Origin of the sequence: Caballeronia sp. SEWSISQ10-4 2 (assembly GCF_030464885.1) — a bacterium.
GTDB lineage: Bacteria > Pseudomonadota > Gammaproteobacteria > Burkholderiales > Burkholderiaceae > Caballeronia.
In genome coordinates this window covers 111400-169070 of the sequence record NZ_JALPRJ010000007.1, presented here as the reverse complement: position 1 = coordinate 169070, position 57671 = coordinate 111400, and the positions used below count along the sequence as shown (strand labels likewise).

The following is a 57671-nucleotide window of genomic DNA, read 5'->3' as shown; positions in this document are numbered from 1 at the left end:
GAGCACATGATCGCGCAGCGCCGCGCGCGGCCGATGTCGAGCAGTTGATCGAATCCTTCGCGGAAGGGTTCACCCAGCGCGTAGTCGGCGTAATTGCGGAACGCCGGATGGGTCCAGTAGGCGTTGGGCGACGGCTCGTCCGCGTTGCGCTTGCCGCGCCGCCCGCCCAGCGCTGCGATGTGCACATATCCAAAACCCTCTGCACTCAGCGAAGCCGGAAACGTGTCCAGGTTGAATTGCGGATTGGTCCGCGATTTCGGAATGCTGCGGACATCGACCAGGACGTCGATCTCGCTTTCTCTCAGCAGGCCGGTAAATTCCGGCAGCGGACGGGTCGAATGGCCGATGGTGAAAAAAGGCGCATTCATGCAGCAATCTCCATGCAGCAATCCCGCGATCCCGCACGCTCGTCAGGACCGGTCTTCCGGATATTCCCGCCGGCCGTCGCCGGACAACCACGGCTCACGGCGGATGCACCAGAGTTCGTAGGTCGGCTTGAGGAAACCGGTTTCATCGAATGCGCCGATCGGCAGGTCGATTTCGTCATTGTTGACGTACGCGATATAGGCCACCGATCCACATACCGGGCAGAAGTGGCGCCGGGCGTCGGCGGAACTCTGCCAGGCTTTCGTCGCGCCCGACATGGTGACCTGCTCCTCCAGATAGACCGCGTACGCGCCAAACGCCGAACCGTGCACCTTGCGGCACGTCATGCAATGACAAAGGCCGACGCGATTCGGCCCCGCCGACGCCGTAAAGCGCCATGCACCGCACGCGCAGCCACCTTCATGACGGGTGTCCTCCCGGGTTTCCTCGTGTGTCTCCTGATTACTGCCGTTCATCGCGACCTCCTTATAATCTGGTATCTGTTATCTATTGGATTGGACGAAGCACAGCCTTGTAGCAATCGTAGTAGCAACCTGCGCGCCGCATCGATTCTAAAAGTGTAAATAGCGTGGTTTTGCTACGATGACACCCCCACGAGACGGAGATGGCACTCATGAAGCACCTATCCCTGCTGGCTCTGCTCCCTACCGGCGCCACCGCGGTTACCACGGCGACCGGGCCACACGCAGCGCCGGGCGCCACCGATCTCGCGGCCCACGTGCTGTCGCACGAACGTTTCGACGCCGCCGCGAACGCGCCGTCGCCGCGCACGGATTACAAAAACGTGCACGTCGCGGATGTCATGACCGACGAGTACGTGTTCCCGCTCGGAGACACCGGTAAGTCGATCGTGCTGTCCGGTTATCAGATTGCGGCCGGATTTCTCGCCGAACGCGCCGCCGACGAATGGCTCGAACTCGCGCGCCAGCAACACGCGGCGGCGGGAGGCGCGGCGGACGACGGCACGCGGCATGTGCCCGATCCCGCTGAAGCCGATCAATTGATGGATCGCGCGCTCGAATCCGCCGAGCGCATTCTTGCGCCGTTCGAAACTGCGCCGGTCGCATCGCTATTCGAAACGCATTACCGCGGCGGACGCGAATTCCTGCGCTTGAGCTGGGAGGGCTTGCCGGAAGACCTCGTGCCTAAGTCGCGACGGCCAGCGGTGGCGCTGACAGCTGCCGGGGCGTTGGCGCCTGCTTCGGTGAAACAGGACTACGACCCGTACGGGCTGGAAGGCACGAGCGATTACGACGTCGACAAGCCATTGGCCTATCGGGAAAAGATCGGCCCGTTCCTGCTGACCATGACGTATCGACATGAATATCCCCAGGTCGACGATGAACGGCTCGGCACCGCGTTCGCCGTGTTTCATGAAGCGGGCACGGACATCGTCGCGGCGGCGGTCGAGTTGAAACTCGTGAAGGTGCCGCCCATCCAGAGCAGCGCGGACCTCGTGTATGTCCTCGATACCTACTCCGGCGAGATGCTTTCCCTTGCGCTGGCAGCAACCGAAGCGCTCGGGCCTGAGCGCCTGTGCAGCGTGTTCAGCACGTATCGGGTGGTGTATATCAGCATGTGGGAAGTGAGGAAACCGTGGCGCGGCGAGGGTCTGGGCGTTGCGTTGCTGCGCGAGGCGTTGCAACGGCTGCCCGCCGATTCCGACGGCCGTCCCGACGCATTGTGCGTTGCCCCCGAGCCGTATCAGACCGAGGCGCGATATCTTGAACAGTTGCCGCCCGCGTTGCGCCGCGAACTCGATGTGCCTGCTCAGAGGCTCAACCAGCATCTGTCGGAATGGCTGGATCGTGCAAACCTGCCGAACCTGAAAACGCATTTTTTCATCCCGATGGCGAAACACGAAGGCATTGGATCCGCGGGGGAAAACGCCCGGCTGATCGATCGGATCATGGAAAGTGAAGCCTGATCCTGTGCTGGTCGTCATCGATATGCAGGCGAAATTGATGCCGCATATCGATAACGGCGCGGCCGTGCTGAAGCGTTGTGTTGCGCTTGTGAAAGCGGCCGATCTGCTCGATATCCCGGTGCTCGTCACCGAGCAGAATCCGCGTGGACTTGGTCCGAGCGTCGATGGCTTGATTGGCGAGCGGCATCGCGTGATCGAGAAGGAGTCGTTCGACGCAACGCTGTGCCCGGACTTCGTGGCTGCGTTGCCGTCGAAGGAGACGGTGCTGTTCGTGGCCGGTTGCGAAGCGCACGTCTGCGTGTTGCTGACCGTGACCGGATTGCGGAGGCTAGGCTATACGGTGGAACTGATCGCCGATGCAGTCGGTTCACGCGCGCCGGAGAATAAGGCAATTGCGCTCGCGAGAGCACAGCACGAAGGCGCGCTCCCTACTACAACCGAAAGCACGATCTTCGGTTGGCTGGGAAGCTGCCGGCATCCTCGGTTCAGGGACGCGTTGGCGCTGGTCAAGTAGCGGATTCAGGTGGCCACGCGACCCGCGGTGGTGTTGATAAAAGCCAATCTGCAACCGGCCCGCGAGCCATGCACACCGATCATGGCTGGCATGAGGATATTTCGATTGTTGCGGCTTTTTGGCCTGCCTAGAGTGCTTTCACGCGTACGGTCACGTAGCGCTCCGGGAGATCGAATACCCGCTCTCCGACTTTTCTGCTCAAGGCCACCATCATGACGACTCGTCTTTCCCGCCTTGCCCGGCGCCTCTTCGTGGCCGCCGCTTTCGCCGTGCCATTAGCGGCCATGACTACTTTCGCCCACGCGGACGCCCTCGATACCGTGCAAAAAAACGGTGTAATCCGGGTTGGCGTGTTCATGGACTATCCGCCGTTCGGCTCGATCGGTCCGGACATGAAACCGCAGGGCTATGACATTGAAATGGCCGACTATCTGGCCAAGACGATGAAGGTCAAGGTCGACCTTGTGCCGATCACCGGCGAGAACCGCATGGCTTATCTCGCGACCGGCAAGGCTGACGTGCTGCTGAGCGTGGGCCAGACGCCGGAGCGCGAGAAAATTCTCGATTTTTCGCGGCCGTACGCGCCGTACTATCTCGCCGTATTCGGACCGAAGGCGTTGCCGGTGAAGAGCGAGAAGGACCTGGCGGGCAAAACGATATCGGTTGCACGCGGCACGCTGGAAGATCTGAGCGTGACGAAGGTCGCACCGCCGGACGCGACGATCAAACGTTTCGATGACCCCAACGGCGCTATTTCCGCGTTTCTGTCCGGACAGGTTCAGTTGATGGTGGTGGGTAACGACGTGGGCGCAACGATCATCGCGCGTAATCCGCCGATCGCACCCGAACAGAAATTCCAGCTTTTTAGTTCACCCGATCATGTTGCCGTGAACAAGGGCGAAACGCGTTTGCTGAAGGAAGTCGATGCGGCTGTGTTGAAAGCGAAGAACGATGGCACGTTAAACAAGCTTTCGACAAAGTGGCTCAAGGCTCCGTACCCGAGCGATTTGTAAACAAAGCTTGGGGTTAAGCTTTCAGTTTAAAAACTGCCGCCGTGAGGTGGCAGTTTGCGTTTCTGGCTTCGGTTTTATACCGCTAATTTCAACCGCGTAAGGTGAACAAGGCCAGCCGCGAGCACCCCGCCGCAAGCACCCCGAATTACCAATGAATGTAGCCCTTACCTGCAACTCCGAACGGCAAACACCCTAGGAGCGCTCCATTCATGGATGGCATTGGATTTGCTAACTCCGTTCGTCTCCGTTCGCCTCATTGCCTTGCGCCCCGCAACGCCCAAGCGAATGGTGTCAGCGCCTCCGTTAGCCGACACGCCACCCCCCAGACGCGTCCAGCGAACACAGCGCTAACCCGATCGAGCGAGGAGCCTCATATCGCCATGCGCCACATCAACGTCCCCCGCAACAGCAACGCAGACCCCGAATCATTCGAAGCAATAAAACCGTCCCGACGCAAGTTCCTGCAATCCACAGTGGCAGCGGTGACCGTTTCCGCCGCGCCGCTGGTTCATGCGCAGCAACCGGCAACGACATCGGCACCGCCGCCATCGTCATCACCCGGCACAGCCGCCCCACTCATGCCCGTGAAGCTGACCATCAACGGCCATGCTTACGAAATGCAACTCGAAGCACGCACGACCCTGCTCGATGCATTGCGCGAATACGCCAGCCTGACCGGCACGAAGAAAGGCTGTGATCGAGGTCAATGCGGCGCCTGCACGGTGATTGCAAACGGCCGCCGCATCAACTCATGCCTGACGCTCGCCGTCATGCATGAAGGCGAATCGATCGTGACCGTGGAAGGACTTGCCAACACCCAGACGCTCAGCCTCAGTCCGATACAAAAAGCTTTCATCGATCACGACGCCTTCCAGTGCGGTTTCTGTACGCCCGGCCAGCTGTGTTCGGCAACGGCGCTGATCGATGAATTCCGCGCCGGCGATGCCAGCGCCGTGACCGCCGATGTGCGCTTGCGCCCGCCCCAACTCTCCGACGATGAAATCCGTGAGCGCATGAGCGGCAATATCTGTCGCTGTGGCGCGTATCCGAACATCGTCGCGGCGGTTAAAACCGTCGCGCTCGTCAAAGCCTAGGAGCGCCGCATGGATGCCATTTCTTACGAACGCGCAACCGATGTCGGCGCGGCGATCAAGGCAGCGCAGCAGCCAGGTGTTGCGTTCATCGGCGGCGGAACGAATCTGCTCGACCTCATGAAAGGCGGTGTGGCGCGACCGATGAAGCTCGTCGACATCACGCATATCGCCGGCTTGAACACGGTCAGCGAATTACCCGACGGCGGCTTGCGGATCGGGGCGCTCGTGCGCAATAGCGACGCCGCCAATCACACATGGATTCGCGAGCGTTATCCGCTGTTATCGCAGGCGTTTCTCGCGGGCGCATCGGCGCAGTTGCGCAACATGGCAACGGTCGGCGGCAACCTGATGCAACGCACGCGCTGTTATTACTTCTACGACACCGGCTTTCCCCAGTGCAACAAACGCACGCCCGGCAGCGGCTGCGCCGCGATTGAAGGCAACAGCCGCATTCACGCGATCCTGGGTGCGAGCACGCAATGCATTGCGACGAATCCATCCGATATGAACGTCGCCCTCGCCGCACTCGATGCCATCGTGCACGTGAACGGCCCTCAAGGTGAACGCACGATTCCGTTCGCGGAGTTTCATCGGTTACCGGGGGATCATCCTGAAGTCGATACCACGCTGCAAGCCGGTGAACTGATCACGTCCGTCGATCTGCCGGCGCCGCTCTTCGCCCAGCATTCGCACTATCTGAAGGTGCGTGACCGCGCGAGCTATGCGTTCGCGCTCGTGTCGGTCGCCGCCGCATTGGAGATGGACGGCAACACCGTGAGGACGGCGCGTATCGCGCTTGGCGGCGTCGCGCATAAACCATGGCGCGCGAGCGCAACCGAACAGGCGCTCAACGGCCAGCCGCTATCGAACGATACGTTGCGCAGCGCCGCGGCGCTTGCCGTTCGCGACGCGCGGAGTTATCGCGAGAACGGTTTCAAGATCGAACTGGCGCAGCGCGCGATCGTGCGCGCGGTGTCGACAGCAGGAGGTATGGCATGAGTGTTCTCGGACAACCGCTCGACCGCACCGACGGTCTTCTTAAAGTCACGGGCCAGGCTAAATATTCCGCCGATAACCCCGAAGCCAAGCTCGCATATGCCGTGCTGGTCACGAGCACGATCGCGCATGGCAGGGTTGCATCCATCGATACCACGCGCATACAAGCCATGCCCGGTGTGCTGCTCGTGATGACGCACGAAACCGCGATGCACCTCCCGAACGGCGGTAAACCGGATGCCTCGCCGCCGGCCGTGCGCAGACTGTCGCTGTTGCAAAACGATGAAGTGCGTTACAGCAACGAGCCGGTGGCGGTGGTCGTCGCCGATACGCTGGAACGTGCAACCGATGGCGCCCGCAAACTCCAGGCATCGATTCGTTACGAAACCGCGACGTCGAACACGGACTATCAGCGCGCGAAAAGCACGGCGTACCAGCCGGAAAAAATGATGGGCCGCCCGATCAACACGCAGCGCGGCAATGTGGCCGCCGGTCTTCGACAAGGCCCCACTCGCCTCGATGCCGTCTACACCACGCCCTATGAACATCATAATCCAATGGAGCCTCACGCCACGCTTGCCCGCTGGGACGGCCCGAACCTCACCCTCTACGATGCAACGCAAGGCGTCTCCGGTGCGCGCGGCGCGGTCGCTAAAATCCTCGGCATCAACGAAGAGAACGTGCGGGTGATCTGCCCGTTCGTCGGCGGCGGTTTCGGGTGCAAAGGCTCGGCGTGGTCGCACGTCGTACTCGCCGCGATGGCTGCGAAGCAGACCGGCCGGCCGGTGCGGCTCGTGCTGGAACGCCCGCAGATGTTCGGCATGGTCGGCAACCGGCCGTTCACGGATCAGCATATCCAGATCTCGGCACGCGACGACGGCACGCTGACCGGCATGCGTCACGACGTGATCTCGACCACCTCGACGTTCGAGGACTGGAACGAAAGCTCGGCCATCGTCACGCGCATGCTGTACGCCGTGCCGAACCAGGCAACCACGCACAAGCTGGTGAAACTCGATGTCGGCACACCGACGTTCATGCGCGCACCCGGCGAAACGAGCGGCTCGTTCGCGCTCGAATCCGCAATGGACGAAATGGCCTACCAGTTGAACATGGACCCGCTCGCATTCCGGCTGAAGAACTATGCCGAGATGGAACCGCAGGAAAAGAAGCCGTGGTCGGAGAAGTCGCTACGCGAGTGTTACAGAATCGGCGCGGAGAAATTCGGCTGGTCGCGGCGCAATCCCAGGCCGCGTTCCATGCGCGACGGCAACATGCTGATCGGTTTCGGCATGGCGACGGCGACGTATCCCGCGAACCGCAGCGCGGCATCGGCGATCGCGCGGATCTTGCCGGACGGCACGGCGATGGCCGCATCGGGCACGCAGGATCTCGGCACCGGCACTTATACGGTGATGACCCAGGTCGCCGCCGATGCGTTTGGCTTTCCCGTGGAGAAGGTCGACTTCGCACTCGGCGATTCATCGTTGCCGCACGCGCCGGTGTCGGGCGGTTCGCAGTCGGTGGCAAGCGTGTCGCCAGCGGTGCGCGAAGCGGCATCGCAGGCACGCGCCAAGTTGATCGCCATGGCGATAGCGGATTCGGGCTCGCCGCTAAGCGGGGGTTCCATCGACGATGTCACGGTCGACAACGGCTGGGTCATCAGTCGCGCCGATCCATCGAAACGCGATCCGGCGGCGGCGGTTATCGCGCGCAACGGCGGCAAACCGATCGAGGCGATCGCGTCCACCCAACCCGGCGATGAGAAACAGCAGTTCGCTTTTCACTCGTTCGGCGCAGTGTTCACGGAGGTTCACGTCGATGCCGACCTGGGAGCGATCCGCGTACCGCGCATCGTGGCGGTGTATGACGTCGGCAGCCTGCTCAACGAAAAGACTGCCCACAGCCAGTTGATGGGCGGGCTGGTGTGGGGCATAGGCTCGGCGCTGACCGAGAAGAGCGAACTCGATACGCGATATGGCCGCTACACGAACGCCAACCTTGCCGAGTATCACGTGCCGGTGAACGCCGATGTCGGGGTGCTCGACATCACCGTGCTGGGCAAACCCGATCCGCATATCAACTCGCTCGGGGCGCGCGGCATTGGCGAGATCGGCATTACGGGAGTGGCCGGATCGATCGGGAATGCCGTGTATCACGCGACCGGCGTGCGGGTGCGCGACCTGCCCATCACGCTCGACAAGGTGCTGCCGAAAACAACAATCTGATGTTTTGTTGCTCGAAAAACCGCGTGGCTGCATTCATATTGCTTGCCGCGCGGTTTTTTTTCGTGCTTGCGGCGTACCCTGCGGCTTGTCAAAATCGACGCTTCTTACTATCGGATAGCCGGCCATGAGTTATTCATCGAGCGCGACCGGCATTCTGCTCGCAGCCGGTTACGGTTCCCGCTTCGACCCGAGCGGACTTCACAACAAACTTCTCGCTACGCTTCCCGACGGCACCCCGGTCGTGTTTCAGTCCGCGCGCCGGTTGCTGTCGACGGTGTCGCGAGTGGTCGCGGTGGTACGGCCGGGGTCGGAGAAACTTGCGGAGGTATTGAACGAAGCGGGCTGCGACGTGATGTTTTCCATCGATGCCGAACGCGGCATGGGCGCGACGCTCGCCGCAGGGGTGCGTGCGACGCAAGACGCGGAGGGCTGGCTGGTGACGCTTGGCGACATGCCGTGGATCGAGTCGGGGACCATGGAAGTCATCGCGCGGTCGCTGGATGGAGGTGCGTCGATCGTGGCGCCGTTTTATCGCGGGCAGCGAGGGCATCCGGCGGGGTTCGGCGCCGTGCATCGGGAAGCGCTCAGCGCGCTCGACGGCGATGCCGGTGCGCGGGCGCTGTTCATGTCGGAGGCAGTGGAGCGTATCGACGTTGAAGATGCGAATATTCTCCGCGACGTGGATTTGCCAGGGGATTTACAGTTGCACTAAATGATGCTCTTGTTGCCCGCACCAATGACCCGGCGCGAGCGCCCCGGCAGCCGGCCTTCACGCGGCGATCTTGGCATCGGTCTCCGGTGCTGAAAAGCACCTTCGGCTCACATCGACTAGCGTCGCGCCAAACCCCTTCATCGCGCGAAAATCCGTGCGGGCGCTCGTGACCACCCTCGGCAAAGCGCTCCATGCAATCGACGCCCCATCGGCGATCAACGCCTCCACCAGCGCGACATCCTCGCTATGCTCGAGCGGCGCAAACCCGCCCACCCGCAAATAAGCCTCCGCCGATACCCCCATGTTCGCGCCATGAATGTGCCGATGACCATCGGCATCGGCATAGGTGCGCGCGAAATGTTCGCGCACGGCCGCGAGATGCGGCGACCAGTCGTGGACGGCAATCACGCCGCACACCGCATCGGTGCAGCAATCAAGCTGCCGGACCAGCCAGTCATCGGCGACGACGCTGTCCGCATCGGTGAACGCCAGCCAGCGTGCGCCAAGCGACAACGCGTGACGCGCTCCTTCCGCCCGCGCCACGCCGACATTGCGTGCGCTTACGGAGATCAGGTCGGCGCCGAGCGCGGCGGCGATGGCCGGGGTGTTGTCGGTGCAGTGATCGACGACAACGATCACCCGCACGTCTTCGCCCAGCAATTGATGATGGTTCGCCGCGCGTTTCGCCGCCGTCACGCACGCATCTATATGCGTCGCTTCGTTATGAGCCGGGATGATGATGCCAAGCATGTTGTTCTCTCCATTCGGATTTTCGGCGTCCGGATTGCCCGGACACGGTTGCCGAAGGCCACAGCAATGGCCATTCCCAGCGAATTGAAAGGTCAGCAGGCGCCTTGGGCAAAATGTGAACAACAAATATCGGGCGGCGTCGACGGCGGCGATGGCGACCCACCGGCCTCCCGCGCAGCGGCTCGGCGAAAGGCTGCAATATTTAGAGACCCAACTGAAACAACACGTAACCTGAGTCAACTTTCCTGAAAGCTTGGCGTTAACCCGTGGAGAGCGCCAACCCTGGCGACGATTTTCGAGGCAACCGACTCCATGGCCGCCCTTCCATTTTCAGTACTCCAGCAACGTCAACACAAACAAGGCCACGCGGCGCTTGTCCCGAGATCCGCCGGGCAACTCAAGGCGGAACATGACGGCATCGTCGGCCGCGCGCAGTTTTTCCTCTACACGACCATCGCGCTGGCTATCGCTGGCGTGATCACCGTCGCCGTGCTGCCGTTCTCGTCCATCCCCAACGAGCTCAGTTTCGGGGCTCAGGAAGTGGTAGGCGTCGCGGTGTTCGCGGCGTGCCTGTTCTTGCTGCACGAGCGCGCGGAACTCACGTTGCGGCTCTACAACTACGAACCCGTCGAACAGACCACCCAGGGCGAACTGCGTGCGCTGCTGCATCGCGTGCCGGAAGGTATTTCGTATCAGAACGCCCTCGCCGCCGACAACCGGACGTTCGTGACCGTGGAAGCGGAAGAAATTCGTCGTCGCGCCGATGCGTTCAAACCGCAGGCCGAAGGTCAGGAAGCAGCAGAATCCTGATCGCGGCGCATTGATCGGCCGCCGGCCGCCGGGCGCAATCGAGCTAATCGGCGCCTGTCGCATGAAAATCGCGTAGAAACCAAAATAAAAGCCACCGACCTTCGCGGGTCGGTGGCTTTTATTTTTTATGCGCGTGTGCCGAGCTTGAACGCGGCATTCTTTTAATTATCATCGAACGGGGGAACGCAAGCCCTCACGCGCGAACCATGGCCCGCATGACGCTCGCCGGGTATGACGTAAAAGACGCGCTTGCCGGGCCTGCCTTTCAGCCCGCATACGCCTATGCTGAAGTACGTGACATAAACGTTCGACTGCACAACACACAGAGGCGAGTCATGAAGCACGTGGACAACATCCAGTACATGAAATACGACATGCAGAGCAATCCCATTCCCGACCCGCTCGCCGACCCGAACCGCGATCCTGAAGCTGACCCGTTGTCACCACCGTCGCCGGGGCATCGGCCAGAGGAGCCGCAGCATCCCGACGCGCCGCCGGACGGTCATCCGGTTTAAATGATCGCGACCAACCCCGATTATGGCGCGGTTTCCGTAACGTCGATAACGGCAACCGCGCTGCCTGGAACACCAGGCTGCGCGGCTGGATCGAAGAAAATCTTCGCGCCGCGCTGATAATTAAAAATGAACAGCACGACCGATGCCGTCGACGCCAGCAGCACGCAGAACACAAACACCGCGCGATAACCCCACGTCGCCGCAACGAACCCCGATGCGACGCCTGCGAGCACGGAACCAGTGCGCATGGTGTTGAAAAACAGTGTGGTCGCGCGGGCCAAGGCGCCGGGCATCAGTTCCTGAAAGTACGACATCCCGAGACAAGACGTCACCGCGACTACAACGGCGTTGAGGATCTGCAGCGGCACGAGCACCCAAAGATTCGGCGCGAGCGCGATCCCGGCGAAATACACAATGTGGGACAGCGACGCGAACGCGATCATGTTCGCCTTGTTGATGCGCCGGGCCGCGCCGCCGAGCAGGAGCATCATCGGAATTTCGGCGAATGCGCCGAGGCCGACCATCTGCGCAACGTGTGCAGTTGTGCCGTGCAACTGATCGACGATCAGCACGGGCAGCATGATGGTCGCGATCGCCGAGCCCATGCCGATCAGCGTAAAACTCACCAGCGCCGCGTACACGTGCGCGTTTTTCGCTTGGCTCGGGATTTCGCTGCTGGTTTTATCGGCGGCTTCGTAGGTGTCGTAAGCCTCGGGCTCACGCATGCACAACACGATCAGTCCGGCCACCGCAAACGCGCCCGCCGCGGATAAAAACAGCCCGTTGAACCCGGACACGCCCAGCACGATCGCGCCGACCGCCGGACCGAACACCCACGCGCAGGACAGCGTGGTGCGCAAGGTCGCCATCGGCAATTCAGTGTGTTCGATACCTTCCGCGTGCAGCCTCGCTTTGCCGAACGTAAAAAGCTGCGGGAACACCGCCGCGCCGATGCTCAGGAACACGCAGCCGAAGATGGTCAGCAACACATAGTTGCGCGTGACGCACAGCAACGCATAACCCAGCGCCGATCCCGCAATGGACAGCAACACGATGCGTTTTTTATCGCTCCGGCGATCGGCGATACGTCCGAGATACGTACTCACGATCACGCTGCTCACCGCGGTCAGCGTCATGAAGATGCCGAGGCGAAGCGGCGTCATATGCGCCTCGGTCGCACCGAACAGCGACGTGTACGGCACGGCGAATGAGGAAGCGATGCCGGACAGGAACATCGCGAGTGAAATGCCGGGATAACCGGGAAGACGGATTAGCGCGAGGAAAGTCTTGAATACGGCGTTCATTGAAACTCACGTTGGCGGCCAGGGTCCGTCGCGCGGCGCTCCGTTCGAGCGAGAGAAGCGACGTTCAGCGGGCACTTAAACACGCGCCCACGTTTTTTTCAATGCCGTTTTCTTTTGGTTTCAGATTACCGAAGCGGGTTCTCGGATAAACGAAACCGATCTGGCGACTACAACGAATGGGCTCGGCCTGCTTTCGCCAAGGTTTTTTAAGTATCTCCGTCTACTCTTGTTCTAATGACTGTACGCAAACGCAAAAATGGACGATGAAACCGTTCAATGTCCGGCATGACTCTTTCGTCTGTATACGACCTGAAGTGCAAGGGTATTCGCCTCGTTATTTCCTTGGACCGGCGCAACGCCTCGCATGAACCGAGTGGCCCGGGAGACCATCATGAAACACTGTGTGTCGGCGGTAATCGCCGCTTCAATCCTGATCTTGCCCGCCGTGTCGTTTGCCGCCCAAGAGGATGGGCCAAGAGCGATGGAGCGCGTTGTTCAACAGAACCAGAAGTATGAAAGAAACCATCCGCGGCAATCGCCAACCGCCGGTAGCATCAATAGCGAGCGCAAGGCGGCGGATAAATCGGCGGTCGACCCTACGTCCAACGGGAACTCTCGCTAGCCCGGCGCCAGTGGATGCGCGCCCGCGCCGGACGCGTCACATTTCTCGCATCCCTGACCATGCGCGTTCGATAGCGAAGGGATCGAAGACCGCCAGTGCCTGCGATGACCAGGTGAGCATCGCACAAGCCCCGGTCATTGCTCCCACAATTGCTTACACATGTCACAAGCTGACGGTACACGTGCAATCCGGCAGGCGCGTTGTATAGGGACGCATCCACCCCTGGAGATCGCCGTGAGCGCCAATCCGAATCTGTCAGAGTCCCCCCGTAGCCGTATCCATCCGTTGATCGCAGCCGCCGCAGTAGCAGTCATTGTGGTCAGCGGCGTTGGCGTCGCTGCTTTGACCGGGATTCTCCCCTCGTCGAAGGCAGTTCCCGTCGCAGTGACCGCTCCCGCGCTTCTGGATACGCAACCCAACGATTCTTTGAACGGGTTGAAGCCCAATGCGCAGTCGCAAGCGCCAAGCGCAGCGCCGGCTCACCCCGTGACGCATCACCATTACGTAGCGCCCGTAGCGCCGCCGCAAAGCTATGCATCGAACGAAACCAATCGTGCGCCTGCCCGCCCGGCACTCCCCGCGGCCCCCGCCGTGGACCCCTATGCCGGCCAGGTCGTTTCCGTTAACGCGGTGAAGACTGCAGAACCGACCACGGGCCTTGGCGCCTTGGGCGGCGCTGTGCTCGGCGGCCTCGCAGGCACTCAGATTGGAAATGGGCGGGGACGGACGGCTGCAACCATAGTCGGCGCCCTTGGCGGCGGCTTGGCCGGCAACACGGTGGAGCATGCGGTGCACAAGGCAACCACCTACGACGTGCAAGTCCGGATGGAAGACGGTAGTTACAGGAACTTCAGTTACCAGACGGACCCGGGGCTCCAGGCCGGCCAGCGCGTGCATGTGTCAGGCGATTCGCTGACTGCGTCTTGAGGGTCTACGTTGGCGGAGCTTTGGGCTTTGGGCTTTGGGCTTTGGGCTTTGGGCTTTGGGCTTTGGGCTTTGATCGTCGTCATTAAGCAAACTGAACGCCGCAGCGAATGCGTTTCTTCCATGAGGATGAAGCGGCTTTGCAAAATCGCTGCGGCGTTTAATGCACGACCTTCATGCAAACAGGTGTCTAATCCTTTGCCAGAATGAAAATCGATGCGGGGGCGTGACTTCCGGCGACGATTCTTCGTCGGGATGAAAATGGACTTCCCGAACCTGCCGAACCTGTGAGACAAGCAGCCCGATGTACATAATAGTTCTCTCAATGTTGGACTTTTGATTTCACGGAGAGTCGGTAGCATCGAGTTCGAACGCGCATTTGCGCGCGGCGACATGTGGCTTACCCGCTTCCGCTAGTTAAGAGGCGTGGCGTATGAAGTGGTTTTGGTTTCTCGCATAACCCTCCTTTTTCTGCTTGTTCGTCGCCTTTACCGGGTGGCCAGCGATTCTCTTAATAACTGTACACCGATATAAGCATGCCGAACTATCGTCGCTGTTCACGTTGAATTCAACGCGCCGTTCAATGCTCCAGGAAACGTCCCAAAGTCATATTCGGCCGGTCGGATGCGGGCGGGAATACACACCAGCAGCCGTCGTCGTGGCGAAAGAAAAGTAAAGCGCGGGACCCGATCGGCAACAAGGTTTCGACACACACATAGCGCCTTCTGCCTGAACGCGTGCGGCTGAACTCGGTTACACGAACAGGTGTTGAAAGGCCGGGGGCCAGCCATTTGTCGACCTGCGTACGTAGCGAATATTCATGCGTGGATTTCATGTGCTGCTCCGGCAAACGATTCCTGCCCGACTTCGTCGCGCGCGGCCTTGACGCCGTCCGCGGTCTGCACCGTTTCTTCACTCGGGCTTTGATCTATCGTCCTGCTAGTCGCCGATGCCCTCAGTGCGCTGCACCGCGCCAAATGCCTTAAATCTGCAAGTTGAGCAACAAGCTGCCTAGCTGTCCTGCGCTTCATGACAAACCTCCCGCACCGCAACCCAAACTTGATAAAACACTTTAACTGTATGCCTGGATAGCCCGTTGTGGAGCGTTGTCGGCAAAATCGCAACAGTTTGTCGCTGAGAAAGGCATCGCCGGATTACTTACGGTGCCTTTGCAGCGACTGCCTGAATCAGCGGCTAATCGCGATACTTGTTTATCGGCACAAGGGGATTCGGACTTGAGCGTCGGCGATCGATGCGGAGGACGCTTTTTCAGGCAGGTTAAACCCTAGCGGAAACCGGCAAGCCTTCACCGGCGACATTGCGGGGCCACGCTAAGTCGTAGGCGACAGAACTTTCAATACTCACGCGTTAAAAACAACCATTACATTTCCTTCGCAAGGGTTTCCCACCCCTACATTCCGCCACCGCTTTGCCGTAAAGGAGTCAGGCATAGCGTTCGGCAGCGCCCGACGCCGCACATTAATCAGACGATTCAACAATAAGCGACGGCGGTAAACATGAAAAATATGACGTTGAACAAGAAGCTCGGATCGATGATCGCCGTGCTGTGGCTCGGACTGATCGCGATCGGAATCATCGGGGCGTGGCAAAGCCGCTCATCGACAATGAACGATCGGCGCGATCAACTGAGGGCGCTGGTGGCCCAGGGTATGAGCACCACGGCCCACTTCAAGAGTCTCGCCGAGAACAAGACGATCTCCGAAGACGAGGCGAAAAAGCGTGCTCTCGATGTGCTCGGGTCGATGCGTTACGGCACGGACGGCTACATCTCGGTCAATGATTCGCACTCCACGATGATCATGCATCCGATCAAGCCGGCCATGAACGGGCACAACTTCGCGAATTTCACCGACCCTGCCGGTAACAAACTCTTCGTCAATATTGTCAACGCTGCCAACTCGACACCCGAAGGGGGCTTCGTCCACTACATGTGGTCCAAGCCCGGCAGTAACACCGCCGTGCCGAAGATGAGTTTTGCCAAGTACTATGCGCCGTGGGACTGGGTCATCGTGACCGGCATGTACACCGACGACATCGACGCCGCGTTCTACGCGAGCGCATTCCGCTGGTTCGCGATTACGGCCGTGCTCGGCGTGCTCGCCTCGCTGGTGATGCTGCTGGTGTTACGCAGCATCAAGCGCGAACTCGGCGGCGATCCGGCGATTGCAGTCGGCGCGGCGCTGCGTATCGCACGCGGCGACCTGACCACGTATGTGCCGCTTGCCGACGGCGATTCTCATAGCCTGATGTTCGCGTTGAGCGAGATGCAAAGCGGTCTCGTGGAAACCGTCACGCGCGTACGGACCGGGACCGAGAACATCAACGTGGGGGCGTCGGAGATCGCAGCGGGCAATACCGACCTGTCGCAACGTACCGAGCAGCAGGCCGCCGCGCTCGTGCAGACCGCATCGAGCATGGACGAGATGACGGCGAACGTGAAGCAGAACGCCGACAGCGCCACGCAAGCCGCCAAGCTGGCGGGCGAAGCCGCCGATGTGGCCCAACGCGGCAGTGGCGTGGTCGAACAGGTCATTCACACCATGACGCGCATTACCGAAAGCTCGAAGCAGATTGGCGACATTATCGGCGTGATCGACGGGATCGCTTTCCAGACCAACATCCTGGCGCTGAACGCGGCTGTGGAAGCCGCGCGTGCCGGTGAGCAAGGACGCGGGTTTGCAGTAGTGGCCGCGGAAGTGCGCAGTCTTGCGCAACGCTCGGCGACGGCGGCGAAGGAGATCAAGGCGCTGATCGGGACGTCGACGGAAACGGTGAAGGAAGGCGCGTCACTAGTATCTAACGCCGGTGCAACGATGGGCGAAATTGTGAGTTCAGTGCGCCGCGTGAACAAGATCCTCGATGAAATCAGCCACGCTTCAAATGAACAGAGCGCGGGTATCGAGCAGGTGAACCGCGCGGTGGGTGAGATGGATCAGGTGACGCAGCAGAACGCCGCGCTGGTCGAAGAAGCGGCAGCGGCGGCACATTCGCTGAAGGATCAGGTCGATGTGCTGCGTGAAGCAATTGGGAGTTTTTCGCTGCCGGCTTGAGTGTCGAGTTGAGTGTCGAGTTGAGTGTCGAGTTGAGTGTCGAGTTGAGTGAAGGGGCCATTCGCATGGCCCCTGTCTCTGGTTTCGTCAGGTCCGTAAGCGCACGTTATTCACGCGTCCAAAACCCTTCATGCACAACCGCGGCTTCATCTTCTATAAGCGGTCCGACCACACTCACCGTCCTTTGTCCTCGCGCGAAAACATCGCGGCATGGTAACGAGAACGTCGGGTTCTCGGGGTGATCGCCGGTAATCTCCAGCAAGCGCCGCTCGGACATTGCATAGACCACGCGACCGATGTTGCACCAATAGATCGCGCCCGAGCACATGCAGCATGGCTCGGCATTCGTATAAAGCGTGCACTTCAGCAATTGCTCCGGCGACAAGTCTTTCGCCGCCTGCGCCGCCGCGCGCAGCTCAGCGTGCTGGGTCGGATCGCCCTGCGGCGGCATCGAATTGTTTCCCGCGCGCGCAACCATGTGACCGTTTTCATCGGCGATAAGCGCAGCGAACGGATGTCGTCCGTCACGCTTCGACCTCTCCGACAACGCGATAACCTCGCGCAACAGCGCCATATCGCGTTCGCTTGCGTGTTCGTTCATGATCTTCGTCCCCTTGAAAAGCTTTACCAGTCAACGTTGCAACGGGTGATCAAGGAAAAAGCGCATCATGGCCGCGCTCGCGTCCGGACCGGTTGCATCGGTGTACGAACCATACCCGCTACCACCCGCCCAGGCATGCGGCGCGCCATGAATGAGCCACAACTCCGCGTCGACACCCTCCGCTGATTTCATCCGCTCCACCGTGCTCGTGCGTTTGCCCGTCTCGGCGTGAGAGGCCTCGTCGAACACGATCGCCTGACCGCCGAAACCGCGCAATAACTCAGCCGCGTTCGATGGATGCACGGTCGCGTCGGCATCGCCGTGAAAAACGATCAGCGGCCGCTTCGGTGCTTCAACGCTAGGAGCATGCGGTGCTTTACCACCTCGCATGGCCGCCAGCGCCGATGGCAGATCGTGCGCCGCACCCGCGGCCAACCCGGAATGCACGCACGCCGCAGCGTAAAGATCCGGATACGCGCGGATCATGATCGCTGCCATCGCCCCTCCCGCCGATAAACCGGCCACGAATACGCGCGCCGGATCGACGGCGTGTTTCGTCATGACTTCACGCGTAATGCCTGCGATCAGCGCCGGCTCGCCACTGTCGCGCCGCTGATCGGCTGGCTTGAACCAGTTCCAGCACTTCGATGTGTTGGCCCTCTGCGGCTGCACCGGATATATCACGATGCATCCGTCCCGTTCCGCCAGCGCGTTCATTTGCGTGCCTGCGGCGAAGTCGTCGGCGTCCTGCGTACAGCCATGCAACATCACCACGAGCGGCAACGGCTGGCCGCTATGGCCCTTCGGCACGTAGAGTTTGTAGGTCCGATGACCGGCGGCGTTCGCGAACTTATGCGTCGTGAATGTGCCGGGTTGTTGAACAGCGGGAGCATCGCCCTGCGGTGAATGAGGCACGGGCTGCGCCTGCCGCCCAAGCACGCGCTGCAGTGCTGCGGTCGCTTCCCGCGGGCCGCGAGTACGCAGCAGCTTCATTGCATCCTGCATCGAATGCAGGAATCCTTCGTCGAGTTTCATTATCTTTTCCGGTTTTTCTTGTACGTCTTTCTATAAGTATCGCTAAGCAATACGGCCAGCCAGCGCAGCTTTCACCGCAGGCGAGGCATGAAAAGCGCCGAGCACGACGATCGATGCGATCGTCTCGAGCGCCAGTTCGGGAGAAACATCCGCGGCAATGCTCGCGAGCCCCAGCACCTGAATGTCGAACCGCTCGCCCGCTGCGCGCGCCGCTTCCAGATCGCGCTTCGAAAAGTGCTGCATACCCAGCACCAGCGCGCGCCGCGTCACCGTTTCGTTCACGACCTGAGCGTGTGTCGCCAGTTGATTTCGGATCGCCGTGCGAATCAGGTCCGTGCGGTTGGAATAAAACCCTTCTTCCACCAGCAAGTCGATCTGCCCCAGGTCGATAGGACCCAGATTGATCGTGATCTTCTCAGTCTCACCGCCCTTCGGCCGGAGTATTTCAGCTTTTTGCATCATTAAAACCATCCAATCTCCATCCAATGGGATGGTTATAGGCTGGTTTTTGCAATGCGTCAAGATTTGTCGCCTGTTCGCTGCTACCCGGAGGGCTGGAATCCCAAAGCGCGGCCCAAATGCGATAATCCCGGGCTGTCACCACGTTTTTCGGAGAAACACCCCATGAGCCGCCTCGACAACCCATATCACGACCAGGAGGCCGGCCGTGCTGACTCGACGCAAGACACGACCCGCATCGACGACGTCCGCATCGGTGCGGTCCGTCCGCTGATTTCCCCCGCGCTGCTCCAAGACGATCTGCCCGTTCCGCTCAGCGTGCAGACGCTGGTCGAAAAGAGCCGCGTTGAAATAGCCGACATCCTGCAAGGCCGTGACGACCGGCTGGTCGCCGTCGTCGGACCGTGCTCGATTCACGATCATGACCAGGCGCTTGAATACGCGAACCTCCTGAAGGCCGCTGCTGACGAACTGCGCGACGATCTGCTGATCGTGATGCGCGTGTATTTCGAAAAGCCAAGGACCACCGTGGGTTGGAAGGGTTATATCAACGACCCGCTTCTCGACGGCACGTTTCGTATTAATGAAGGACTGCACCGCGCGCGCCAATTGCTGCTCGACATCAGCAGCATCGGCTTGCCGACGGGCACCGAGTTTCTCGACTTGCTGAGCCCGCAATACATCGCGGATCTGATTGCCTGGGGTGCTATCGGCGCACGCACGACAGAGAGCCAGAGCCATCGGCAACTGGCTTCGGGACTCAGCTGCCCGATCGGTTTCAAGAACGGCACCGACGGCGGCGTGCAGATCGCGGCAGACGCAATCGTCGCGGCACATGCAAGCCATGCGTTCATGGGCATGACCAAGATGGGTATGGCCGCGATCTTCGAAACGCGTGGCAACGCGGACGCGCACGTCATCCTGCGCGGCGGCAAGAAGGGACCGAATTACGATAGCGAAGGCGTCGCGGCCGCATGCGCCGCACTCAAGGAAGTCGGACTTCGCGAGCAGGTGATGATCGATTGCTCGCATGCCAATTCGGGCAAGTCGCATCTGCGTCAAATCGATGTAGGACAGGACATCGCGCGGCAACTGAGTGACGGTGACCGGCGCATTATCGGCGTGATGATCGAAAGCCATCTGGAAGAAGGCCGGCAAGATCTCAAGCCCGGTGTGCCGCTGCGTCATGGTGTTTCCATCACCGATGCCTGCCTCGCCTGGACACAAACCGAGCCGGTCCTGCAAACACTTGCTGCTGCAGTACGCGAGCGCCGCAAGCACTGACACGTGCTTGATAAGGCTCATGTGGCTCGTTAAGCGCTGCATTGCCGCAATTGCATCGCGTGCTCACGCGATGATCAACCCCTCCCGGCAGCACTACGCATGCCACGCCGATCTTGCACCCTACCCGCTGCAAGATCGGGTCATTACATAGCTTCACAATAAATCTCATTCGGCATAGACTTAATCCGTCAACGTCATTCACTCGTTGCAGTGAGTTGTCGTGAGTCGTCTTGCATCAAGCGTTTTTCGTAGTGATCCGCTAGTTGATCCGGCAATGCGTCCGGTTCAATTCGTGCCCACAAACGTACGACCGAGGCGATACATCATGGCTGACACGAGTTACATGGCGCGCAAATCCGTCGCTGATATCGTCAAGAGTGCTGACGGCGGCGAGCGCCCGCTAGCGAAGACACTGGGCGCACTCAGCATTACGGCAATGGGCATTGGCGCCATCATCGGCGCCGGCATCTTCGTGCTGACAGGCACGGCCGCCGCGCAGTTCGCGGGACCGGCCATCATTCTGTCGTTCATACTCGGCGGGATTGCATGCGCGTTTGTCGGCCTGTGTTATTCCGAACTCGCAGCCATGCTGCCCGTGTGCGGCAGCAGCTACACCTATACCTATGCCACGCTGGGCGAAGTGTTTGCGTGGATCATCGGCTGGGACCTGATCCTCGAATACGCGATGGGCGCGTCCACCGTCGCGGTCGGATGGTCGGGTTATATCGTGAGCTTGCTGCATAACCTGGGCATCTCCATTCCACCCAGACTGGCCGCCGCGCCCGGCACTATGGTGAAGCTTGCCGACGGGACGTCGGTGGCGGGCATGGTCAACCTGCCGGCCGTCTTCATCATCGCGGTCCTCACGCTCATGCTCGTGATGGGGACCAAGGAGTCGGCCCGGCTCAATAACGTCATGGTCGCGATCAAGCTCTTTGTCGTGGTGGCGTTTCTCGCGCTCGGCGTGTTCTTCGTGCATCCCGCGAACTGGCATCCTTTCATCCCGGCGAACACCGGCGAGTTCGGCAACTTCGGCATGAGCGGGATCCTGCGCGGCTCCGCGGTAGTCTTCTTTGCGTTCATCGGCTTCGATGCGGTATCGACGTGTGCCCAGGAAGCGAAAAAACCGCAGCGCGACATGCCTATTGGCATTCTCGGGTCGCTGGTGATCTGCACGATCCTGTATATCGCGGTGGCGGGTGTGCTGACAGGACTCGTGCCTTATGGCGAGTTGAATGTGCCCGACCCGATTGCAAAGGGCGTGGATGTGATCGGCCTCACCTGGTTTTCGATCCTCATCAAGGTCGGTGCGCTGACCGGTCTGACGACCGTGATCCTCGTGCTGTTATACGGGCAGAGCCGCATTTTCTTCACGATGTCGCAGGATGGCTTGCTGCCGGGATTGTTCGCGCGAGTTCATCCGCGCCTGAAGACACCGCACATGAGTCAGACCTTGATTGGTACTGTCGTCGCGATCGTGGCGGCCTTTACACCGATCAGCGTGCTGGGCGAGATGGTGAGCATCGGCACGTTGTTCGCCTTCGTTCTGGTGTGCGGCGCGGTGATCTATCTGCGGCGCAGCGACTCGGGTGCGAACCGGCCTTTTCGTGTGCCGGGCGTGCCGGTCGTACCGATCCTCGGCATCCTGTTTTGCGTGCTCCTGATGACTGGCCTGCCACTCGTCACGTGGATGCGGCTCGTGGTCTGGCTGGTAATAGGGCTCGTGATCTACATGGCGTATGGGCGCAATAATTCGCGGCTGCGGCATCCGGAACGACACGTGGGATAACGATGCACCGCGTGCGTCGTGCGGGGCTGGTTCAAAGCCTTGCACGACGATGCGCCAGCCCAAGCGCACTGCTGTCCGCTTCCAACCGGTGCCAACCGCTTCCAATCGGTCCCAACCAGCGATTCAAGCAGGCTGGATGTTCGACGCTTGTTTGCCCTTGGGGCCCTGGCCTATATCGAAGCTCACCTTCTGGTTCTCCAGCAAGGACTTGAAACCTTCCGTCTTGATCTCCGAAAAATGGACGAACAGCTCTTCGCTGCCGTCGTCGGGGGTGATGAAACCAAAACCCTTTGCATCGCTGAACCACTTTACTCGTCCGGTCGGCATGGCCGTCTCCTGGCTGGAAAAAGGGGAACGGTATCACGGGCGGTGGTTTTCGTTCGCACGGCGGTTTTTGCTCGCGCCTGCAAAACCCTGCCGCGTCCGCACCGGCACGGGTAAAAAACCCTTTCAAAGCACTTTCCGTCCAATCTCAGCGTTTACCTTCACTTATAAAAATTCTTTTCATATGTGAAAATTCGACCCGAAAGCCATGCGGGACACCGCGTCGGCGGGACCACCAACCGAAAAAGGAGCATCAATGGTCAAGCGTGTCGAAGGCAAAAACATCGTGGTGACGGCTGCCGGCAAAGGCATCGGACGGGCTTCCGCGCTCATGCTCGCCGCCGAAGGCGCCCACGTCTGGGCCACCGATATCGACGAAAGTGCGCTCGCTGAACTCGCCCGCGACGCAGGAGAAGGCTCCACCTTGCGCACCGCGCGCCTGAACGTGCTCGATTCCGCCGATGTCGACGCCTTCGCCGCGAAAACCGGCCCGCTCGACGTGTTGTTCAACTGCGCCGGCTACGTCCATGACGGCAACATCCTGAAATGCACGGACAAGGACTGGGATTTCAGCTTCGACCTGAACGTCAAGGCCATGTACCGGACCATTCGCGCGTTCCTCCCCGCCATGATCGACGCAGGCAAAGGGGCCTCGATCATCAATATGGCCTCAGCGGCGTCCAGCGTGAAAGGCGTGCCGAACCGTTTTGTTTATGGCGCATCGAAGGCGGCCGTGATCGGTTTGACGAAGTCCGTAGCCGCCGATTTCGTGGGCCAGGCCATTCGTTGCAACGCGATTTGTCCAGGCACGATTGAATCGCCGTCGCTGCGTGGCCGGATTGCAAGCCAGGCCGCTGCGTCGAATCTGGACGAAGAACAGGTTCGCGCTGCGTTCGTTGCGCGTCAGCCTATCGGCCGGGTCGGGCGCGCGGAAGAAGTCGCCGCGCTGGTGACGTATCTCGCCTCAGATGAATCCGCGTTCACCACCGGCGCGATTCACATGATCGACGGCGGCTGGTCGAATTAAGATCGGTTGACTCGCATATCGTATTAACGTCGAAAAAACATAACAACGATAAACAAGAGGAGACCTCCATGTCAGGATCGATTCCGCTCGCGGCGAGCCCCGAAGCCGCCGCCGCGTTCGAGGAAAATGCGTATCGCAAGGCCGTGTGGCGGATCGTGCCCTTGCTGATCGTCTGCTTCATCTTCGCCTACTTCGATCGCGTCAACATCAGCTTTGCCAAGCTGCAAATGCAGGGCGATCTCGGCCTCTCCAACGCGGCGTATGGCTTCGGCGCCAGCATCTTCTTCGTCGGTTATTTCATCTTCGAGATTCCCAGCAACCTGATCCTGAGCCGCGTCGGTGCGCGCGTCTGGATCGCGCGCATCATGATCTCGTGGGGTATCGCCTCGGCCGCGATGATGTTCGTCACATCGGAAACATGGTTCTATGTGCTGCGCTTCGTCATTGGCGCGACGGAAGCGGGTTTTCTGCCAGGCATCATCCTGTACTTCACGTACTGGTTTCCCGCCAAGCGGCGAGCGCGTATCAATGCGCTTTTCATGACGTCGATATCGATTTCGGGCGTGATCGGCGGACCTTTGTCGGGCTTCATCATGACGCGCTTCGCCGGTCTCGGGGGATTGGCGGGCTGGCAGTGGCTGTTCCTGCTGGAAGGTTTACCGACCGCCCTGCTCGGCTTGCTCGTGCTGGCTATTCTCGATGACCGCATCGCCAGCGCAAAGTGGCTCAGCGCCGAAGAGAAGGCCGTGCTGCAAACCAATCTGGAGCGCGAGGACCACGGCACGTCGCACAAATTCATCGACGCCATGCGCCAGCCCGGCACGCTGCTGCTCTCGCTGATCTATCTCTTCATGCTGATGGGGCTCTATGGACTGACGTTCTGGATGCCGCAACTGATCAAGAACACCGGCATCACCAGTCCGATGACAATCGGTCTCCTGACCGCGATTCCGTATGCGGCGGCGGGTATAGGCATGGTGGCGCTGGGCAAGAGCTCGGACCGGCGCGGCGAGCGTCGCTGGCACCTCGGGCTGGCGGTTGGCGTGGGTGGCATCGGTTATATGCTGAGCGCGTATTTCGCTCACGACACCACGCTTGCCATGATCTCGCTCGTGATCGCCGCGGTCGGCGCGATCGGCTGCCTGCCCGTGTTCTGGACCTTGCCGCCCGCATTCCTGAGCGGCACGGCCGCCGCCGGTGGCATCGCGTTGATCAACTCCATTGGGAATCTCGGCGGCATCATCAGTCCGTATCTGGTCGGTAAAGTAGTCGATGTCACCGGCGTGCCGTCGGGCGGTCTCTACGCCATTGCGGCGGTATTGATCCTCGCCGCCCTGCTGATCCTGTTCGGCTTGCCAGCGCGTATCGCCAATCGGGATCGCGCGCTTTGACCGCCCGGCTTAGCTTGATCGCGTCGCGTTCCTTTTTGATGATTACATTGCCATGAATACAGTTCTGAAGCCGTCCCGGAATGCGTCCGACGAGAACGCCAACAGCCCGCGCTACACCGCGCCCGCACTCGAGAAAGGACTCGATATTCTCGACGTACTCGTCGATACCGTCGAGGGTTACACGCTCAACGAACTGTCGATGAAACTCGGCCGCACCGTGAGCGAAATCTTCCGCATGGTCGTGACGCTCGAGCGTCGCGGTTATGTGCAGGGCGATCATAACGACCGCTATACGCTGACGCTCAAGCTGTTCGAAATGGCGCACAGGCAGCAGCCTATTCGATCGCTGACCGCCATGGCGCTGCCGCTCCTGCGCGATCTCGCGAACATGACGCGGCAGTCGTGCCATCTGTCGATTTATAACAGCGGCCGGGTCGCGGTTATCGCCCAGGTCGATAGTCCCGAACGATGGTCGTTCGGGTTGAAAGTCGGCGCTGTAATGGGACTGACCGATACCTCGTCGGGCCACGTATTATTGGCTTTTCGCGACATCGCCGAGCGGGAGAGGATGCTCGCTGCACATACGCGCGTGGAAGGCGAGAACGATGTCGAGCCGGCGGTTTTGCTTGCGCTGCTCGACGAGATTCGCGCGACCGGGCATGAGATCGTGCCCAGCCGGCAGATGCGCGGTGTGACCAATGTGGCGTTCCCAGTGATCGGAAGCAGCGGCGATGCGATTGCGGCGGTCAACGTGCCGTATCTCGAGCGGATCGATAAAAAGATCAATCCCGAGTTCGACGAAGTCTGCCGGATGGTCGGCGAGATGGCCGGGCGCTTGTCTGCGCTCATGGGATTTAGCGGGTACAACCTCGAAGGCGAATAAACCGCTTTTTCTGCTGATTCCTTAAGCGCCTCGAATGCCGATGGGCGGTGCATTCGGGCGCTTGTCCACGTGTTTAAGATCCGTGAAAACCCTTATCATCTGAAGAAATTACCATACCTTTTTAAGCGTTTGCCGGGTAAAAAATAAAAATAAATCAGTTTCCTTTCACTGGCATTTAATCGCGTTGACGAAATAAATGCGCAACCGTATAAAACAACAACGTCGGGCTCCTTACTCAGTCTTTCTCTCTATAACCCAAGGCCGCGTTTTCGTTGTTTAGCCCGAATGCGCCCGATCGATCCAACCCTTCAGCCCACGGTGAGAACATGATGCGACAGACGAAGATCTCCATTTGCCTGCCAACGTGCAACAGACCCGAGCTGCTGATGGAGTCGCTCGCATCGTGCCTGGCCCAGACGCACACGAACATCGAAATACTCATTGGCGACGATTCCAGCGATACCCGCACGCGAAACCTGATCGATACAACGTATCTCCACGAAACGCGGATCTCCTACGTCAAGAACGAACCGCCGCTCGGGCAGGTAGACAATGTCGCCAGCCTCTTCAAGCGGGCCACCGGGGATAAAATTCTTCTGATTCACGACGACGATGCGCTCAAGACCGATTGCATCGAACGGCTGCTGTCCGCGTGGAATCTGCACCCGGACCTCGACGTTGCATTCGGCGACCAGTATCAAATGGACAACGCCGGACGCGTCGACATTGAAGGCAGCCGCAAGCTCAATTCAGCTTACTACCGCACGGAAGCCGCAGCCGGCCTGCAGCCCAATCCAGGACGCACTGGCCTGATCCAGATGATGCCGAACAACGGCTGGCTCGCCAACGCGGATCTGGTCAAGAAAATCGGCTATAGAAAACAATATGGCGTCGGTTGCGACTTCGTGTTCGGCGCGCAAATCTGTCTTGCCGCCAGGAAGGTTTATTACCTCAAGGAATACGTATCGTTTTGCCGGAAGACCGACGTATCGATCACCCTGACCAGCGCGCGCTCGACCACGGCTGCAGCGGTACTGGCCTATGACTTTCTGAAGTCGCTCAAGCTCGACACCAGCCTTGAACCGGCGCGCGAACTGGCGCTCAAGCGGATCGTGCCGATTGTGGTGTCAGTGTACGCACGCAATCATCAACCCATGCAGGGCCTTAGCATCGCACTCGCCCATCTGTATGCGTACAACTACGGGCTCAGCAAACGTCTCTACTTCCATCTGATGCTGATCCTCAAGGGATTCGCCGGCGGGGGCAGCTACAAGAGCAGCACGCAGAACGGCTGAAACACCACGAACGGTTTTGCAAGGTTCAAGCTCCGGCTTACAGCAAGCCGGAGCCTGGACGCCCGCTAGGCGCCGTGAAGCCCTGAAAGCGTGTCGCGTTTGATCTTCTTCGCGATCGACCACTTGTGTACTTCAGTCGGGCCATCGTAGATACGAAACGCACGAATCTCGCGGAACACTTGCTCAACGATCGTATCGCGCGATACGCCCGTGCCGCCCATGACCTGGACGCAGCGGTCGGCTACCCGAAACAGCGCGTCGGCTACCGCGACCTTTGCCATCGAGCTCTCAGAGGTGCCAAGCGAACCGGCATCGAGTACGGCTGCGCACCAGTCGATCATCAATTCCGCCTGCTGCAAATCAATCGCGTTCTCCGCGAGCATGAACCCCACGCCTTCATGATCGATCAGCAACTTGCCGAATGCCCGGCGGGTGCAGGCATATTGCGTGGCGATCTCATGCGCGCGCGTGGTCGCGCCATGCCAGCGCATGCAATGCGACAGCCGCGCGGGCGAGAGCCTGATCTGCGCGTATTTGAAGCCTTCGTGCACGGCTCCCAGCACCTGATCGTCCGGCACACGCAAGCCTTCAATACGCACTATCGCGTGACCGCCGGGCATCGAACTGTCTATGGTGTCGAGAATTCGTTCAAGGCGGATGGAGGGATGCGGCAAGTCGACGAGGAACATGGTGGCGCTGACCTTCTCGTCCCCGTCCTCGCCCGTGTTGCTGCGTGCCATCACAATGCCGACCGACGCCCCTTCAGCACCCGTGATGAAGGCCTTCGTGCCATCGATAACCCAATGATCGCCGTCGCGTCTGGCCGTGGTCTGAAGCATGGAGGGATCGGAGCCCGCGCCGCCGTCGGCGGCGGGTTCGGTCATGAAGAACGCAGAGCGTGCATCGCCCGATATGAGCGGCGCGAGGAAACGTTCCTTCTGCGCCGCGGTGCCTATCTTGCCGATCAGGTACATGTTGCCTTCGTCCGGAGCGGCGGTATTCACGGCCACCGGGCCGAGCGGCGATAAGCCCGATCGCTTCAGGACGGTTGCGGTTTCAAGCTGCGTAAGATGGTCGCCCCCGGGAAGAATATGCGGCGTAAGCACGCCCGCAGCCCGCGCCTTGCTTCGCAGTTCGCGCACCAGCTCTTCACTCGGACCGTGACTGCCGCAACGCGAATCGCGCTCGTAAGGGACCACCACTGTACGCACGAATTCCTCAACGCGCTTTGCGATTTCACTCGCGCGCTCTGTCTGTACAACGTCCATGCTACCCATGAAGGGTCTCCTTTTATAGCGCCAGCGAACGCGTGGCTCGGTCTTGGGTTGATCGATCAAACGGCAGCGTCGCCAGGACGTCACCTGTCACCGTCATGATAGCGATACGCCGGCGCGCCTAGTAGCGTGGCGCCCGAATCGTCTGAAGAACGATTGCAGGATCATTTCAATGCCTGTTTTCCCGGCGCCGCGATCGCGTTGAAAGCCGCCAAACTAAAGTAACAGTCCGCCAATTGCGCTGTGCAAGCGCTCCAGGTAATTGATTCCGCGCCCGCGGTGATACCCTGCGAAAACGGTGAAATGGGAGGCAGCGGTGCATGCGCCAATAGACCAATCTGGCGGGTCGCTACCCGCGTTGACCAGTATCCGCTTCCTCGCGGCATTCACCGTCGTTGTTTCGCATTACTCAGAACTTGGCTTACTCAATCTGCCCTCTCAAATCTTTGATTTCGTCGATGGCGGCCGCCCCGCGGTCTCGTTGTTCTTCGTGTTGTCCGGTTTTATCCTCACCTTCACTTACCGCGATCAACTGGCCGCCAAGGGCGCAAGATCGTTTTACCAGGCGCGGTTTGCACGCATCTATCCGGTCGTATTGCTCGGCCTCGCGTTGTGTGTGCCAACCACGCTGTACTTGTTGAACTCCGATGACCGGTCATTGTTGATGCAGTGGTACGCGCTTAAGAATCCGGTGTATTTACCGCTCGCCGCCAGCTTGGTCTGCCAGTTGCTGTTGCTAAATGCATGGTTCCCGTTTGCCGCCGTGAACCAGCCGTGGAACGGCCCGTCAGACAGCGTTTCGTGCGAAGCTTTTTTCTACATGATGTTCCCGCTCATGCTGCGCAGGATGATGTCCATGCGATTGGCATGGCTGAGCTTCGCTTGCATCGGCTTCTTTCTGATGCAGGGACTATGGATTGTGTTCCTGGAAACTTTCCTGCCGCTATCGCGCAGCGGATTTCTCGTCGTCGGCCTTCCGCTCACGCGCCTGTTCGAATTCGTCGTGGGTGTCTATGCCGCTATCCTGTTTCATCGATTGCGCGAACAAGGTGTGGACCGACACGCGCTGGGTATCAAGCTCGTCGGCGGTTCGTTGATTGCCTTGACGGTTCTCGCGCTCTGGCGTCCGGTTTCTCCTGCGTTCTACCTCGACTCGCCGTGGTTCGCCGCATTGATCCTGGGGCTCGCCCTGCTCGACCGTCCCGTGATCAACTTCCTGAATCAGCGAATGCTCTTGAGGCTGGGCGAAGCCAGTTATTCGCTTTACCTCATTCACGTGCCCATTGCCTATCTCGCGTATATCGCGGGATTCAGGCAATCGAACGGCTGGATCGCGATGCTGTTCGCCGTCGTCGCAAGCCTGCTGATCTTCAGGTTCTACGAAGAACCCATGCGCAAGCGCATCCGCACGCGATTCTCGGCCGTTTCTTCAATACCGTCCGATAACAAGCTGACCGCGTAAGCGCTGTCCGTGTTCGCCGCTCGCCGCTCGCCCCCGGATCATGGCGCCAAGCCATCCCTCTTTAATGACGCACTAGCGTGCTCGCCTGAGCGCGGCGTATAGTTTGCTGCTCGTGCAGTCAAGCAAGCTGGCGCGTCCCTTCCTGCAGTCCACGCGGCCAGATTCAACCTTCTCAGGAGAGTCGCGATGACGTCGGTGTTGTTTCGCAACGGCGCGCTGCTGGACCCGTTGCAGCCCGAACTACTGCCCGGTCACGAGGTGCTGGTCGAAGAGGGACGAATCAAGGAAGTCTCGGATCGGCCGATCAAATCCGCCAGCGCTCGTGTGATCGATTTGAAAGGCAAGACGCTGATGCCCGGCCTGATCGATCTCCACGTACATGTGATCGCGGTCGAGTTCAACCTGCCGCGCGTAGCGACCTTGCCCAACGTACTGGTCACGCTGCGCGCCGTACCCCTGATGCGGGCCATGCTGCGGCGAGGCTTCACCAGCATCCGCGATGCCGGCGGCGCAGGTTATCCGTTCAAGCAAGCGGTGGAGGCCGGGCTGGCAGAAGGCCCGCGCATGTTCGTCTCAGGCCGCGCGCTGAGCCAGACGGGCGGTCACGGCGACATGCGCACCCGCAGCGACTTCATGCCGCCCGACGCCCCCTGCGGCTGCTGCGTGCGCGTCGGTGCGCTGACGCGGGTGGCGGACGGTGTGGACGAAGTGCGCCGCGCCGTTCGTGAGGAACTGCAGATGGGCGCCGACCAGATCAAGATCATGGCGTCCGGCGGGGTTGCCTCGCCAACCGATCCCGTTGGTGCGTGGGGATATTCCGAGGACGAGATCCGCGCGATCGTCGCCGAAGCCCGCGGCCGTCAGACCTACGTGCTGGCCCACGCTTATACGCCCGATGCCATCGCACGCGCGGTGCGCTGCGGCGTGCGCACGATCGAGCATGGCAATCTCATCGACGACGCCACCGCGCGCCTGATCGCGGAACACAATGCCTTCGTGGTCCCCACGCTTATCACTTATGAGGCGCTCGCCAGCGAGGGAGCGAAATACGGCCTGCCCGAAGCAAGCCTGGCGAAGGTGGCCGACGTGCATGAAGCCGGCCTCCGGTCCCTGGAGATCATGAAACGCGCGGGCGTGCGCATGGGCTTCGGCACCGATCTGCTCGGCGAAGCGCAGCGTCTGCAGAGCGATGAATTCCGGCTGCGCGCCGAGGTGTTGTCGCCTGCTGAAGTGATAACAAGTGCGACGCTCATCGGCGCGGAAGTGCTCGGCATGACCGACAAACTCGGCCGCATCGTGCCGGGCGCCTTCGCCGATGTGCTCGTAGTGGACGGCAATCCGCTGCGCTCCATCGACTGCCTGCTCGGTCAGGGCGAGCACATCCCGTTCGTGATGAAAGGCGGCCACGTCCACTTCGACGAACTCGAGCGCGCTTAAATCCAAATTAAACCCAAAGCCTCAGCCGTTCAACATTCACCGTTCCTTTCTGCAAGCGAGGTGCGTTACCCATGTCGACGATTTCCGCCCGTATAGAACGCATGCCGTTCTCGTCATTTCATCGACGCTTGCTGCTGATGGGCGGTCTCGGCTACACCTTCGACGCGATGGACGCCGCCGTGCTCGCGTTCCTGCTGCCGGTGCTGCGCACGCAGTGGTCGCTCAGCAGCGTGCAGACGGGCGTGCTTGGCAGCGGCACGTTCATCGGCTATTTCCTCGGTGCGATGCTCGCCGGAATTCTCGGCGACCTGATCGGGCGGCGGCGCGTGATGATGCTCGCACTGGTGATCTACTGCGTCGCGTCGCTCGCCAGCGCAACAGCCCACGACTGGCCGTTTTTCCTCGCGACACGGATTGTCGCCGGAGTCGGTACGGGTGCGGAAAGCGCGATCGTTGCGCCGTTCTTGTCGGAGTTCGTCGCGCGGCGGTATCGCGGCGCATTCACGGGCAGTCTCGCCGGCTTCTTCTCATTTGGCTTCGTCGCGGCTGCGCTGCTCGGTTATTTCGTGATCCCGCTTGCACCGAACGCGTGGCGTGTAGTCATGGTGATCACCGCCCTGCCGATCGTGATGTTGCTGTGGTGGCGGCGTGCGTTGCCCGAATCGCCGCGCTGGCTCGTGGCGCGCGGACGGCACGCCGAGGCCGAAGCGATCGTTGCGAAGGCGGAGGCCGAGTTGACGGCGGCTGGCGTGAAACTGGAACCCTTGCCGCAAACCGATGCCGCCACTGAAGCTGAGGTTCCCATTGCTGCTGAGCGTGCTTCGGCGCTCGCGAACGTGAAGGCGTTGTGGTCGCGCAAGCTTGCGCGCATCACCACCATGACGTGGCTCATGTGGCTGTCGATCACCTTCAGTTATTACGCGTTCTTCACCTGGATTCCCAGTCTGCTCGTGCAGAACGGCATGACGATCACGCGCAGCTTTTCGTATTCGCTCGTAATCTATATCGCGCAGATACCGGGCTATTTCTCGGGCGCATGGCTCAACGAAAAGATCGGCCGGCAGGCGACCATTGCATCGTACATGGTGCTGGGAGGAGTCTCCGCACTTGGCCTTGCGCTCACGCGCAGCGACGGGGGCATCATGGCGTCCGGCGTGCTGCTGTCGTTCTTCATGAACGGCACGTATGCGGGCGTTTATGCCTACACGCCCGAAGTTTTCCCTACCGATGTCCGCACGACCGGCGTGGGCCTGGCTTCATCAGTAGGACGGCTCGGCGCAATCGCTGCGCCTATCCTCGTCGGGTATGTGTATCCGCTGCTGGGCTTTCCCGGTGTGTTCGGGGCGACCACGTTCGTGCTGTTGATCGGTGCGGCGGCGGTCGTGCTGATGGGCGTGCAGACGCGCGGGAGATCGCTCGAGGACATCGCGGCGCAACAGTTGCGCGGGTAGCAGGGTCGCCGCCGTCCTCACGCGCGGCGAACCGTGCGGGACTTAATAAACGTCCCGCACATAACGCTTGTCCCTGACCAGCCCGCTGACGTATTCCTGGGCCTTATCATCGCTCATGCCACCCTGCCGGGCAACGACAGATTTGAGCGCTACGTCGACATCTCTCGCCATGCGGCTCGCGTCGCCACAAACATAGAAATGCGCACCCGCTTCGAGCCACGACCATAGCTCCGCGCCATGTTCGCGCATGCGATCCTGCACATAAATCTTGTCGGTCTGGTCGCGTGAGAAAGCAAGATCGAGACGGCTTAGCAAACCCTTGCGGCGCATCTCATCGAGCTCATCACCATAGTAATAGTCCGTGGCGGCATGCTGTTCGCCAAAGAACAACCAGTTGCGGCCGGTGTCGCCTCGTGCGAGACGCTCATGCAGGAAACCGCGAAACGGGGCGACGCCGGTGCCGGGGCCGACCATGATCATCGGTGCATCGCCATGATGGGGAAGACGGAAATGCGCCGACTTCTGGACGAACACCGGCACGCTGACATCGTCCGCACGATCCGCGAGAAAGGTCGAGGACACACCCTTGCGCTGACGCCGCCCGTTGCTATACCGGACCGCCGAGACAGTCAGATGTATCTCGTCGGGATGCGCTCTTGGGCTCGATGCGATCGAGTACAACCGCGGCTGCATGCGCTTCAGCATGCCGACGAGTTCCGTGGCTGACAGCGCGACCGGGAATTCATGCAGCACGTCGGCCAGCTGCTGACCCCACAGCCACTTCTTCAGGTCCGCTTTGCGATCCTCGCCGAGCAATCTGCTCAATGCACTGTCCCGGGTCCGGGCCGCGATGAATGCCAGCGTGTCGTGATTCGGCCGCGCAATTTCATAGTGCTTGCCGAGCGCGTCGGCCAGACGCATCTCGCCGGCGCCGGTCACGTTCACAGCCGTATCGGCAGAAAGACCGCTCAGGCCGATAAGTTCATCGACCAGTTCGGGACAGTTGCTCGGCCATACACCGAGCGCATCGCCAACCTCGTATTCAAGACCCGAGTCCGCCGTCGCCAGCGAGAAATAACGCGTGTCCTTCGTCGCGCCTTGCTTGTTGAGCCGCAGATTTTTCACCAGCCGAGACGGTGCCGGATGGGTCTTCGAGGGCAAGATGGCCGGAATCATTCCGTCTGCCGGGACCGCATGCAGCGCCGCATCTTCCTCCTTGATCCGCGCGACGATCCGCTCGAGCCACGCGTCGGCAGCGGGCTGAAACTCGGCATCGCAATCGACACGCTCCAGCAAACGTATCGCTCCGCGCTCGAGCAAACGCGCATCGAGTTTGCGGCCATGACCGCAGAACGCGTCATAGTTGCGATCGCCGAAAGCCAGCACGGCATAACGCACGCCATCCAGACGCGGCGCGTTATCGGCGCTGATTCCTGTCCAGAAACTCTGGCCATTGTCGGGGGCATCGCCGCCGCCGAATGTGCTGGTCATCAGCAGCACGTACTGCGCTTTCTCCAGACCCGATACCGCATAGTCGGCCATGCACGAGGTGCGTATTTCAAAGCCGGACTCCATCAACTGGGTCGCGTAACGCTCGGTCAACGATTCGATGTTCCCCGTCTGCGATGCCCACAGCAAAACGACTTTCGGCCGCGCTCGCGCGATCCGCACGGAGGACTCCGCGGTAGTCGCTGCGGCTAGCGTCGGCGCAGCCGTTGCCGTTTCCGCACGGCTGAAGAGACCGGCGAGGACGCCATCAAGCCAGAGCCTTGTCGTCGGGACCACGGGCGCACTGAGCGGCAACGTCGGCACACCACCTGCTGCGCGGCCCTCGGTCGAGCGCAGGCCGCTCATAAAACCTGCGACGTAGGTGCGTTCCGTCTCGCTGAGTTCGGGCGCCGGCGTTTCCGCAATACCGAGCAGCGTGGCAAGGGCATCAATACGGGACATGTCCAGTTCCTGTGTCGGACGGGCGTGATTAGAGGTAATGGGCTCGAATCGTTCCGGATTGGCGGCGTCATCACGCGTTTCAGGATGCTCTGCGCCTGCTTTGGGCGGCACGCGGCTCAGCGTTACGGCGCAGAACTTGAATTCGGGCTGCTGCGAAATCGGATCGATCGCGTCATTCGTCACAGCGTTGATGCAGAGCTCTTCGCCAAAGACGTCGTTCCAATGCATGGGGGCAAAGCAGTTGCCCGCACGTACGCGATCGGTTACGACCGCCGGCAAAACGGCACGGCCGCGGCGCGAGCGTATCTCGACCGCGTCCTTGGCCTTGATACCCAGTGACGCCGCATCTTCGGGATGAATCTCCACGAAAGGAGCAGGATTCAGCTTGTTCAGCATCGGCACCTTGCCGGTCTTGGTCATGGTGTGCCACTGGTGCTGCAAGCGCCCCGTATTCAGCACGATGGGCCGTTCCATGTCCGGCATTTCCGCAGGCGCCACATGCGGGCGGGCGAAGAAAACGGCCTTGCCGCCGGACGTGGGAAATGCCAGGCGCGGGCGGCTGCCATCGGGCCTTTGCGTGAGCGTCTGGCTCACGCCGTCATTGATATAACGAACCGGATTGCGATCAGCCGCAACGTCCGGCGCGCAAGGCCATTGCAACGGCGTTTCGCGCAAGCGCTCATGGCTCGCACCGCGCAGGTCGTAGCCCGTCTTGAGATTCGACGCCCGGGTGATCTCGGCGAAAACCTCATCCGCCGATGCATAGGTGAACGCATCGGCGAAACCCATTTCACACGCCACGCGCGCGATGATCTGCCAGTCGGGCAACGCAGCGCCCGGCGGCTCGATGGCTTTCTGCATGAGCGTCATGTTGCGCTCGGAGTTGATCATCACGCCTTCGGCCTCGGCCCAAAGCGCGCCGGGCAAAAGGACATCGGCGTAACGATTGGTCTCCGTGTCGAGGAAAGCATCCTGTGTAATGACCAGCTCCGCAGCCTGCAAACCCGCAATCACGGTCTGCCGGTTCGCCACGCTCGCGACCGGATTGGTGCAGATGATCCAGCAGGCCTTGATCTCGCCCGTGGTCATCCGGGAGAACATGTCAACGGTGCCTTGCCCGAGCGAAGTCTTGAGCGTGCCCTTCGGAATGCCCCACAGGTCTTCGATAAAAGCCCGGTCCTCTTCCACCAACACCGAACGCTGCCCGGGAAGCCCGGGTCCCATGTAACCCATCTCGCGGCCGCCCATGGCATTGGGCTGCCCGGTGAGCGAGAACGGCCCGCTGCCGGGACGGCAGATCTTGCCGGTGGCAAGATGCAGGTTGCAGGTGGCGTTGGTATTCCAGGTGCCGTGCGTGCTCTGGTTGAGACCCATGGTCCAGCAGCTCATCCACTCGGGCGCCTCGCCCATCCATTGCGCCGCGCGACGAATATCGGCTTCCGGAATGCCGGTGATCTCCGCTACCTTGTCCGGTGAATAGTCTTCGAGAAAGGCGGGCATCGTGTCCCAGCCTTCAGTCGATTCGGCGATGAAAGCAGCGTCCGTATGGCCGTTCTGATGGAGCAGATACAGCAGGCCATTGAGCAAGGCGAGATCGGTCCCCGGCTTGATCTGCATGAAGAGGCTTGCCTTATCGGCGGTGGCGTTGCGGCGCGGGTCCACCACGATCAGCTTCGCGCCGGCCTTCACGCGGTCCATCATGCGAAGGAACAGGATCGGATGGCAGTCGGCCATGTTCGCGCCGATCACGAAAAACAGGTTGGCTTTATCGATGTCCTCGTACGAGCCCGGCGGTCCGTCGGCGCCAAGCGAGAGTTTGTAGCCGCTACCGGCACTCGCCATGCAGAGCCGCGAATTGGACTCGATATTGTTGGTGCCCACAAACCCTTTCGCGAGCTTGTTGACGAGGTATTGCGCCTCGATCGACATCTGGCCCGACACATAGAACGAGAGCGCGTCCGGGCCGTGTTCGTCCAGCAGATCGCGCAGGCGCCGGGCTGTGTCCGTGAGCGCTTGCCCCATGGACAGCGGGACCGGATCCTGGTCGCGCTCATGCCGAATGAAGGCGTGCTCCAGACGGCCGGATTTGCGCAAGACCACATGCGCCGACGACCCTTTGGTACAGAGCCGTCCAAAGTTGGCCGGATGCTCCTTGTCGCCGGACACCTTGACCACCTGCCCTTTCTCAACGTGCAGGACCATGCCGCAGCCAACGCCGCAGTAAGGGCATACGGTTTTTACGTCGCCCGAAATCATGCCGGATACGCAGATGCCGCAGATGCGCTTACCGTGCTCATACCGCGACCCATACCTGACCATCCTCCACGCGCGCGGCAAAGGCGTTGACCGAATTCCCCGGTATCTCGAGGCATTCACCGGTGCGCAGATCGTAGTGATGCTTGTAGATCGGCGACGCCACCACAATCCGGTCACCCAGATTGCCGATCAATCCACGCGACAGCACCGAAGCCTGCGAGCCCGGATCGAAGTTATCGATGGCGAACACGCTGGGGTTGCCGTCGGCGAGATGAAACACGGCGACCTGCTCGCCCTTGATGAGTGCGCAGACGCCAGTGTTCGGCACGATATCGTCGAGTGGGCACACGGGCACCCAGGATATCGGGGTTCGATCGTAGTTCATGATGATGTCCTTGGCATGGGTCGCGTGCGCTTCAAACCGTCTCGACAACGACGGGAATATCGATCGGCTTGAATCTCCGTTCCGCCGGTGTCGCGGGGCGAATCTGGCCACGCTCTTCGACAAAACTCACGTTGGCATCGGCTTCATCGCTGTTGACGAAATGGCGGAAGCGCTTGCGGGTGTCGGGATCGTTCACGGCCTTCTTCCACTCGCATTCGTAGCTGTCGACTACCTGCTGCATCTCCGTTTCGAGTTCTGCGGCAAGCTGAAGCTTGTCGTGCACCACGACATCGATCAGGTACTCGAGCCCGCCTTCGAGGTTGTCGCGCCACACGCTGGTACGCTGCAGCCGGTCCGCGGTACGGATATAGAACATCAGGAAGCGGTCAATGTATTGAATCAGCGTCGCACTATCAAGATCCGACGCAAGCAGCTCGGCATGGCGCGGTTTCATCCCGCCGTTGCCGCATACATAGAGGTTCCAGCCCTTCTCCGTTGCGATCACGCCAATGTCCTTGCCCTGCGCTTCCGCGCATTCGCGCGTGCATCCGGAGACACCGAACTTGATCTTGTGCGGCGTGCGCAAACCTTTGTAGCGGTTTTCTATATCGATCGCGAGACCGACCGAATCGCCCACGCCGTAGCGGCACCAGGTTGAACCGACGCACGACTTCACGGTGCGCACCGACTTGCCGTACGCGTGACCGGATTCAAAGCCGGCCGCAATCAACTCTTCCCAGATCAGCGGCAACTGTTCAACCCGCGCGCCAAACAAATCGACGCGTGCGCCGCCCGTAACCTTGGTGTACAAGCCATACTTTTTTGCGACCTGACCGACCGCGATCAAGCCATCGGGTGTGACCTCGCCGCCGGGCATCCGCGGGACGACGGAATAGGTGCCGTCGCGCTGGATGTTCGCGAGGAAGTAGTCGTTCGAGTCCTGCAAGCCCGCATGCTCTTTCTTCAGGACGAACTCGTTCCAGCATGATGCAAGAATCCCGGCAACCGCTGGTTTGCATATGTCGCAGCCAAGACCGCGACCGTGTTTCGCGAGCAACTCGCCAAACGTTTCGAAGCGCTCAACACGCACCATGTGATAAAGCTCCTGCCGCGAGTACGGGAAGTGCTCGCACACATGGTTGTTGACCGCGAGCCCCTGCTTTTTCATCTCGGCCTTCATCACCTGCGTAGCCAGGGCCACGCAGCCGCCGCACGAACTGCCGGCCTTGGTCGCGGACTTCAACGCGCCAATGCTGGTCGCACCCGCGCAGACCGCTTCGCAAATCTGCCCTTTCGACACGTTGTTGCACGAGCAGATCTGTGCGGCGTCCGGCAGTGCATCGACGCCGAGGCCGGGCTTTTGCTTGCCGTCGGAGGAAGGGAGAATCAGGAATTCCGGTGCTTCAGGCAGCTCGATGCGGTTCAGCATCATCTGCAACAGAGTGCCGTATTCTTCCGCGTCGCCGACCATCACGCCGCCGAGCAGATACTTGCCGCACTCGGACACGACCAGCTTCTTGTAGACCTGCTTGCGTTCATCGCTGAACTGATACGCACGGCTGCCCGGCGTCTTGCCGTGTGCGTCGCCGATACTCGCCACGTCCACGCCCATCAGCTTCAGCTTGGTGCTCATGTCCGCGCCGGTGAACCCGGCCTGCTCGCCCAGCAACTGCTTCGCAACCACGCGCGCCATGTCATAACCCGGTGCTACCAGTCCAAAGACCTGCCCGTTCCACAGCGCGCATTCGCCGATCGCGTAGATATCGGCGTCGCTGGTTTGGCAGCTATCGTCGATCACAATGCCGCCGCGCGCACCGACCTCGAGGCCACTGATGCGCGCGATTTCGTCGCGCGGACGGATGCCGGCGGAGAACACGATCATGTCGGTGTCGAGGTGAGTGGCGTCGGCGAACTGCATCCGGTGCGTGCCGTCCTCGCCATCGACTATGGCGACGGTGTTCTTCTGCGTATGCACCGTCACGCCCAGCTCTTCAATCTTGCTGCGCAGCGCGCGCGCGCCGCTGTCGTCAACCTGCACGGCCATCAGGCGCGGCGCGAACTCGACCACGTGCGTCTGCAATCCCATGTCGCGCAACGCCTTGGCACATTCAAGCCCAAGCAATCCACCACCCACGACCGTACCCGTCTTCGAGCGCGCACCGCATTCCTTCATCGCTTCAAGGTCTTCTATGGTGCGGTACACGAAGCAGTCTCGACGCTCGTTGCCCGCAACCGGCGGCACGAACGGATAAGAGCCGGTGGCGAGCACCAGCTTGTCGTAGGCCAGTACCTCGCCGGTCGACACCGTCACGGTATGCGCCGCACAATCGATCGATACCGCCTTCGCGTTAAGTTCGAGCCGCACGTTCTCGCGTTCGAAGAATCCCGGTTCGACGAGCGACAGGTCCTGCGCCGATTTTCCGGAGAAGAATTCGGACAGATGCACGCGGTCGTAAGCCGGCCGCGGCTCTTCGCACAACACGGTGATATCGAGCCCGTGCGATGCATTTTCAGCGAGGCATTCGAGAAGTTTGTGGCCGACCATGCCATGGCCGATAACGACGATTTTCATGATCAGGACACTCTCAATTTGCAATGCTGTTGTTGACACCCAATGCATCTGCACGCAGCGCGGCTTCGCGTGCCTTGTGCTCGGAACTAAAGCGCACCGCCAGCGCGCACAGCGCGGACACCGTGACCAGCACGCCGAGCATGGCCAGCGTCTGTTGAACGTTGCCGAAACCCTTCATCAGGAAACCCGCGGCCACCGCACCCACATTGCCGCCGGCGCCGATGATCCCCGCCACGCCGCCAAGCGCCTTGCGGTCGATGAACGGCACCAGCGCGTAGGTCGCGCCACACGCCATGTGCGTGAACAGGCCGAAGCTCAGCATGGCGACCACGGCGAGCGCGACACTGTCAGCGTGCGAAAACCATATCAAGCCGAGGCCTTCCCCTGCGATGAGCACGAACAACAGAGTCGAACGAATCTCAAGGCCGCGACGTGCAGCGGCTTTGTCCGATACCCAGCCGCCGAGTGCACGTGCAAGCAACGCGAGCAATCCAAAGCTGCCCGCGGCGAGGCCAGCGGCTTTCAGCGACAGTTGAAAGTGATCGACGTAATAGACCGCGGCGATGTTATGAATAAACACTTCGACGCCAAAACAAGCCGCATAGGTGACGAAGAGCATCCACACGCGATAGTTCGCGCAGGCCGCGCGAAAGCTCGCCCAGCCGCCCTTCTTGCCGCCATCGATTGCGATGCCTTGCGCGCGCAGTTCCGTGACGTTTCCTTGCGGGCAATCCTGCGTAAAGCGCCAGTAGAACAAGGCCATGACCGGCATGGCGAGCGCCGGAACCACGAGCGCAAGACGCCATCCGGACGACTCGCCTGCACCGAGCGCAAGCATGCCCGCGAGCAGCAGCGGCACGAACACTTGTGCGGCGCCTGCCCCGGCATTCCCCCAGCCGGCGCTGGTCGCGTTAGCGGTGCCGACCACGTTTGGCGCGAACATCACCGACGTGTGGTACTGCGTAATAACGAAGCTCGCACCCACCGCGCCGATACCCAGGCGGCACAGCAGGAAGCTCGTGTAACCGCCGGAGAGCGCCGCGCCGAGCACGGGAAACGCGCCCAGGAGCAGCAGTCCCGTATAGACCTTGCGCGGACCGTAGCGGTCGCACATCGGGCCGATGATGAGACGCACCAGGATGGTCGCGGCGACTGCGGCGATGTTGATATTGGCGACCTGATCGATGGAGAGTCCGAACTCGCGCTTGATCAACGGCATCAATGGGGCGCATGCGAACCACGCGAAGAAGCAGACGAAGAACGCCATCCACGTGAGGTGGAAAGCACGCATCGGCGCCGTGCGCAGGCTGAATAGATCGATCCTGGTTGCTTTGTCTGCCATTGTCTTTCCAGAAAACAAAAAGGCGTCCCGTGAACCCAGCCAATGACTGAGTTCAGGGGACGCCGTTGTCCAAAAAGCCCGTCAAGGGCTGTTGCTGAAATCTTGCTATGAAACCGGACCGTCGTTGATCCAATGGATGCTTTAAAGGCAAGTGCCATGCCATGCACGGCAGGTCTATATCCGGCGGGGCTTTGCGCCGACAAGCACCTTCACGGCGCATTTTCAGCCGGCTCGCGGCGATGCATTTTGATGCAGCGAAGCACGTTCACGGTGCGGTGCAGCACTGTCGGCGTGCGAGAGGATCGGCGCCGTGCTTGCTTAAACGGACTCACGGAGAGTGATGGAAGTGGCTGTGCTGAAACCACCCTGTATAAGGGGCGCGGCTAGCAGCTCTTCATCCGCAACGTTCACCAGCGAGTGCGTTATGGCGACACTCGTCTGGCCTGGATATTGCCTATGTCTGGTTGTGCGTGGCAACGATGCCGGGCATATGAACCACAGTCTTATCGACTGATTGCTGGTAGACACCGGCAACCCAGGACAACGGCGTCCCCTCGTGCAAGAGCACGGGCGGACGCCGTTTTTGCGTTGGCATCGTCCCGGGCAATACGCAACCCGTGCAACCCGCGCCTTATAAGCGACATGGCGGCCGTCGCGTTTTTATCAGACCGCCAAAGGACATCATGATGACAACTGGCAAGGTCACCTTGCTTAGCGCCGGTCCCGGCGATCTGGACCTGCTCACCATCAAGGCCACCAAAGCATTGGCGGCGGCGGATATCGTGTTGCTGGACGATCTCGCCAATCCCGAGATCGTGTCGCTTGCGCCGCAAGCACGCGTGATTCGCGTCGGCAAGCGCGGCGGCTGCAAGTCGACACCGCAAGCGTTCATTCAGCGGCTGATGCAACGCTATGCGCTCAAGGGCCTGCATGTAGTCCGCGTAAAGGGCGGCGATGCCCTGCTGTTCGGACGCGCGGGAGAAGAACTTACGGCACTGCGGCAGGCGCAGATTCCAGTCGAGATCATCAACGGCATTTCGTCGGGCTTCGCTGCGGCCGCAAGTCTGGGGATGTCGCTTACGCATCGCGAGCATTGCCAGGGCGTCACCTTCGTTACAGCGCACAAGCAGGATCACGGCGAACCCAACTGGGCTGCGCTCGCGGCAACCGGTACAACGCTCGCGATCTATATGGGCATGACGCGCATCGAAAGCCTGTGCAATGCACTATTGTCGGCGCTGCCTGCTTCGACTCCCGCAGCGGTCGTTCAATGGGCAGGCACTGCAGCCGAGCGATGCTGGCTCGGGCGGCTGGATCATCTGGCTATGGACGCGGTGAAGGAAGGCTTGGGAAGCCCCGCTGTGATCCTCGTTGGCAATGCGGTCGGCGAAGCGGTAAATTGGGTGACTCACAAGGAGAGCAGCGCTTTTGCCGTGGCTGAGCAAACCTCCTTCAACGCGTGGCAAGACAATGCGGAAGCGGTAGCGCATGCAGCCTGACTGCTGCGACCCGCATCGTGCCGTGCGCAAGAAGACGTCGACGAGCGCCCGAAGAACCCGCCGGTCATCCTTGCGGCCTGCCGAACACACATGAAATCTCCCGGCGCTTAACCCATGCTTCGCGTGCTCCTCGTCACCGATACCGACAAACCGATTGGCGATCTTCGCCAGGCACTCGCACGTCTCGGCTACGACATGCTGGCCGAGGTGGCAACGCCCGCGGCATTGCCGAAGGTAGTGGAAGAGCAGCGCCCGGATGTAGTCATCATCGACACTGAATCGCCTTCACGCGATACGCTCGAACAACTCGCCGTGATGAACGAAACCGCGCCGCGCCCGGTCCTGATGTTCAGCAACGACGGCGACCAGCAACTGATTCACGCGGCGGTCAGTGCGGGCGTGAGCGCTTATCTTGTCGAAGGCCTGGAGGCGGAGCGGCTTGCACCGATCCTCGAAGTCGCTCTCGCGCGTTTCGCACGCGATGTGCAACTGCGCAAGCGCCTCGCCGAAGCCGAGAACGAACTGGCGGACCGCAAGCTTATCGACCGGGCCAAACGCCTGCTGATGGACCGGCGCAAGATGTCCGAACCCGAGGCGTACGCCACCCTGCGCAAGCGTGCAATGGATCAGGGAGTGAAGCTTGCCGAGGTCGCGCGCCAGTTGGTATCGATGACCGATTTATTAGGGTAGCCCGCATAACATGAATACGCCCAAAGCTGCTTCACGCAGCCTCGCCGACAAGCCCGAGAAAACCCACGTCCGTCTTGGTTTCGTGGCGCTGAGCGATGCCGCCCCGCTGGCCGCTGCCAAGATCCTCGAGTTCGGGCATAGCCACGGGCTGACGTTGGAACTGTGCCGGCAACCGTCCTGGGCAGCCGTGCGCGACAAGCTTTTGTCCGGCGAGATCGACGCGGCGCACGCGCTTTATGGCCTCGTGTATGGCGTGCAACTGGGCATCGGCGGACCGCAGGGTGACATGGCCGTGCTGATGGTGCTGAACCGCAATGGCCAGGCAATCACGCTGTCGAATCCGCTTGCCGAGGCGTTTAACGAAAGCGGAAATTTGAAGGAGGCGCTTGCCTCGCTCGGCCGCCCTCCTGTCTTCGCGCAGACCTTTCCGACCGGCACGCACGCGATGTGGTTGTATTACTGGCTCGCAGCTCTTGGCGTGCATCCGTTGCGCGACATTCGCAGCATCGTGATTCCGCCGCCGCAAATGGTCGATGCGCTCGCCGAGGGCCAGCTCGACGGCCTGTGTGTCGGCGAGCCGTGGAACGCGGTTGCCGAGGCGCGTCAGGCGGGACGGACCGTAGCGGTCACGAGCGAGATCTGGCCGAACCATCCGGAAAAAGTCCTTGCCAGCCGGCGCGATTTCGTGGAGCTTTATCCCAACACGGCACGCGCGCTGGTCCAGACCATGCTCGAAGCGTGCCGTTGGCTCGACAGCCCCGCGCATCGTGCCGACATCTCCACGTGGCTCGCGGCGCCCGAGTTGATCGGCGTGCCGCAGGAGCTGATCGCGCCGCGACTGCTCGGCGACTATGACGTTGCGCAATTCCCCAAACGGCCATTACCCGTCAGCTTCTTCGATGAAGGCGCAGTCAACTATCCACGCCCGTCCGATGGCCTGTGGTTCCTCACGCAATATCGCCGATGGGGTTTGCTGAGCGGCGATCACGACGACGCCGCGATTGCATCGGCAATCAGCCAGACGGCGCTGTATCGCGAGGCTGCCGCGTTAGCGGACGTTCGCGTGCCGGACGAGATTCGCGCCGACGTGCTGATCGATGGACGAATCTGGGACGGACGAGATTCGGCCGCCTATCTCGACGGGTTCGCTGTACGCGCCTGACTACGCCACGGCCACGTTCGCTCTGCCTGCTGCTTGGCGCGCCGGCTTCCGCGCGCCGATTGAAAACGAGGTGTAGATCAAACTCGACGATTGGTGACGAAAGTGCGGAAAGTGCGCTCCACAGGCATCCAAACGGCCTATGAGCCCGCTTTTCATTGCCAAGATGCGATGGGATGACGGATGCTTCATGGTCTTGATACGCGATGGTTTCATCGAAGGCTTGCCGGCCGTGGAACGCATCGTGCTCGGACGGATTTCAAACCGTCAGGATCATTACCACCATCGAAGTTGAGGTTGCCATGAGCACGTTGTCCAGCGAGAAAATTCAGGCCGCTGTGAAAAAGGACGCGTCCTGGGCGATGGGCGCACTCAGGAAATTCGGCGAGGACCGCTGTGCGGCAATGGCCGCGAGCATTGCGTTCTACTCGGCGTTTTCGCTCGCGCCAACGCTGGTCATGGTGATCGCGGTGGCCGGCTGGGTGTTCGGGGCCGACGCGGCGCGCGGCCAGCTGTTCCACCACGTCAACGGCCTCCTCGGCGATCAGGCCGCGGCGAGCGTGCAGAGCATTGTCGAGAATGCACACCGCAGCGGCGGCACCGGGGTGGCCGCCGTGATCTCGTTCGTGTTGCTGGCCGTGGGTGCATCGGCGACATTTTCATCGCTCAACACCGCGCTGAACCTCGTGTGGCCACTTGGCGGCGAGCAGAAATCGAGCGTTTTCGCATTGGTGCGGGTGCGGCTGATCTCGTTCGGCCTGGTGCTGGGCGTGGCGTTCCTGCTGATCGTCTCGCTAGTCCTCGACACCGCTATCCAGGCCGTTGGCAAATGGCTTTGGGGCGATTCGTCGCTCGTGATCATCGGCGACGTCGTGCAACTGGTGGTGGGACTGGTGGTTCTCTCGCTCGCGTTCGGCGCACTCCTGAAGTTCCTCCCCGACGCCCGGGTGCAATGGCGCGACGCGCTGGTGGGCGGGGTTGTCGCTGCGATCTTGTTTTCCGTCGGCAAAAAGCTGTTTGCGTTCTACCTGACGCACGCCGGTACGGCGAATTCGTTCGGCGCCGCAGGTTCACTCGCGGTGTTGCTGATGTGGTTATTCTTCTCCGCGGCGGTGCTGCTGCTTGGCGCGGAGTTTTCAGCGGCGCGAGCGCGCTTGCACGATCCACGCGGGGCGTGGGGCCAGCAGCGTGGCAGGGTTCCTCCAGGCAGCCGCGCCAAGATTGGATCGATGCTGGCAGGCTCGACGATCGCCTCAGCCGCAGCCGATGCAGCCAGCGGAGGGGCGGTGAAGGCCTTCACCGTGGTGCCTGGACGTGCGCGGGCGTCGATTGAACGACGCGCTGAGCACTCTCAGCACCTGACGGCGCAAGCACGCAAAAGGGTGTCGGCGTTGAGCACCGCATTGAATCTGAGCCGCAAGCTGGCCCGCGCGGAGACGGCCGCGACGCGGGTGACCGCGCTGGCCATGCTCGATTGCGGGCGCAAGGCGGTACGGGCAAATGATCTGGTGAAAAGGCATCCGTGGCGCGCGGTATTGCTGGCCGGAGGCGCGGGTTTGGCGCTCGCGCTGTTGTCGGGACGCGACCAGCCGCCACCAAACGACGAGTAAGGCAGGATCCGGCCGTGTTTTACGGCGCTGGTGCGGTGCAAAACATGGCCGCTTTTCATGTCAAAAACTTGACTTTTTGAAAACCTCATTTAGCCGGTCACGGCGCAAGCGCGGTGCAGGTTTGTTGCGCTGGCTGCACAAATCAGGTCTATTCCCGAGCAATCGTGTCGCTTAAGTACAACGCAATCCATGCAGTTCACGACAGCCATCGCTCGTCGGATCCGCTAATCCGCTCGTACGCGCAAACCCTTGCCGCGCCGCGCGCAGCGCTTCTCTCAGGCGGCAAAAGGCCTTCCTCATGGACGCCCGCAGTGTACCCGGCGTTATAGCGCCGAATTAGTAAAAAACTAATAAAAATCACCCGTTCCAGCAAAACCAAAAGCATTAAAAGGAACTTTTATCGATCGCCTTTGTCGTGGCACTTTCACTAGATGAATCAAGGGCCAAAGCCTTGACAGGCTTGCCTTACAAGACAACCCGCCGCGTTGCAAAAAGTGTCTTATTTTTGAGACAGGTTTTAATTTTTCAGTTCTTAAGTTTTGTAACGCTGCGTTATTCTCTGCGCCGGCAACAACGAATTTAATCCTAGCGTGGAGAACCTGATGAAACGTTTCGCACTGACTTCCCTTTCGCTGGCACTGCTCGGCACAGCTGGCGCGGCTCACGCGCAAAACAGCGTGACCCTGTATGGCGTGATCGATACCGGTCTCATTTATGTTCACAACGCGAACGGCAACCAGAAGCAGATCGGCACGAATAGCGGCACCCTGTCCGGCGATCGCTGGGGCCTGAAAGGCCAGGAAGATCTGGGCGGCGGTTTGAAGGCAATTTTCCAATTGGAAAACGGCTTTGACGTCAACACAGGCAAGTTGAACCAAGGTGGTCGCGAATTTGGTCGCCAGGCATTCGTCGGCTTGACGTCTGACAAGCTCGGTACGGTCACGCTCGGTCGTCAATACGATCCGCTCGTCGACATGGTGCAAGGCATCACGGGTGACAACTACTGGGCGTCGATCGTCGGTACGCCGGGTGACGTCGACAACTACGACAACAGCTCGCGTGTAAACAACGCTGTGAAGTACGTTTCGCCGAACTATGCCGGCCTGCAATTCGAAGGCATGTATGGTTTCAGCAACGGCGCTGGCACGACGGGTCAAGGCCAGACGTGGAGCGGTGCAGTTGCGTATAACAACGGCCCGTTGGGCTTGGCTGCCGGTTACTACTACACAAGCAACCCGAGCGCAGGCCGTACGGCTGCAGCTGGATCGAACTGGAATAGCCCGTCGTCAGATTCGATCTTCGACAGCCCGATCAACAATGGCTACTCGTCGGCTCACTCGATCGGCATCGCTCGTGCAGCAGCTCAGTACGCTATCGGCCCGGTAACGTTCGGCGGTTCGTACAGCAATGCGAAGTACCGTCCGGACGGCTTCTCGGCATACACGTCGACAGAGACGTACAACGTCGGCAGCGTGTTCGCGAACTACCAGCTTACGCCGGCGCTCCTGATCGGTACAGGCTACACGTACGAGAAAGCTAGTGGCGACACGGCTGCCAAGTACCATCAAGTCGGTATCGGTGCGGACTACACGCTGTCCAAGCGTACGGATTTCTACGCACTTGGTGCTTACCAGCACGCAAGCGGCACGCAAGCTACGTACGTCACGAATGGCGGCGTAACAACTCGCGTAACGCAAGACGCGCAAGCATCGATCGGTTCGTTCGGCTTCGCTGGTACGAGCACGCAAGAAATGGTGATCGTCGGTATCCGTCACAAGTTCTAAAGCTGAATCCGGCGCGCGGCATTTCACCGCTCAGCGCGCCGATTTCGACTTCGGTTCAAAAACAGCCGTCGGCTTCATCGATGGCTGTTTTTTTATGCGCGCCGGAAAACGGTCACCGGGTTGCTGCGATGACATTTTGAAAAGCAAAAACAGAAACGGCCCAATCGGCGTAAGCCGATTGGGCCGTTTCTGTTTTATTCAGGCCACCTATCTCATCGAGCCCACGGCATCCGACAGCGGGCTTTTAAACGTCCACGACATCGGAACCCGATCAATGCTGCCCTCGCCCGCTTTCCGTCGGCTGCATCAGCGTCTGAAACGGCGGCGCTGACGTATCGGGTTCGGCGCGCAGATCATTGTTGGTCAAGCGCGGCACGTTCGACACCGTTTCGCGCTCCCGCAGCGGCACGTTGGCGGGATCGGCCCAGGTCGGATTCGGAATCTCGCCGAAAATCTGCCGCAGCCTTTCACCCCAGGTGCGATGAATCATCTGGAAATACTGGTTGTCGTTGTCGATTGTGGAGAAGCGCGTGACCCGCAGCGAGTCCTTTTCATATACGAGCAGATCGAGTGGCAATCCGACTGACAAATTCGAACGCAGCGTGGAGTCCATGGACACCAGCGCGCATTTCGCGACTTCGTCCAGCGGCGTGGCGGGCGTGACGACACGATCGATGATCGGTTTGCCATATTTCGATTCGCCGATCTGGAAATACGGGCTCACCAGCGACGACTCCACGAAGTTGCCCGCGGAGTAAATCATGAACAAGCGCGTATTCGCTCCGCGGATCTGGCCGCCGAGGATAAAGCTGCAATTGAAGTCGACGCTGAATTCCGCGAGCGTAGCCGCATCTCGCCGATGTACTTCCCGCACCGCGTCGCCCACCAGCCGCGCCGCTTCCGCCATGGTGGGCGCGTTGTACAGCGTGGTTTTGTCTTCGGGCGCCGGTTCCGACAGCAGTTGCATGACTGCCTGCGTCAGGGCGAGATTGCCCGCTGCGAGCAGCACGAGGACGCGGTCGCCCGGCTGTTCGAAGACCGCCATCTTGCGGGCTGCGCTCACATGGTCGACCCCGGCATTCGTGCGTGTATCGGACAGGAACACCAGTCCCTCGTCAACGCGCATTGCCACGCAATAAGTCATGCGTCCAATTCCTGAAAGAAGCAAATTCGTATTGTAATCGCTGTAATCGCTGTAATCGCCTTGATCGTCATGATCTCGGCGAGGCGCCATAACCGCGCCGCATTCCGCTCGCCGTTCTGCCCGCCGTTTGGTCTCAGGCGCTCCAAACACGGCCGCCCCAGCTCAGCTCCAATATATATCGGCGGATGGGGCGTGGGGCTTGAATGTCACAGTATCGGACGATGCACGGACGAGCACGGGCGCAGCGAACTGTTACTGGTCGGCCGCTGCCTGCACCGAAACATCCACGCTCATGCGCTCTTCCTTGCCGCCCACGCGCGAACCGCGCACGGGCGCGGCCGCTTCGTAGTCGCGCGCAACCGCGAGCCGGCAATACCGGCCGCTGGCGAACGCCGCGTGCGTGACGTCCACCGACACCCATCCGTCGTCGATCCACACATCCACCCACGCGTGGCTCGCGGCATGCGGAACATCACCCGGATCGATATATCCGCTCACGTAACGTGCCGGCAGCCCCCGCGCGCGGCAGCACGCCAGCATGATATGCGCGTGGTCCTGGCACACGCCGTTGCCGAGCTCCAGCGCCTGCGCAGCGGTGCTCTTGACTTCGGTTACGCCCGTTTTGAATTGCACCCTGGCTTCGATATTCTCCGCCAGCGCAATCAGCGCCGACGGTGAATCGAGCTTGGGCACCGAGTTCGCCAGTTCGCGGATCGCGGCGTCCGGTTCGGTCAGAGCGGTCGCACAGGTGTAATGCTGGAGCGGAATCCGGCCGGGACCGTCGTTCAGGCGGCCGTCGTCGAGCAACGTGGTTTCCACCTGGCCAGTGACGGAAAGGTGAATCTCCATGTGGGGTTTCGTCAGCACCAGCGTATGCAGCGTATTGGCGTAGGCGTCGCGCGTGACGTCGAGCTTGCCCACGGTATCGATATTCCAGCGCCGCACCATCTGCGCCGACCCGTTGGCGGGGGTCAAGCGCAGTTGCTGGATGGAGTACTGCACGGGCACGGCGTAGCGGTAGCTCGTGTGATGACGAATGGTCAGAAGCATGATGTTTTCCCAGGACGGATGCGTTCAGGCAAGAGGCAACATGAGGAAGGTGCGCATCACGCGAACACCGAGCTCGTCGACCCGTTTCAGGAATTGCGTCAGATAGGCGTGCACGCCGGTTTCAAGGATCTGGCGGATATCCATGTACAGCACGTCCGCACGCAACTTGCCGGCGAACCGCTCACACTCGTTCGAGCCGCTGGTTCGCAGCTTGTCGAGCGTCGCGCAGACGCCATCCAGCGACGCCAGCAGCGAGCGCGGCATCTGTGAATTGAGGATCAGCAGCTCCACTACCCGCGACGGCGTCACGACATCGCGATAAACCTTCCGGTAGATTTCAAGCGCCGACACCGAACTCAGGATCGAGGTCCAGTAGTAGAAGTCTTCCAGTTGACGCGCGGCTTCACGCGAGTTCGGTTCGGCATCGGCGAAACGCACGTCGAGAATGCGCGCCGTGTTGTCCGCCCGCTCCAGGTACATGCCGAGCTGGATGAACCAGAAGGCGTCATCCTGAAGCGCCGTGCCGACCATCACGCCGCGACACAGATTCGAGCGGTACTTGACCCATTCGAACAGCATGTCCGGGCTCTTTTCGAGCTCTCCCGCGGCGAGTTTTTCGCCGAATTCGAGCCACGTGAAATTGATGGTCTCCCACGCCTCCGTGGTCAGGGTGCCGCGCACGGCGCGCGCGTTTTCGCGGGCCGCATGCAGGCAGGAATTAATGCTCGACGGATTGCCGGTGTCGGCGACCATGAAGTGCAGCATGTCGTCGCGCGAATCCGAGCCCGGGAAGCGCTCCTCAAACTTCGATTCGAGTTCCGAAATACGGAGTACCGAGCGTTGTGCGCGCGCGGCGTGCTCGGGCGTCTGCGGCAGTAGCATGCCCTTCAGGTTGATATCGAGCATGCGTGCAGTATTTTCCGCACGCTCCATGTAGCGAGCCATCCAGAAAAGGTGATCGGCTGTGCGGCTTAGCATCATGATGGCGTTCCGTTGTAGTGTGGCGCGCGCGGGCGCTGCGCTTGAAACCGCGCCCGTGCATACTGTCCCGATGGTGTCCCGGTGGGCGCTTAGTCCACCATCCAGGTGTCTTTCGTGCCGCCGCCCTGCGACGAATTCACGACCAGCGAACCCTCCTTCAACGCCACGCGAGTCAGGCCGCCTGCGGCCATCGTCACTTCCTTGCCCGACAACACGAACGGCCGCAAGTCGATATGGCGCGGCGCAATACCCGATTCCACGAAGGTCGGGCACGCGGAGAGCGCCAGCGTTGGCTGGGCGATATAACCATCCGGCCGCGCGATCAGGCGTTCGCGAAACGCCTCGATTTCCGCTTTCGTCGATGCCGGCCCGACCAGCATGCCGTAACCGCCCGCACCGTGAACCTCCTTCACGACCAGCTCGGGAAGATGCGCGAGCGTGTAGGCGAGATCGTCGGGCTTGCGGCACTGGAATGTAGGCACGTTGTTCAGGATCGGCGTTTCGCCGAGATAGAACTCGATCATGTCCGGGACGAACGGATAGATGGATTTGTCGTCGGCGATACCCGTACCCATCGCGTTGGCCAATGCCACACGGCCGGCGCGATACGACGTCAGCAGCCCCGGCACGCCGAGAGCCGAATCCGCGCGGAATGCGAGCGGGTCCATGAAGTCGTCGTCCAGCCTTCGATAGATCACATCGACGCGCTTCGGCCCTTGCGTCGTGCGCATGAACACGTAGTTTTCATCGACGAAAAGATCCTTGCCCTCGACCAGTTCCACGCCCATTTGCTGCGCGAGGAAGGAGTGCTCGAAGTACGCCGAGTTGTACATGCCGGGCGTGAGCACAACCACGTTGGGGTCATCTACGCCGGCCGGGGCGATCGAGCGCAGCGTTTCGAGCAGCAGGTCGGGATAATGCGCGACCGGCGCGATGCGGTTCTGCACGAACAACTCGGGGAAGAGCCGCATCATCATCTTGCGGTTTTCGAGCATGTACGACACGCCCGACGGCACGCGGAGGTTGTCCTCCAGCACGTAGAACTCGCCAGCGTCGCCCGCGCGCACCACGTCCACGCCGGCAACGTGCGCGTACACATCGAGCGGCACATCCACGCCTTGCATCTCGGGACGGTATTGCGCGTTCGTGTACACCTGTTCGGCGGGAATCTTGCCTGCCCGGACGATGTCGTGATCGTGGTAGACGTCGCGGATGAACATGTTCAGCGCACGCACCCTCTGCCGGAGGCCGGCTTCGAGCTTGCGCCATTCGTCGCCAGGGATGATGCGCGGAATCATGTCGAACGGAATCAGACGTTCGGTGCCTGACAGATCGCCGTTCACGGCAAACGTGATGCCGACACGCCTGAACAGCAGATCGGCTTCCGCGCGCTTGCGCTCGATGGTTTCGGGGCTTTGAGTAGAAAGCCACCGGGAGAAGCGTGCGTAGTGCGCCCGCACGGTTTCCTCGTGACGCATTTCGTCGTAGATCTGCATCTGTGCGTCCTTTTTAATCGCGGCCTGAGGCCGCCTTTGCGTGGAAGTGCTGACTCGATACCGCTCATCAAGCCGGGCCACGCCTTGTCCGACGCTTAGGTAGTTTCAGTATCTACAATTAAGCAACAGACGTGCCATTTTTTTACTACTTGTTTTTCCTCATTGTTTTGGCGGGCTTGATGGCATTTTGCTTCAAATGAGTGCGGGGTGGGGAGCGGTGTGGCTGATAGGGCTTGGGGGACGCTCGTTTTTGGTGCAGTGGGGGCGTTCGCGCCGGTGGACAGGGTTGTGGTTTGGGCTTGGCAGCGAGTGGGGGCTTCTAGTCGCGGTTTTGCTGCTGCTTGCTGCAGCGGGCCACTCAGGTTCAAATCCGATTTTTAGTTTTCATTGGTCCGTGTTCGGGACGAGCCTTTCCGGTTCGGTGGTTTGGGGCGGTGCCGGGTTGCTTTCGGCCTTCGCGGTCTGCGTGAGTTGGCTGTTCTCTTAGACACTACTAGCCGCTGTGCGTGGCTGCCTCAGGCCGGCACGGCCTGCTGCATGGTCTGGCCTATTGTGCGTGCGGCGTTGTAGTTCGGGTTCAACGGCGTCACGTGCTCGGAATTGTGCGTCATGTTCGCCCGCGTGAGCTCGACAATGGACGCCGTGGCCAGCGAGATTTCAATCGATCCCGCGACCTTGCGGAACATGGTGAAGAGCGCCGAAGCGGCCGCATTCTCCGATGCTTTCAGCGTCAAGTAAGCCAGCGTGGTGATCGGCCCGAACAGGAACGCGATGGCGATTGCTTGCGAACTTCGCATGATCGCCAGCGTCTTGACGCCGATGTTCGGCACCCGGTGATGTGTATAAAACAACTTTCCGCTCAATCTTTTCGTCGGCGTCCCAATCGACGAACTGCGAGGCCGCTCACGCGAATCCCGCACAACGCGATCAGCTCATCGCGCGCTTCGGCACCACGTTCTCCCCTCGCCTCCTTTGCGCAATCCAGCACTTCGATTCACGCATCGTCGACTATGAAGCGAGCTGCCAAAGCAAACCGGGGCCATCGACGATTATCCTCAAAGGTTAGGCCTGACCAGGACCGCGCGATACGCTTTGCATTTAGCTGCGCGCACGATCCGAACCTCTATGTACACGTCATCCAACACGCTTGAACGCCGTTGATATCCAGTCCCGCGCACACAAAAAAATGGCCGGTTTCCTCGCGGAAACCGGCCATTTTTTTCGACTACGGTTCACCCACACACCTGCGCTGCCATAGTCCTGCGATGCTTTTCCGTCAGCTTAGGCTGCGGCATCCTTCAACTTCTTCAACGCACGTGCCTTGATGCGCACGCTCGCCGGCTTCGCTGCGAACCAACGGTCTTCACCCGAGAACGGATCCTTGCCGAAGCGCTTCTTCTTGGCCGGAACCACTTGCGCCGAAATCTTCAAGAGGCCCGACAGCGTGAACTCGCCCGCGCCCTTCTTATGCACGGCGCCGAGGATGGTGTCCTCGAGTGCCGACAGAACAGCCTTCACCGCTTTCACGTCGACAGTCGCACGGTCCGCCAGATGCGCGGCGAGCGATGCCTTCGTGAACGTGTCCTTGATCGGCGACAGCGTTGCCGTCGTCTTCACCGCTGCTTTCTTCGCCACAGTAGCCGGTGTCGATGCAGCCTTCTTGGCAGCGACTTTCTTGACGGGTGCTGCTGCAGTCTTCGTTGCAGCTTTGGTCGCAACTTTCTTGGCGGCGGTTTTTGCGGAAGTCGGCATGTTTCTCCTACCTGTTGAGGTCAGTGTTTTTAGAATACGGCTGCGTGGGTGCATCCGTATCAACGCGGGATTCTACAAGCGCCGTTGAGCTTCGTGCGAGTCTTTTTGTGTTTTTAACCTGTCTTTTAAGGGGGTTTCGTTACAAGCGTCATTTTTATAGCGACATGGATTGCGCCGCGATCAACGGATCGTGATCAGACGCCGCCCATGCAAACGGACTTCGATGCACGTCGACGCACACAAGACGCTCGCCCGGATGCAGTCCAAAGCGAACAACAGATAGCGTATGGGGAAGGTCCGCGGAGCATGCGCGATAAAAATGCGAGACCGGTCGGCGTAACGCACGTCCATCGATAAGCCACTCGTTAAGGTCGCCGAGAAAGATCACCGGTATGGTCGGTGTATCGAAACGTTGCAACACTTGCTCGACCTGAGCACGTCTTTCACCTAGTCCCAACCCCAGATGCGAGCTTGCCGTCGAGATCGACCGAGCCATGTACGTTGTATGTCGCGATCAATAGCGTGATGAGTACGGATATCACTGCAGCCAGCACGTAAGCCAACGCGATCGCGAGCGGCAACGCATCGATCGCTGCGTTCATGCTTTGCCGTGCGTATCGGCATCCTTGAGCAATCGATGCAGCCGTACGCGTCCGCACGGCCATCGCCATCGCCTTCGGCGCATGAGTTTCACGCGGCTGTCGATATCCCGGCCGAGGATAAACACCGTTCGTGGCGCTCGCGTGATCGCTTCACGCACCATACGAAAATAACGAGCGCTATCGATCAGCAGACTAAAACGATCAGCATGCCGAACGCTGTCGCAATTACGGTCCGGTTGAAAAAACGCTTCAGATTTGAACGGATTCACCGCACGCGAACGGAACGAGATGCTGGATGAATCGTGCCGATAAAGCCAGGGTCCACAAAACGACTTTTGCAAACGTCGAACCCGACCACGCTGCGCAAAACCCGCCCCCACCGTACAGGAAATGATCCGCCTATCTGTACCGGTACTGTACAGATAGCATCTCATACACTGACGCTACCGAATCTATCGGTCCGTTCTTGTTCTTGGCTCTTGGGAAACACCATGCATCTCGACACTGCCGCCTTACTGACCGCACTCCCGGCCGCGGTGCTGTTCGCACTCGTCACCACGATCACGCCCGGTCCGAACAACACCATGCTGCTTGCATCGGGTGTGAACTTCGGCTTGCGCCGCACGGTGCCGCACATACTCGGCATTAGCGTGGGCGTGGCGATCCTGATGGTGCTCGTCGGTCTCGGCGTGGCGCAGGCGTTTGCGCGTTTCACGTGGGCTTACACGGTGCTTGAAACCGCCAGCGTTGCCTACTTGTTGTATCTCGCGTGGAAGATCGCGACATCGTCGACCATGCAGGTTCGTGACGGCGAACGCAGGCCCATGCGTTTCATTGAAGCTGCCGCGTTTCAGTGGATCAATCCGAAGGCATGGATGATGGTGCTCACAGCCGCTACTACCATCCATCTGCATTCGAGTTTTTCGCTGAACGCTGTCTTGATGGCGATGGTGTTCATCGTGATCGGATTGCCGTGCATTACGATCTGGGCCGCGTTCGGCACATCGATGCGCCGCTTGCTCACGCAACCGCGCTGGCTGCGTGTTTTCAACTGGACAATGGCCACGCTGCTGGTGCTGTCTTTGTATCCGATCGTAGAGCGCGCAATCGCGTGATGGAGATACCTGCGGACGTACCAGCGACGTACCAGCGCACGTACTGGCGTAATTGCATAATCAGTGCCGCGAGCGTTGCATTGCGGGCGGTGTGATTTAACAATCCGCGCATTCAGATCCAGCCTATTTTTTTGTAGGCGGCGCATACTGGTTCTTGCCTGCCGTCGCGCAAAATATGCAGCCTGATTGCAACTTTGGCCGTAAAAAGCGGCAAGAAATGCGCACACTCCGTTATCCGGGGGATCGACAGGCATGTATGGAGCTTGCTGCCCGATCAACTCGCGCCATGTTGGCGCGGCTTTGAAATCTCCCAAGGAGTACGCCATGTCTGGAGCAAACCGGCCGTCCGGTCCCGCAACACGCAAGTCCCTTGATCTCGCGGATCAAATCGAACGCGATGAACTCGAGAACAACCTGCCGGACGCGCTAAATCACGCCGACGAAGACGACCTCGACGACGAACCCGACACCGGCAAGCCCCGCCGATAACATTTTTCTCCCTTTTTCCCGCGCCTCCGGGCGCGTCATTCAAGGCCGCACTCGCGCAACGCAGTGCGGCTTTTTTGCAGGTGGATGTTTTGAGCCCTATTTACGGATATCGAGCGCCTTGGGCACGGCGGTTGCTCTAAGTTCGGTCGCCGTAGAAGACGTTTGGCATAGCGGCACAGTCAGGCAGACAAGGCGGCGGGGCGTCAAGCCAGCACGCAAACCAAACCGATAATCGACCCCTTTGGAGGGCTTCATGCTTCGATACGCTGTCATCTTTTTCATCATCGCGATCATCGCGGCGTTTTTTGGTTTCGGCGGTATCGCGAGCGGTGCAACCGAAATCGCGAAGATCCTGTTCTTCATCTTCATCGTGATCTTCCTGGCAACGTTGCTGCTCGGCGTATTCCGGCGATGAAGCACGCGTCCGGGGATTGAGACGACCCGCGGGCACCACTGGATCGGATAAAAAAAGCGCGAGCATGCTCGCGCTTTTTTATGTTTGTTCTTCGGAGCTGAAGCCAACCACACGATTGCTCCCAGAGTGCTTGGTTAGCGTCCCATCCACTTTTCGACAAACCCCCACAACGCGTCGTCGGTGGAATACGGCACGTTGAAGCGAAACCAGTCGCTCGCCGCGTCTGCGGGGCGGAAATACGAACCGGGCGCAAGCCAGATGCCGTCCTCCAGCGCCTGCGTCGCCAGTTCGTTCGCCTGCTCCGGTTCGACCGGCAGCCGCGCCCATAGAAACAACCCCGCGCGCGGCCGATGAAACACCTCCAGCCCGAGCGCATTCATGCGGTCTTCCACTTGCACATGCGCGTCTCTCAGCTTCTCGGTCACGGCTTCCACGTGGCGCGCATACCGCCCTTCGGTCAGCACCTTTTCAACAATGCGTTCCGTCGCCGCCGATGAAGTCAGGCCCACCGCCATCTTCGTACGCGCCAGTTCGCGCAGCACGTCACGCTCGGCGACCACGTAACCGCTGCGCAACCCTGGCGTGATCGTCTTCGAAAAACCGCCGACATACAGCACGCGGTTCAGTCCTTCCATCGCCGCCAGCAGCGGCGCGCCGGCGGGCGCGAGTTCGCGGCTCACATCGTCCTCCACGACCCACAAGCCGTGGCGTTCGGCAATCTGCAGCAGGCGAAACGCCGCCGCCATGCCGAAGGTCGCACCGGTCGGGTTTTGCAGCGTCGTGTTGAGGAAGATGGCCTTG

Annotated in this window: 51 protein-coding genes and 1 pseudogene (2 of these 52 only partly in view); 28 read left to right on the top strand and 24 right to left on the bottom strand. The window is 60.6% G+C overall.

The features are described 5' to 3' along the window. Positions 1-368, bottom strand: partial view of a DUF488 family protein gene (locus M0D69_RS07115; RefSeq protein WP_301781345.1) — the 5' portion only. It extends 193 nt beyond the left edge of the window; 368 of the gene's 561 nt are visible here — the first part of the coding sequence; its start codon is at positions 366-368; the stop codon falls past the left edge of the window. Positions 369-410: 42 nt separating this feature from the next. Then, complete coding sequence (locus M0D69_RS07110; RefSeq protein WP_301781344.1) at positions 411-842, bottom strand: GFA family protein; 432 nt, start codon at positions 840-842, stop codon at positions 411-413. 158 nt (positions 843-1000) lie between these two features. On the opposite strand from M0D69_RS07110, the gene M0D69_RS07105 reads away from it, so the two are divergent. The 7 genes from M0D69_RS07105 (at position 1001) to M0D69_RS07075 (ending at position 8871) form a co-directional block, all read left to right on the top strand. Then, the gene (locus tag M0D69_RS07105) at positions 1001-2314 is read left to right on the top strand and encodes an inositol monophosphatase (protein ID WP_301781343.1); all 1314 of its coding nucleotides are present in this window, start codon (positions 1001-1003) and stop codon (positions 2312-2314) included. Then, positions 2304-2828, top strand: a complete 525-nt coding sequence (locus tag M0D69_RS07100; protein ID WP_301781342.1) for an isochorismatase family protein — start codon at positions 2304-2306, stop codon at positions 2826-2828. The genes M0D69_RS07105 and M0D69_RS07100 overlap by 11 nt, the downstream gene beginning before the upstream one ends. Before the next feature lie 212 nt (positions 2829-3040). After that, positions 3041-3841 carry a transporter substrate-binding domain-containing protein gene (locus tag M0D69_RS07095; RefSeq protein WP_301781341.1) on the top strand — a complete coding sequence of 267 codons (801 nt, stop codon included), beginning with the start codon at positions 3041-3043 and terminating at the stop codon, positions 3839-3841. 380 nt (positions 3842-4221) lie between these two features. After that, positions 4222-4935 (top strand): 2Fe-2S iron-sulfur cluster-binding protein, encoded by a 714-nt coding sequence (locus M0D69_RS07090; protein ID WP_301781340.1) that lies wholly within the window; start codon positions 4222-4224, stop codon positions 4933-4935. A 9-nt stretch (positions 4936-4944) separates the two neighbouring features. Beyond that, positions 4945-5934, top strand: coding sequence for a xanthine dehydrogenase family protein subunit M (locus tag M0D69_RS07085; protein WP_301781339.1), 990 nt, complete (start codon positions 4945-4947; stop codon positions 5932-5934). After that, entirely contained in the window at positions 5931-8159 is a 2229-nt protein-coding gene (locus tag M0D69_RS07080; protein WP_301781338.1) for a xanthine dehydrogenase family protein molybdopterin-binding subunit, read from the top strand. Before M0D69_RS07085 ends, M0D69_RS07080 begins: the two co-directional genes overlap by 4 nt. 124 nt (positions 8160-8283) lie before the next feature. Further along, positions 8284-8871 (top strand): nucleotidyltransferase family protein, encoded by a 588-nt coding sequence (locus tag M0D69_RS07075; RefSeq protein WP_301781337.1) that lies wholly within the window; start codon positions 8284-8286, stop codon positions 8869-8871. Between the two features lie 57 nt (positions 8872-8928). Here M0D69_RS07075 and M0D69_RS07070 read toward each other — a convergent pair whose 3' ends face one another. Continuing rightward, on the bottom strand, positions 8929-9621 hold the full coding sequence (locus tag M0D69_RS07070; protein ID WP_301781336.1) for a glycosyltransferase family 2 protein: 693 nt from the start codon (positions 9619-9621) through the stop codon (positions 8929-8931). A gap of 312 nt (positions 9622-9933) precedes the next feature. Between M0D69_RS07070 and M0D69_RS07065 the strand changes: the two genes are divergently transcribed. After that, positions 9934-10431, top strand: a complete 498-nt coding sequence (locus M0D69_RS07065; RefSeq protein WP_301781335.1) for a hypothetical protein — start codon at positions 9934-9936, stop codon at positions 10429-10431. A gap of 335 nt (positions 10432-10766) precedes the next feature. Continuing rightward, the gene (locus M0D69_RS07060) at positions 10767-10946 is read left to right on the top strand and encodes a hypothetical protein (protein ID WP_301781367.1); all 180 of its coding nucleotides are present in this window, start codon (positions 10767-10769) and stop codon (positions 10944-10946) included. 20 nt (positions 10947-10966) lie between these two features. Here M0D69_RS07060 and M0D69_RS07055 read toward each other — a convergent pair whose 3' ends face one another. After that, positions 10967-12250 carry a sugar efflux transporter gene (locus tag M0D69_RS07055; RefSeq protein WP_301781334.1) on the bottom strand — a complete coding sequence of 428 codons (1284 nt, stop codon included), beginning with the start codon at positions 12248-12250 and terminating at the stop codon, positions 10967-10969. An 856-nt stretch (positions 12251-13106) separates the two neighbouring features. Here M0D69_RS07055 and M0D69_RS07050 point away from each other — a divergent pair. Then, entirely contained in the window at positions 13107-13799 is a 693-nt protein-coding gene (locus M0D69_RS07050; RefSeq protein WP_301781333.1) for a glycine zipper 2TM domain-containing protein, read from the top strand. A 577-nt stretch (positions 13800-14376) separates the two neighbouring features. Here the strand turns inward: M0D69_RS07050 and M0D69_RS07045 are convergent. Beyond that, positions 14377-14631 carry a hypothetical protein gene (locus M0D69_RS07045; protein ID WP_301781332.1) on the bottom strand — a complete coding sequence of 85 codons (255 nt, stop codon included), beginning with the start codon at positions 14629-14631 and terminating at the stop codon, positions 14377-14379. A 691-nt stretch (positions 14632-15322) separates the two neighbouring features. Between M0D69_RS07045 and M0D69_RS07040 the strand changes: the two genes are divergently transcribed. Then, the gene (locus M0D69_RS07040; RefSeq protein WP_301781364.1) at positions 15323-16867 is read left to right on the top strand and encodes a methyl-accepting chemotaxis protein; all 1545 of its coding nucleotides are present in this window, start codon (positions 15323-15325) and stop codon (positions 16865-16867) included. Between the two features lie 106 nt (positions 16868-16973). On the opposite strand, the gene M0D69_RS07035 is transcribed toward M0D69_RS07040, so the two are convergent. The 3 genes from M0D69_RS07035 to M0D69_RS07025 are packed head-to-tail and all read right to left on the bottom strand — an operon-like array spanning position 16974 to position 18962. Further along, the gene (locus tag M0D69_RS07035) at positions 16974-17468 is read right to left on the bottom strand and encodes a nucleoside deaminase (RefSeq protein ID WP_301781331.1); all 495 of its coding nucleotides are present in this window, start codon (positions 17466-17468) and stop codon (positions 16974-16976) included. Positions 17469-17498: 30 nt separating this feature from the next. After that, positions 17499-18503: a PHB depolymerase family esterase gene (locus M0D69_RS07030; protein ID WP_301781330.1), complete on the bottom strand. Its 1005-nt coding sequence runs from the start codon at positions 18501-18503 to the stop codon at positions 17499-17501. A gap of 42 nt (positions 18504-18545) precedes the next feature. Then, positions 18546-18962, bottom strand: coding sequence for a CopG family transcriptional regulator (locus M0D69_RS07025; protein WP_301781363.1), 417 nt, complete (start codon positions 18960-18962; stop codon positions 18546-18548). 165 nt (positions 18963-19127) lie between these two features. Here M0D69_RS07025 and M0D69_RS07020 point away from each other — a divergent pair, with 165 nt between their 5' ends. Next, positions 19128-20246, top strand: coding sequence for a 3-deoxy-7-phosphoheptulonate synthase (locus tag M0D69_RS07020; protein ID WP_301781329.1), 1119 nt, complete (start codon positions 19128-19130; stop codon positions 20244-20246). Between the two features lie 325 nt (positions 20247-20571). Continuing rightward, positions 20572-22035: an amino acid permease gene (locus M0D69_RS07015; protein ID WP_301781328.1), complete on the top strand. Its 1464-nt coding sequence runs from the start codon at positions 20572-20574 to the stop codon at positions 22033-22035. 123 nt (positions 22036-22158) lie between these two features. On the opposite strand, the gene M0D69_RS07010 is transcribed toward M0D69_RS07015, so the two are convergent. Next, the gene (locus M0D69_RS07010; protein WP_301781327.1) at positions 22159-22362 is read right to left on the bottom strand and encodes a cold-shock protein; all 204 of its coding nucleotides are present in this window, start codon (positions 22360-22362) and stop codon (positions 22159-22161) included. A 253-nt stretch (positions 22363-22615) separates the two neighbouring features. Between M0D69_RS07010 and M0D69_RS07005 the strand changes: the two genes are divergently transcribed. The 4 genes from M0D69_RS07005 to M0D69_RS06990 all read left to right on the top strand — a co-directional run bounded on the left by M0D69_RS07005 (position 22616) and on the right by M0D69_RS06990 (position 26955). Next, positions 22616-23386, top strand: coding sequence for an SDR family oxidoreductase (locus tag M0D69_RS07005; RefSeq protein ID WP_301781326.1), 771 nt, complete (start codon positions 22616-22618; stop codon positions 23384-23386). A 68-nt stretch (positions 23387-23454) separates the two neighbouring features. Then, complete coding sequence (locus M0D69_RS07000; protein ID WP_301781325.1) at positions 23455-24777, top strand: MFS transporter; 1323 nt, start codon at positions 23455-23457, stop codon at positions 24775-24777. Positions 24778-24829: 52 nt separating this feature from the next. Beyond that, entirely contained in the window at positions 24830-25660 is an 831-nt protein-coding gene (locus M0D69_RS06995) for an IclR family transcriptional regulator (RefSeq protein ID WP_301781324.1), read from the top strand. Positions 25661-26046: 386 nt separating this feature from the next. Beyond that, on the top strand, positions 26047-26955 hold the full coding sequence (locus tag M0D69_RS06990) for a glycosyltransferase family A protein (protein WP_301781323.1): 909 nt from the start codon (positions 26047-26049) through the stop codon (positions 26953-26955). 65 nt (positions 26956-27020) lie between these two features. On the opposite strand, the gene M0D69_RS06985 is transcribed toward M0D69_RS06990, so the two are convergent. Then, a complete protein-coding gene (locus M0D69_RS06985) occupies positions 27021-28223 on the bottom strand; it encodes an acyl-CoA dehydrogenase family protein (protein ID WP_301781362.1) in 1203 nt (400 codons plus the stop codon). Positions 28224-28545: 322 nt separating this feature from the next. Between M0D69_RS06985 and M0D69_RS06980 the strand changes: the two genes are divergently transcribed. From M0D69_RS06980 to M0D69_RS06970, 3 genes are all read left to right on the top strand, one after another. Then, entirely contained in the window at positions 28546-29691 is a 1146-nt protein-coding gene (locus tag M0D69_RS06980) for an acyltransferase (protein WP_301781322.1), read from the top strand. Between the two features lie 186 nt (positions 29692-29877). Further along, positions 29878-31128 (top strand): amidohydrolase family protein, encoded by a 1251-nt coding sequence (locus tag M0D69_RS06975; protein ID WP_301781321.1) that lies wholly within the window; start codon positions 29878-29880, stop codon positions 31126-31128. Positions 31129-31199: 71 nt separating this feature from the next. After that, the gene (locus M0D69_RS06970; protein ID WP_301781320.1) at positions 31200-32579 is read left to right on the top strand and encodes an MFS transporter; all 1380 of its coding nucleotides are present in this window, start codon (positions 31200-31202) and stop codon (positions 32577-32579) included. A gap of 42 nt (positions 32580-32621) precedes the next feature. On the opposite strand, the gene M0D69_RS06965 is transcribed toward M0D69_RS06970, so the two are convergent. The 4 genes from M0D69_RS06965 to M0D69_RS06950 are packed head-to-tail and all read right to left on the bottom strand — an operon-like array spanning position 32622 to position 41084. Beyond that, the gene (locus tag M0D69_RS06965; protein ID WP_301781319.1) at positions 32622-36785 is read right to left on the bottom strand and encodes a bifunctional nitrate reductase/sulfite reductase flavoprotein subunit alpha; all 4164 of its coding nucleotides are present in this window, start codon (positions 36783-36785) and stop codon (positions 32622-32624) included. 37 nt (positions 36786-36822) lie between these two features. After that, positions 36823-37170: a nitrite reductase small subunit NirD gene (nirD, locus tag M0D69_RS06960; RefSeq protein WP_301781318.1), complete on the bottom strand. Its 348-nt coding sequence runs from the start codon at positions 37168-37170 to the stop codon at positions 36823-36825. A gap of 31 nt (positions 37171-37201) precedes the next feature. Continuing rightward, positions 37202-39742, bottom strand: coding sequence for a nitrite reductase large subunit NirB (gene nirB, locus M0D69_RS06955; RefSeq protein ID WP_301781317.1), 2541 nt, complete (start codon positions 39740-39742; stop codon positions 37202-37204). Between the two features lie 13 nt (positions 39743-39755). Continuing rightward, entirely contained in the window at positions 39756-41084 is a 1329-nt protein-coding gene (locus tag M0D69_RS06950) for an MFS transporter (RefSeq protein WP_301781316.1), read from the bottom strand. Between the two features lie 683 nt (positions 41085-41767). On the opposite strand from M0D69_RS06950, the gene cobA reads away from it, so the two are divergent. The 5 genes from cobA to M0D69_RS06925 all read left to right on the top strand — a co-directional run bounded on the left by cobA (position 41768) and on the right by M0D69_RS06925 (position 47826). Then, the gene (gene cobA / locus M0D69_RS06945) at positions 41768-42583 is read left to right on the top strand and encodes a uroporphyrinogen-III C-methyltransferase (protein ID WP_301781315.1); all 816 of its coding nucleotides are present in this window, start codon (positions 41768-41770) and stop codon (positions 42581-42583) included. A gap of 114 nt (positions 42584-42697) precedes the next feature. Beyond that, on the top strand, positions 42698-43273 hold the full coding sequence (locus M0D69_RS06940; protein WP_301781314.1) for an ANTAR domain-containing response regulator: 576 nt from the start codon (positions 42698-42700) through the stop codon (positions 43271-43273). A gap of 10 nt (positions 43274-43283) precedes the next feature. Further along, entirely contained in the window at positions 43284-44435 is a 1152-nt protein-coding gene (locus M0D69_RS06935) for a CmpA/NrtA family ABC transporter substrate-binding protein (protein WP_301781313.1), read from the top strand. A gap of 299 nt (positions 44436-44734) precedes the next feature. Further along, positions 44735-46042: a YihY/virulence factor BrkB family protein gene (locus tag M0D69_RS06930; RefSeq protein WP_301781312.1), complete on the top strand. Its 1308-nt coding sequence runs from the start codon at positions 44735-44737 to the stop codon at positions 46040-46042. A 602-nt stretch (positions 46043-46644) separates the two neighbouring features. Further along, the gene (locus tag M0D69_RS06925; protein ID WP_301781311.1) at positions 46645-47826 is read left to right on the top strand and encodes a porin; all 1182 of its coding nucleotides are present in this window, start codon (positions 46645-46647) and stop codon (positions 47824-47826) included. 271 nt (positions 47827-48097) lie between these two features. Here the strand turns inward: M0D69_RS06925 and M0D69_RS06920 are convergent, their stop codons facing one another. From M0D69_RS06920 to M0D69_RS06880, 9 genes and pseudogenes are all read right to left on the bottom strand, one after another. Further along, on the bottom strand, positions 48098-48970 hold the full coding sequence (locus M0D69_RS06920) for a proteasome-type protease (protein WP_301781310.1): 873 nt from the start codon (positions 48968-48970) through the stop codon (positions 48098-48100). A 252-nt stretch (positions 48971-49222) separates the two neighbouring features. Then, positions 49223-50020, bottom strand: coding sequence for a transglutaminase family protein (locus M0D69_RS06915; protein ID WP_301781309.1), 798 nt, complete (start codon positions 50018-50020; stop codon positions 49223-49225). 24 nt (positions 50021-50044) lie between these two features. Continuing rightward, entirely contained in the window at positions 50045-50998 is a 954-nt protein-coding gene (locus M0D69_RS06910; RefSeq protein WP_301781361.1) for an alpha-E domain-containing protein, read from the bottom strand. Positions 50999-51090: 92 nt separating this feature from the next. After that, a complete protein-coding gene (locus tag M0D69_RS06905) occupies positions 51091-52497 on the bottom strand; it encodes a circularly permuted type 2 ATP-grasp protein (protein WP_301781308.1) in 1407 nt (468 codons plus the stop codon). Positions 52498-53012: 515 nt separating this feature from the next. Further along, complete coding sequence (locus tag M0D69_RS06900; RefSeq protein WP_301781307.1) at positions 53013-53360, bottom strand: hypothetical protein; 348 nt, start codon at positions 53358-53360, stop codon at positions 53013-53015. Between the two features lie 418 nt (positions 53361-53778). Beyond that, complete coding sequence (locus M0D69_RS06895; protein WP_301781306.1) at positions 53779-54249, bottom strand: HU family DNA-binding protein; 471 nt, start codon at positions 54247-54249, stop codon at positions 53779-53781. Positions 54250-54403: 154 nt separating this feature from the next. Then, positions 54404-54667, bottom strand: a complete 264-nt coding sequence (locus M0D69_RS06890; RefSeq protein WP_301781305.1) for a hypothetical protein — start codon at positions 54665-54667, stop codon at positions 54404-54406. 25 nt (positions 54668-54692) lie between these two features. Then, on the bottom strand, positions 54693-54914 hold the full coding sequence (locus M0D69_RS06885) for a hypothetical protein (protein WP_301781366.1): 222 nt from the start codon (positions 54912-54914) through the stop codon (positions 54693-54695). A gap of 20 nt (positions 54915-54934) precedes the next feature. Further along, positions 54935-55141: pseudogene (locus M0D69_RS06880) on the bottom strand (hypothetical protein); the annotation flags it as partial. Between the two features lie 201 nt (positions 55142-55342). Between M0D69_RS06880 and M0D69_RS06875 the strand changes: the two are divergent. The 3 genes from M0D69_RS06875 to M0D69_RS06865 all read left to right on the top strand — a co-directional run bounded on the left by M0D69_RS06875 (position 55343) and on the right by M0D69_RS06865 (position 56870). Then, on the top strand, positions 55343-55966 hold the full coding sequence (locus M0D69_RS06875; protein WP_122180202.1) for a LysE family translocator: 624 nt from the start codon (positions 55343-55345) through the stop codon (positions 55964-55966). A gap of 324 nt (positions 55967-56290) precedes the next feature. Continuing rightward, positions 56291-56455 carry a hypothetical protein gene (locus tag M0D69_RS06870; RefSeq protein WP_160312493.1) on the top strand — a complete coding sequence of 55 codons (165 nt, stop codon included), beginning with the start codon at positions 56291-56293 and terminating at the stop codon, positions 56453-56455. Positions 56456-56708: 253 nt separating this feature from the next. Then, complete coding sequence (locus M0D69_RS06865) at positions 56709-56870, top strand: DUF1328 family protein (RefSeq protein ID WP_031363615.1); 162 nt, start codon at positions 56709-56711, stop codon at positions 56868-56870. 134 nt (positions 56871-57004) lie between these two features. Here the strand turns inward: M0D69_RS06865 and M0D69_RS06860 are convergent, their stop codons facing one another. Further along, positions 57005-57671 carry the 3' portion of a PLP-dependent aminotransferase family protein gene (locus M0D69_RS06860; protein WP_301781304.1) on the bottom strand. Its footprint extends 743 nt past the window's final position, so the window shows 667 of its 1410 coding nt (coding positions 744-1410); the start codon falls outside the window, past its right edge; its stop codon occupies positions 57005-57007.

Bases quoted from the DNA above. Each gene is read 5' to 3' on its own strand.
- M0D69_RS07110 (WP_301781344.1), bottom strand. From the start codon at position 842: ATGAACGGCAGTAATCAGGAGACACACGAGGAAACCCGGGAGGACACC.
- M0D69_RS07105 (WP_301781343.1), top strand. From the start codon at position 1,001: ATGAAGCACCTATCCCTGCTGGCTCTGCTCCCTACCGGCGCCACCGCG.
- M0D69_RS07095 (WP_301781341.1), top strand. From the start codon at position 3,041: ATGACGACTCGTCTTTCCCGCCTTGCCCGGCGCCTCTTCGTGGCCGCC.
- M0D69_RS07090 (WP_301781340.1), top strand. From the start codon at position 4,222: ATGCGCCACATCAACGTCCCCCGCAACAGCAACGCAGACCCCGAATCA.
- M0D69_RS07085 (WP_301781339.1), top strand. From the start codon at position 4,945: ATGGATGCCATTTCTTACGAACGCGCAACCGATGTCGGCGCGGCGATC.
- M0D69_RS07080 (WP_301781338.1), top strand. From the start codon at position 5,931: ATGAGTGTTCTCGGACAACCGCTCGACCGCACCGACGGTCTTCTTAAA.
- M0D69_RS07075 (WP_301781337.1), top strand. From the start codon at position 8,284: ATGAGTTATTCATCGAGCGCGACCGGCATTCTGCTCGCAGCCGGTTAC.
- M0D69_RS07070 (WP_301781336.1), bottom strand. From the start codon at position 9,621: ATGCTTGGCATCATCATCCCGGCTCATAACGAAGCGACGCATATAGAT.
- M0D69_RS07065 (WP_301781335.1), top strand. From the start codon at position 9,934: ATGGCCGCCCTTCCATTTTCAGTACTCCAGCAACGTCAACACAAACAA.
- M0D69_RS07060 (WP_301781367.1), top strand. From the start codon at position 10,767: ATGAAGCACGTGGACAACATCCAGTACATGAAATACGACATGCAGAGC.
- M0D69_RS07055 (WP_301781334.1), bottom strand. From the start codon at position 12,250: ATGAACGCCGTATTCAAGACTTTCCTCGCGCTAATCCGTCTTCCCGGT.
- M0D69_RS07045 (WP_301781332.1), bottom strand. From the start codon at position 14,631: ATGAAATCCACGCATGAATATTCGCTACGTACGCAGGTCGACAAATGG.
- M0D69_RS07040 (WP_301781364.1), top strand. From the start codon at position 15,323: ATGACGTTGAACAAGAAGCTCGGATCGATGATCGCCGTGCTGTGGCTC.
- M0D69_RS07035 (WP_301781331.1), bottom strand. From the start codon at position 17,468: ATGAACGAACACGCAAGCGAACGCGATATGGCGCTGTTGCGCGAGGTT.
- M0D69_RS07030 (WP_301781330.1), bottom strand. From the start codon at position 18,503: ATGAAACTCGACGAAGGATTCCTGCATTCGATGCAGGATGCAATGAAG.
- M0D69_RS07025 (WP_301781363.1), bottom strand. From the start codon at position 18,962: ATGCAAAAAGCTGAAATACTCCGGCCGAAGGGCGGTGAGACTGAGAAG.
- M0D69_RS07020 (WP_301781329.1), top strand. From the start codon at position 19,128: ATGAGCCGCCTCGACAACCCATATCACGACCAGGAGGCCGGCCGTGCT.
- M0D69_RS07015 (WP_301781328.1), top strand. From the start codon at position 20,572: ATGGCTGACACGAGTTACATGGCGCGCAAATCCGTCGCTGATATCGTC.
- M0D69_RS07010 (WP_301781327.1), bottom strand. From the start codon at position 22,362: ATGCCGACCGGACGAGTAAAGTGGTTCAGCGATGCAAAGGGTTTTGGT.
- M0D69_RS07005 (WP_301781326.1), top strand. From the start codon at position 22,616: ATGGTCAAGCGTGTCGAAGGCAAAAACATCGTGGTGACGGCTGCCGGC.
- M0D69_RS07000 (WP_301781325.1), top strand. From the start codon at position 23,455: ATGTCAGGATCGATTCCGCTCGCGGCGAGCCCCGAAGCCGCCGCCGCG.
- M0D69_RS06995 (WP_301781324.1), top strand. From the start codon at position 24,830: ATGAATACAGTTCTGAAGCCGTCCCGGAATGCGTCCGACGAGAACGCC.
- M0D69_RS06990 (WP_301781323.1), top strand. From the start codon at position 26,047: ATGGAGTCGCTCGCATCGTGCCTGGCCCAGACGCACACGAACATCGAA.
- M0D69_RS06985 (WP_301781362.1), bottom strand. From the start codon at position 28,223: ATGGACGTTGTACAGACAGAGCGCGCGAGTGAAATCGCAAAGCGCGTT.
- M0D69_RS06975 (WP_301781321.1), top strand. From the start codon at position 29,878: ATGACGTCGGTGTTGTTTCGCAACGGCGCGCTGCTGGACCCGTTGCAG.
- M0D69_RS06970 (WP_301781320.1), top strand. From the start codon at position 31,200: ATGTCGACGATTTCCGCCCGTATAGAACGCATGCCGTTCTCGTCATTT.
- M0D69_RS06965 (WP_301781319.1), bottom strand. From the start codon at position 36,785: ATGATTTCGGGCGACGTAAAAACCGTATGCCCTTACTGCGGCGTTGGC.
- nirD (WP_301781318.1), bottom strand. From the start codon at position 37,170: ATGAACTACGATCGAACCCCGATATCCTGGGTGCCCGTGTGCCCACTC.
- nirB (WP_301781317.1), bottom strand. From the start codon at position 39,742: ATGAAAATCGTCGTTATCGGCCATGGCATGGTCGGCCACAAACTTCTC.
- M0D69_RS06950 (WP_301781316.1), bottom strand. From the start codon at position 41,084: ATGGCAGACAAAGCAACCAGGATCGATCTATTCAGCCTGCGCACGGCG.
- cobA (WP_301781315.1), top strand. From the start codon at position 41,768: ATGATGACAACTGGCAAGGTCACCTTGCTTAGCGCCGGTCCCGGCGAT.
- M0D69_RS06940 (WP_301781314.1), top strand. From the start codon at position 42,698: ATGCTTCGCGTGCTCCTCGTCACCGATACCGACAAACCGATTGGCGAT.
- M0D69_RS06935 (WP_301781313.1), top strand. From the start codon at position 43,284: ATGAATACGCCCAAAGCTGCTTCACGCAGCCTCGCCGACAAGCCCGAG.
- M0D69_RS06930 (WP_301781312.1), top strand. From the start codon at position 44,735: ATGAGCACGTTGTCCAGCGAGAAAATTCAGGCCGCTGTGAAAAAGGAC.
- M0D69_RS06925 (WP_301781311.1), top strand. From the start codon at position 46,645: ATGAAACGTTTCGCACTGACTTCCCTTTCGCTGGCACTGCTCGGCACA.
- M0D69_RS06920 (WP_301781310.1), bottom strand. From the start codon at position 48,970: ATGACTTATTGCGTGGCAATGCGCGTTGACGAGGGACTGGTGTTCCTG.
- M0D69_RS06915 (WP_301781309.1), bottom strand. From the start codon at position 50,020: ATGCTTCTGACCATTCGTCATCACACGAGCTACCGCTACGCCGTGCCC.
- M0D69_RS06910 (WP_301781361.1), bottom strand. From the start codon at position 50,998: ATGCTAAGCCGCACAGCCGATCACCTTTTCTGGATGGCTCGCTACATG.
- M0D69_RS06905 (WP_301781308.1), bottom strand. From the start codon at position 52,497: ATGCAGATCTACGACGAAATGCGTCACGAGGAAACCGTGCGGGCGCAC.
- M0D69_RS06895 (WP_301781306.1), bottom strand. From the start codon at position 54,249: ATGCCGACTTCCGCAAAAACCGCCGCCAAGAAAGTTGCGACCAAAGCT.
- M0D69_RS06885 (WP_301781366.1), bottom strand. From the start codon at position 54,914: ATGGCCGTGCGGACGCGTACGGCTGCATCGATTGCTCAAGGATGCCGA.
- M0D69_RS06875 (WP_122180202.1), top strand. From the start codon at position 55,343: ATGCATCTCGACACTGCCGCCTTACTGACCGCACTCCCGGCCGCGGTG.
- M0D69_RS06870 (WP_160312493.1), top strand. From the start codon at position 56,291: ATGTCTGGAGCAAACCGGCCGTCCGGTCCCGCAACACGCAAGTCCCTT.
- M0D69_RS06865 (WP_031363615.1), top strand. From the start codon at position 56,709: ATGCTTCGATACGCTGTCATCTTTTTCATCATCGCGATCATCGCGGCG.